Annotated in this window: 52 protein-coding genes, 1 tRNA gene and 1 pseudogene; 32 read left to right on the forward strand and 22 right to left on the reverse strand. The window is 69.9% G+C overall.

Annotated features, from left to right (window positions below; genetic code table 11):
• The first annotated feature begins 470 nt into the window (after positions 1-470).
• On the forward strand, positions 471-1,466 hold the full coding sequence (locus ABT170_RS16090; protein ID WP_266922798.1) for a sigma-70 family RNA polymerase sigma factor: 996 nt from the start codon (positions 471-473) through the stop codon (positions 1,464-1,466).
• A gap of 158 nt (positions 1,467-1,624) precedes the next feature.
• On the opposite strand, the gene ABT170_RS16095 is transcribed toward ABT170_RS16090, so the two are convergent.
• The gene (locus ABT170_RS16095) at positions 1,625-2,821 is read right to left on the reverse strand and encodes a WYL domain-containing transcriptional regulator (protein ID WP_351867836.1); all 1,197 of its coding nucleotides are present in this window, start codon (positions 2,819-2,821) and stop codon (positions 1,625-1,627) included.
• Positions 2,822-2,882: 61 nt separating this feature from the next.
• Between ABT170_RS16095 and ABT170_RS16100 the strand changes: the two genes are divergently transcribed.
• Complete coding sequence (locus ABT170_RS16100) at positions 2,883-4,520, forward strand: MFS transporter (protein ID WP_443034312.1); 1,638 nt, start codon at positions 2,883-2,885, stop codon at positions 4,518-4,520.
• Between the two features lie 204 nt (positions 4,521-4,724).
• On the opposite strand, the gene ABT170_RS16105 is transcribed toward ABT170_RS16100, so the two are convergent.
• Together ABT170_RS16105 and ABT170_RS16110 are read right to left on the reverse strand one after the other, a co-directional pair.
• Positions 4,725-5,471, reverse strand: coding sequence for a DUF6227 family protein (locus tag ABT170_RS16105; RefSeq protein ID WP_351867839.1), 747 nt, complete (start codon positions 5,469-5,471; stop codon positions 4,725-4,727).
• A gap of 243 nt (positions 5,472-5,714) precedes the next feature.
• A complete protein-coding gene (locus ABT170_RS16110) occupies positions 5,715-6,794 on the reverse strand; it encodes a P1 family peptidase (RefSeq protein ID WP_329943938.1) in 1,080 nt (359 codons plus the stop codon).
• A gap of 305 nt (positions 6,795-7,099) precedes the next feature.
• Between ABT170_RS16110 and pflB the strand changes: the two genes are divergently transcribed.
• The 8 genes from pflB (at position 7,100) to ABT170_RS16150 (ending at position 15,927) form a co-directional block, all read left to right on the forward strand.
• A complete protein-coding gene (gene pflB, locus ABT170_RS16115) occupies positions 7,100-9,358 on the forward strand; it encodes a formate C-acetyltransferase (protein WP_329943858.1) in 2,259 nt (752 codons plus the stop codon).
• Positions 9,359-9,512: 154 nt separating this feature from the next.
• Complete coding sequence (pflA, locus tag ABT170_RS16120; RefSeq protein ID WP_351867843.1) at positions 9,513-10,307, forward strand: pyruvate formate-lyase-activating protein; 795 nt, start codon at positions 9,513-9,515, stop codon at positions 10,305-10,307.
• 154 nt (positions 10,308-10,461) lie between these two features.
• Positions 10,462-11,625, forward strand: a complete 1,164-nt coding sequence (locus ABT170_RS16125; protein WP_329943856.1) for an MFS transporter — start codon at positions 10,462-10,464, stop codon at positions 11,623-11,625.
• Entirely contained in the window at positions 11,622-13,946 is a 2,325-nt protein-coding gene (locus ABT170_RS16130) for a molybdopterin oxidoreductase family protein (RefSeq protein ID WP_329943855.1), read from the forward strand. Before ABT170_RS16125 ends, ABT170_RS16130 begins: the two co-directional genes overlap by 4 nt.
• Positions 13,947-13,952: 6 nt before the next feature.
• On the forward strand, positions 13,953-14,555 hold the full coding sequence (locus ABT170_RS16135) for a 4Fe-4S dicluster domain-containing protein (RefSeq protein ID WP_329943854.1): 603 nt from the start codon (positions 13,953-13,955) through the stop codon (positions 14,553-14,555).
• On the forward strand, positions 14,552-15,286 hold the full coding sequence (locus ABT170_RS16140) for a QcrA and Rieske domain-containing protein (protein WP_351867848.1): 735 nt from the start codon (positions 14,552-14,554) through the stop codon (positions 15,284-15,286). Before ABT170_RS16135 ends, ABT170_RS16140 begins: the two co-directional genes overlap by 4 nt.
• A complete protein-coding gene (locus ABT170_RS16145; protein ID WP_351867851.1) occupies positions 15,283-15,660 on the forward strand; it encodes a hypothetical protein in 378 nt (125 codons plus the stop codon). The genes ABT170_RS16140 and ABT170_RS16145 overlap by 4 nt, the downstream gene beginning before the upstream one ends.
• Before the next feature lie 39 nt (positions 15,661-15,699).
• Positions 15,700-15,927, forward strand: coding sequence for a hypothetical protein (locus ABT170_RS16150; protein WP_329943851.1), 228 nt, complete (start codon positions 15,700-15,702; stop codon positions 15,925-15,927).
• Positions 15,928-15,931: 4 nt separating this feature from the next.
• Here ABT170_RS16150 and mscL read toward each other — a convergent pair whose 3' ends face one another.
• The 6 genes from mscL to ABT170_RS16180 all read right to left on the reverse strand — a co-directional run bounded on the left by mscL (position 15,932) and on the right by ABT170_RS16180 (position 22,182).
• Positions 15,932-16,438 (reverse strand): large conductance mechanosensitive channel protein MscL, encoded by a 507-nt coding sequence (gene mscL, locus ABT170_RS16155; RefSeq protein WP_329943850.1) that lies wholly within the window; start codon positions 16,436-16,438, stop codon positions 15,932-15,934.
• Positions 16,439-16,551: 113 nt separating this feature from the next.
• Positions 16,552-17,085 carry an RcpC/CpaB family pilus assembly protein gene (locus tag ABT170_RS16160; protein ID WP_351867854.1) on the reverse strand — a complete coding sequence of 178 codons (534 nt, stop codon included), beginning with the start codon at positions 17,083-17,085 and terminating at the stop codon, positions 16,552-16,554.
• 551 nt (positions 17,086-17,636) lie between these two features.
• On the reverse strand, positions 17,637-18,578 hold the full coding sequence (locus ABT170_RS16165; protein ID WP_351867857.1) for an S-methyl-5'-thioadenosine phosphorylase: 942 nt from the start codon (positions 18,576-18,578) through the stop codon (positions 17,637-17,639).
• A gap of 88 nt (positions 18,579-18,666) precedes the next feature.
• Positions 18,667-19,023, reverse strand: coding sequence for an FmdB family zinc ribbon protein (locus ABT170_RS16170; RefSeq protein ID WP_329943847.1), 357 nt, complete (start codon positions 19,021-19,023; stop codon positions 18,667-18,669).
• Between the two features lie 66 nt (positions 19,024-19,089).
• On the reverse strand, positions 19,090-20,370 hold the full coding sequence (locus tag ABT170_RS16175; protein WP_351867860.1) for an MFS transporter: 1,281 nt from the start codon (positions 20,368-20,370) through the stop codon (positions 19,090-19,092).
• Between the two features lie 354 nt (positions 20,371-20,724).
• On the reverse strand, positions 20,725-22,182 hold the full coding sequence (locus ABT170_RS16180; RefSeq protein WP_329943937.1) for a potassium/proton antiporter: 1,458 nt from the start codon (positions 22,180-22,182) through the stop codon (positions 20,725-20,727).
• A 276-nt stretch (positions 22,183-22,458) separates the two neighbouring features.
• On the opposite strand from ABT170_RS16180, the gene ABT170_RS16185 reads away from it, so the two are divergent.
• Positions 22,459-25,203, forward strand: a complete 2,745-nt coding sequence (locus ABT170_RS16185) for a penicillin acylase family protein (protein WP_351867863.1) — start codon at positions 22,459-22,461, stop codon at positions 25,201-25,203.
• A gap of 134 nt (positions 25,204-25,337) precedes the next feature.
• Here ABT170_RS16185 and ABT170_RS16190 read toward each other — a convergent pair whose 3' ends face one another.
• Positions 25,338-25,940 carry a 5-formyltetrahydrofolate cyclo-ligase gene (locus ABT170_RS16190; protein WP_329943844.1) on the reverse strand — a complete coding sequence of 201 codons (603 nt, stop codon included), beginning with the start codon at positions 25,938-25,940 and terminating at the stop codon, positions 25,338-25,340.
• A 94-nt stretch (positions 25,941-26,034) separates the two neighbouring features.
• On the opposite strand from ABT170_RS16190, the gene galU reads away from it, so the two are divergent.
• From galU to ABT170_RS16235, 9 genes are all read left to right on the forward strand, one after another.
• Positions 26,035-26,937 carry a UTP--glucose-1-phosphate uridylyltransferase GalU gene (gene galU / locus ABT170_RS16195; RefSeq protein WP_329943843.1) on the forward strand — a complete coding sequence of 301 codons (903 nt, stop codon included), beginning with the start codon at positions 26,035-26,037 and terminating at the stop codon, positions 26,935-26,937.
• A 4-nt stretch (positions 26,938-26,941) separates the two neighbouring features.
• Positions 26,942-28,252, forward strand: a complete 1,311-nt coding sequence (gene glp / locus ABT170_RS16200; RefSeq protein WP_351867867.1) for a molybdotransferase-like divisome protein Glp — start codon at positions 26,942-26,944, stop codon at positions 28,250-28,252.
• A 125-nt stretch (positions 28,253-28,377) separates the two neighbouring features.
• Positions 28,378-28,878 (forward strand): cyclic pyranopterin monophosphate synthase MoaC, encoded by a 501-nt coding sequence (gene moaC / locus ABT170_RS16205; RefSeq protein WP_351867869.1) that lies wholly within the window; start codon positions 28,378-28,380, stop codon positions 28,876-28,878.
• Positions 28,875-29,456 carry a MogA/MoaB family molybdenum cofactor biosynthesis protein gene (locus ABT170_RS16210; RefSeq protein WP_351867872.1) on the forward strand — a complete coding sequence of 194 codons (582 nt, stop codon included), beginning with the start codon at positions 28,875-28,877 and terminating at the stop codon, positions 29,454-29,456. The genes moaC and ABT170_RS16210 overlap by 4 nt, the downstream gene beginning before the upstream one ends.
• A gap of 17 nt (positions 29,457-29,473) precedes the next feature.
• Positions 29,474-30,088, forward strand: coding sequence for a GNAT family N-acetyltransferase (locus ABT170_RS16215; RefSeq protein WP_329943936.1), 615 nt, complete (start codon positions 29,474-29,476; stop codon positions 30,086-30,088).
• 162 nt (positions 30,089-30,250) lie between these two features.
• The gene (gene sepX / locus ABT170_RS16220; RefSeq protein ID WP_351867875.1) at positions 30,251-31,447 is read left to right on the forward strand and encodes a divisome protein SepX/GlpR; all 1,197 of its coding nucleotides are present in this window, start codon (positions 30,251-30,253) and stop codon (positions 31,445-31,447) included.
• 86 nt (positions 31,448-31,533) lie between these two features.
• Positions 31,534-31,607 (forward strand) — tRNA-Ala (locus tag ABT170_RS16225).
• 246 nt (positions 31,608-31,853) lie between these two features.
• A complete protein-coding gene (locus ABT170_RS16230) occupies positions 31,854-32,663 on the forward strand; it encodes a GOLPH3/VPS74 family protein (RefSeq protein WP_351867882.1) in 810 nt (269 codons plus the stop codon).
• Positions 32,664-32,756: 93 nt separating this feature from the next.
• Positions 32,757-33,023, forward strand: a complete 267-nt coding sequence (locus tag ABT170_RS16235) for a DUF4253 domain-containing protein (protein WP_351867885.1) — start codon at positions 32,757-32,759, stop codon at positions 33,021-33,023.
• A gap of 42 nt (positions 33,024-33,065) precedes the next feature.
• Here the strand turns inward: ABT170_RS16235 and ABT170_RS16240 are convergent.
• From ABT170_RS16240 to ABT170_RS16265, 6 genes and pseudogenes are all read right to left on the reverse strand, one after another.
• Positions 33,066-33,461, reverse strand: a pseudogene (locus ABT170_RS16240) (DUF5958 family protein).
• A complete protein-coding gene (locus tag ABT170_RS16245; RefSeq protein ID WP_351867888.1) occupies positions 33,458-33,631 on the reverse strand; it encodes a hypothetical protein in 174 nt (57 codons plus the stop codon). Before ABT170_RS16245 ends, ABT170_RS16240 begins: the two are co-directional and overlap by 4 nt.
• A gap of 1,632 nt (positions 33,632-35,263) precedes the next feature.
• Complete coding sequence (locus tag ABT170_RS16250; RefSeq protein WP_351867891.1) at positions 35,264-37,237, reverse strand: DUF3732 domain-containing protein; 1,974 nt, start codon at positions 37,235-37,237, stop codon at positions 35,264-35,266.
• A gap of 4 nt (positions 37,238-37,241) precedes the next feature.
• Positions 37,242-37,727: a three component ABC system middle component gene (locus ABT170_RS16255; protein WP_351867894.1), complete on the reverse strand. Its 486-nt coding sequence runs from the start codon at positions 37,725-37,727 to the stop codon at positions 37,242-37,244.
• 35 nt (positions 37,728-37,762) lie between these two features.
• Positions 37,763-38,827: an ABC-three component system protein gene (locus ABT170_RS16260; RefSeq protein ID WP_351867897.1), complete on the reverse strand. Its 1,065-nt coding sequence runs from the start codon at positions 38,825-38,827 to the stop codon at positions 37,763-37,765.
• A 472-nt stretch (positions 38,828-39,299) separates the two neighbouring features.
• Positions 39,300-39,890, reverse strand: a complete 591-nt coding sequence (locus ABT170_RS16265) for an RICIN domain-containing protein (RefSeq protein ID WP_351867900.1) — start codon at positions 39,888-39,890, stop codon at positions 39,300-39,302.
• Between the two features lie 380 nt (positions 39,891-40,270).
• On the opposite strand from ABT170_RS16265, the gene ABT170_RS16270 reads away from it, so the two are divergent.
• The 4 genes from ABT170_RS16270 (at position 40,271) to ABT170_RS16285 (ending at position 44,159) form a co-directional block, all read left to right on the forward strand.
• Positions 40,271-41,482, forward strand: a complete 1,212-nt coding sequence (locus ABT170_RS16270; RefSeq protein WP_329943834.1) for a serine hydrolase domain-containing protein — start codon at positions 40,271-40,273, stop codon at positions 41,480-41,482.
• 40 nt (positions 41,483-41,522) lie between these two features.
• Positions 41,523-42,341, forward strand: a complete 819-nt coding sequence (locus tag ABT170_RS16275; protein WP_351867903.1) for a PP2C family protein-serine/threonine phosphatase — start codon at positions 41,523-41,525, stop codon at positions 42,339-42,341.
• Positions 42,342-42,483: 142 nt separating this feature from the next.
• Positions 42,484-43,269 carry an SAM-dependent methyltransferase gene (locus ABT170_RS16280; protein WP_351867906.1) on the forward strand — a complete coding sequence of 262 codons (786 nt, stop codon included), beginning with the start codon at positions 42,484-42,486 and terminating at the stop codon, positions 43,267-43,269.
• Between the two features lie 89 nt (positions 43,270-43,358).
• Positions 43,359-44,159, forward strand: coding sequence for an alpha/beta fold hydrolase (locus ABT170_RS16285; protein WP_351867909.1), 801 nt, complete (start codon positions 43,359-43,361; stop codon positions 44,157-44,159).
• A 130-nt stretch (positions 44,160-44,289) separates the two neighbouring features.
• On the opposite strand, the gene ABT170_RS16290 is transcribed toward ABT170_RS16285, so the two are convergent.
• Entirely contained in the window at positions 44,290-44,778 is a 489-nt protein-coding gene (locus tag ABT170_RS16290; protein ID WP_329943830.1) for a GNAT family N-acetyltransferase, read from the reverse strand.
• Between the two features lie 50 nt (positions 44,779-44,828).
• Between ABT170_RS16290 and ABT170_RS16295 the strand changes: the two genes are divergently transcribed.
• Positions 44,829-45,644, forward strand: coding sequence for an exodeoxyribonuclease III (locus ABT170_RS16295; RefSeq protein ID WP_329943829.1), 816 nt, complete (start codon positions 44,829-44,831; stop codon positions 45,642-45,644).
• Between the two features lie 263 nt (positions 45,645-45,907).
• Here ABT170_RS16295 and ABT170_RS16300 read toward each other — a convergent pair whose 3' ends face one another.
• Complete coding sequence (locus tag ABT170_RS16300) at positions 45,908-46,591, reverse strand: MerR family transcriptional regulator (RefSeq protein ID WP_329943935.1); 684 nt, start codon at positions 46,589-46,591, stop codon at positions 45,908-45,910.
• A 168-nt stretch (positions 46,592-46,759) separates the two neighbouring features.
• Here ABT170_RS16300 and ABT170_RS16305 point away from each other — a divergent pair, with 168 nt between their 5' ends.
• The 4 genes from ABT170_RS16305 to ABT170_RS16320 all read left to right on the forward strand — a co-directional run bounded on the left by ABT170_RS16305 (position 46,760) and on the right by ABT170_RS16320 (position 50,418).
• A complete protein-coding gene (locus ABT170_RS16305) occupies positions 46,760-48,295 on the forward strand; it encodes a flavin-containing monooxygenase (RefSeq protein WP_329943828.1) in 1,536 nt (511 codons plus the stop codon).
• Entirely contained in the window at positions 48,292-49,245 is a 954-nt protein-coding gene (locus tag ABT170_RS16310) for an alpha/beta fold hydrolase (protein WP_329943827.1), read from the forward strand. Before ABT170_RS16305 ends, ABT170_RS16310 begins: the two co-directional genes overlap by 4 nt.
• Complete coding sequence (locus ABT170_RS16315; protein WP_329943826.1) at positions 49,242-50,126, forward strand: SDR family oxidoreductase; 885 nt, start codon at positions 49,242-49,244, stop codon at positions 50,124-50,126. The genes ABT170_RS16310 and ABT170_RS16315 overlap by 4 nt, the downstream gene beginning before the upstream one ends.
• A 97-nt stretch (positions 50,127-50,223) precedes the next feature.
• Complete coding sequence (locus ABT170_RS16320) at positions 50,224-50,418, forward strand: hypothetical protein (protein WP_329943825.1); 195 nt, start codon at positions 50,224-50,226, stop codon at positions 50,416-50,418.
• Between the two features lie 82 nt (positions 50,419-50,500).
• Here ABT170_RS16320 and ABT170_RS16325 read toward each other — a convergent pair whose 3' ends face one another.
• The 3 genes from ABT170_RS16325 to ABT170_RS16335 form a co-directional block, all read right to left on the reverse strand.
• Positions 50,501-50,917 (reverse strand): PLL family lectin, encoded by a 417-nt coding sequence (locus ABT170_RS16325; RefSeq protein ID WP_329943824.1) that lies wholly within the window; start codon positions 50,915-50,917, stop codon positions 50,501-50,503.
• A 184-nt stretch (positions 50,918-51,101) separates the two neighbouring features.
• On the reverse strand, positions 51,102-51,374 hold the full coding sequence (locus ABT170_RS16330) for a DUF397 domain-containing protein (protein WP_351867916.1): 273 nt from the start codon (positions 51,372-51,374) through the stop codon (positions 51,102-51,104).
• A complete protein-coding gene (locus ABT170_RS16335; RefSeq protein ID WP_329943822.1) occupies positions 51,355-52,206 on the reverse strand; it encodes a helix-turn-helix domain-containing protein in 852 nt (283 codons plus the stop codon). Before ABT170_RS16335 ends, ABT170_RS16330 begins: the two co-directional genes overlap by 20 nt.
• 117 nt (positions 52,207-52,323) lie before the next feature.
• On the opposite strand from ABT170_RS16335, the gene ABT170_RS16340 reads away from it, so the two are divergent.
• Both ABT170_RS16340 and ABT170_RS16345 read left to right on the forward strand, forming a co-directional pair.
• Positions 52,324-52,545, forward strand: coding sequence for a hypothetical protein (locus tag ABT170_RS16340; RefSeq protein WP_351867920.1), 222 nt, complete (start codon positions 52,324-52,326; stop codon positions 52,543-52,545).
• A complete protein-coding gene (locus ABT170_RS16345; protein ID WP_329943820.1) occupies positions 52,542-52,997 on the forward strand; it encodes an ATP-binding protein in 456 nt (151 codons plus the stop codon). Before ABT170_RS16340 ends, ABT170_RS16345 begins: the two co-directional genes overlap by 4 nt.
• A gap of 62 nt (positions 52,998-53,059) precedes the next feature.
• Here ABT170_RS16345 and ABT170_RS16350 read toward each other — a convergent pair whose 3' ends face one another.
• A complete protein-coding gene (locus ABT170_RS16350) occupies positions 53,060-56,461 on the reverse strand; it encodes a S41 family peptidase (protein WP_351867923.1) in 3,402 nt (1,133 codons plus the stop codon).
• 164 nt (positions 56,462-56,625) lie between these two features.
• Between ABT170_RS16350 and ABT170_RS16355 the strand changes: the two genes are divergently transcribed.
• Entirely contained in the window at positions 56,626-57,198 is a 573-nt protein-coding gene (locus tag ABT170_RS16355; protein ID WP_329943818.1) for a TetR/AcrR family transcriptional regulator, read from the forward strand.
• Positions 57,199-57,304: the final 106 nt, after the last annotated feature.

A 57,304-nucleotide genomic window follows, 5' to 3' on the forward strand; every position in this document is an offset into this window, starting at 1 on the left:
CGGGGGGGGGGGGGGGGGGGGGGGGGGGCCCGGGGCGGGGGGGGGGGGGGGGGCGGGGGGGGGGGGGGGGGGGGGGGGGCGGCCCGGGGAGGGCCGCCCCCGGCTTCCGTTCGCTGCCGACAATGCGGACATCCTGAGCAACCGGTGAACGCTACGGGCCGTCTTCAGAGGTGAGGGGGGCGCAGTCGGGTGCGCCGGGTGAAAGAGGCCGTTCGTGTGTGAGCGCGGTCTCACGGGCGACATGGTGGCAGATGTCCGTGAGTGCCTCCGGATCGGCTTCCGTACCGGTCCTGACCTGCGCTTCAGCGGGTAGGAGCGGTGTGCCTGCGGCGACCGGCGGCGGACAGGGTACTGCATGATCGCGAAAATGAATGAGTGGCATGGGAATTCTGTCCGGATTCCAGTCGTTGTTTCCATCGGATGCAGGGCACCCGAAAGGGTGTCGCGACCTACATAGCAAGGGAGCACGCATGGCAACCCGTGCCGTCGCCCGTCGTTCGTCCACCACCGGTGGGACCGACCGGGCAAGCAGTGTTCGCGCCACAGGCGAGATCGCCGATCGCGACCTGGTCGGCATGTACCTGGACGAGATCGCACGCACACCACTGCTCGACGCCGCGAAGGAAGTCGACCTCTCGCAGACCATCGAGGCGGGCGTCTACGCCCAGCAGATCCTCGACGGCGAAGTGGAGAGCGAAGCCGGTGGGGCGAAGCGTGAGGAGCTGGAGGCGCTGGTCGCCGAGGGCGAGCGCGCCAAGGACATATTCATCCGTTCCAACCTCCGGCTCGTCGTTGCCGTGGCCCGACGCTATCCGCGGGCGGGGCTGCCCCTGCTCGACCTGATCCAGGAGGGCAACGCGGGCCTGGTGCGCGCGGTCGAGAAGTTCGACTACGCCAAGGGCTTCAAGTTCTCCACGTACGCGACGTGGTGGATCCGCCAGGCCATCACGCGTTCCATAGCCGACCAGTCCCGCACCATCCGGCTTCCCGTCCACCTGGTGGAGGAGCTCGGCCGGATACGCCGGGTGCAGCGCGAGTTCAACCGCGAGCACGGGCGCGACCCGGAGCACGCGGAGATCGCCGCCGAGCTCGACTCCAACGCCGAGCGGGTCGGCAATGTCCTGGACTGGGCCCGTGACCCGGTCAGCCTGAACATGTCCGTGGACGACGACGGCGACACGCAGTTCGGCGATCTGCTGGAGGACACCTCCGCGGTCTCGCCCGAGCAGTCCGTGATGACCTTGCTGCGCAGCGAGGAGCTGGAGGACCTGATCGGCAAGCTGGACAACCGGACGGCTTCGATCATCAAGATGCGCTACGGCATAGAGGACGGCCGCGAGCGGACCCTCACCGAGGTGGGCAAGGAACACGGCCTCACCCGGGAGCGGATCCGCCAGATCGAGAAGCACGCATTGCTCGAATTGAAGCGAATGGCTCACGACACGGGCTTTGACGCTGCGGCGTGAGCCAATAACCCGTAACCTCCCAATCAAGCCGGTTCGCACCGGCCCACCCGACCGGTTCATGCCGGTCCCCTGAGCTGAGTCCCGGCGCCCACCCCCCCCGGCGCCGGGGCTCATTCATGTGTGCGGGGCGCGACGCCCTGTGTGCCGGGCGCCGCCGCTCAGGATGCGGCAGGCGGTGCCGGCGGTGCAGGCGGTGCCTCTGCGGGGGATGCGGGGGGTGCGGGGTCCGGGCCGGGGTGCGCGGCGCGTCCCAGGCGGGCGCCCAGTCCGGCGACGTACTCCACCAGCTGCGGCGGACCGTGCACCGAGAACTCGCAGTCCACCAGGGCCAGCCGCAGTGCCAGCCACTCCAGCGAGTCGGAGGCGACGGCGCGCAGCCGGCAGCTCCGCTCCCCGGTCACCTCCGGCGCACCGAAGGCCGCGGGCAGCCGCGCCGCCACGAACTCCGAGGGCGCCTCGAAACTCACGTCGAAGCGCAGCTCCGGCTTCATCCGGGCCATCGAACGGGTCAGGAACTTCGCGGCGTCCCCGCTCCCGACGCCCCCCGTGCCTCCACCGCGCTCGCCGCCCCGGCCGTTCCTGCCTCCGTTGCCGCTCCTGCCCGTCCCGCTGTTCCCGTCCGTCCTGCTGCCCGTCCTGCCCGTCCCGCCGTCCCCGCTGTTCCCACCGTCATCGCCGTCGTCCCCGTCCTCACCGGGCAGCGGCCGGGGAACGAACCGGGCCCCTGTCGCGAACGGCTCACTGACCCGGTCCACCCGGAACGTACGCCAGTCCTCGCGCTGGAGGTCGTACGCGACCAGATACCAGCGCCGCCCGGTACTCACCAGCCGATACGGCTCGACCTGCCGCTTCGTCTCGGTGCCGTCCCCCTTCCGGTAGGTGAACCGCAGGCGCTCCTGCCCGGTGGCCGCCGAGGCGAGCGTCGTCAGGGTCTGTGGATCGATGAGGGACCCGTCGCCCCGGGTCAGCGGGACCGTGGCGTGCTGAAGCGCCGAGACCCGGTGCCGCAGCCGCGAGGGCAGCACCTGTTCCAGCTTCGCCAGGGCGCGTACGGAGGCCTCGTCGACGCCCTCGATGGCATGCCCGGCGCCTGCCCGCAGCCCCACCGCGATGGCCACCGCCTCCTCGTCGTCCAGCAGCAGCGGCGGCATGGCGGCGCCGGCGACGAGGCGGTAGCCGCCGACCGAACCGCGCGAGGCCTCGACCGGATAGCCCAGCTCGCGCAGCCGGTCGATGTCACGGCGGATCGTCCGCGCGCTGACGTCGAGCCGCTCGGCAAGCTCGCTGCCCGGCCACTCGCGGGGCGTCTGGAGGAGCGACAGCAGATTCAGCAGTCGTGCCGAGGTGTCGGTCATGGGTTCAGGATGCCGGTCCAACAGGTCATGAACTGACCTAATGGGCCTCTAGCTTCTCCGCATGCCTTCTTCCGAATCACTGCCGTCCACGGCGGTCGCACCCATGGAGCCGAAGGGGCCGACAGCCCCGGTGGCCCCCGCCGACAGGCGCCGCTGGTTCGCGCTCGCCATCGTGATGACCGCTGCCTTCATGGACCTGGTCGACGTCACGATCGTCAACATCGCCATCCCGAGCATCAAGCGGGACACCGGCGCCTCCTTCACCTCGATCCAGTGGATCACCGCCGGATACGCCCTCGCCTTCGCCGCCGGGCTGATCACCGGCGGCCGGCTCGGCGACATCTACGGCCGCAAGCGGCTCTTCCTCATCGGCATCGGCGGCTTCACCCTCGCCTCGGCCCTCTGCGGCTTCGCCGCGAACCCGGAGATGCTGGTCGCCTCCCGCATCCTCCAGGGCGGCATGGCGTCGCTGATGGTGCCGCAGGTGCTGTCGATCGTCCATGCCACCTTCCCGGCGCACGAGCGCGGCAAGGTCTTCGGCCTGTTCGGGGCGATCGTGGGACTCGGCGCCGTCTCCGGACCGCTGCTGGGCGCGCTGCTCACCGAGTGGAACCTCTTCGGCCTCGAATGGCGGCCGATCTTCCTGATCAACCTGCCGGTCGGCATCGCGGGACTGATCCTGGGGCGGAGGTTCATCAGCGAGTCCAAGGCGCCGAAGGCGCTCCGCCTCGATCTGGTGGGCGTCGTCCTGGTCACGCTGGGCCTGCTGATGCTGCTGTACCCGCTCACCCGAGGCCGCGAGCTGGGCTGGCCGCTCTGGGGCCACGTATCGATGGTGGGCAGTCTGCTCGTGTTCCTGGCGCTGATCGCGTACGAGCGGCGCAAGGCCCGCTCCGACGCCTCGCCGCTCATCGAGCTGTCGCTGTTCCGCGTCAAGAGCTTCGCCGCGGGTATCGCCGTTCAGCTGACCTTCGGTATCGGCCTCGGCATCTTCTTCCTCGTCTGGACGCTCTACATGCAGATGGGCCTGGGCTGGAGCGAGCTGCGGGCGGGTACGACGGGCATTCCGTTCTCGATAGCCGTCTCGGTGGCCGCCGGGGTCTCGGTACAGAAGCTCGTACCCCGCTTCGGCCGCAAGGTCCTCCAGGCGGGCGCGCTGCTGATGATCACCGGGCTGCTGCTCTACATCTGGGAGGCGGAGCGGTACGGCATGGGCATCGAGGCATGGCAGATGGCCCTGCCGCTGGTGGTCATGGGCGTGGGGATGGGGCTGATCGTGGCCCCGCTGACGGACGCAGTGCTCTCCGAAGTGCCCAAGGAGCACGCGGGATCGGCGTCCGGGCTGATCAACACGGTCCAGCAGATGGGTACGGCGCTGGGGCTGGGGCTGGTGTCGGTCGTCTTCTTCGGGGCGATCGGCGACCGGCTCGGTCCGGAGGCGGTGGGCCCGGCGTTCGTGAACGCGTTCCAGCAGTCGCTGTGGTGGGTGGCCGGAGTGCTCGCGGTGATCTTCCTGGTGATGTTCGCGCTGCCCGCCAGGCCGCGGGCCCATGTGGAGGGCGCGGGGGACGGCGGTACGGAAGCGGACGGCGGTACGGAGGCGGACAGCGCGGGGGACACGGACGGCGCGGGTCGTGCTGGTTCCGCAGCCGGGGCCGGTGACCCCGGGGCCACCAAGGAACCGGCGCTGACGCACTGACGCACGGGCGCGGTGAGGTACTGACGCACTGGCGCGCTGATGTACGGGCGCGGTGAGGCGGCCGGGCGCTGGGTCCGGCCGACGCCTCCGCCGGCATCCCGGCGATGACCCCGCCGAATCCCTTACCGACGCTCCGTCGGCATCCCGGCCGGCTGCTGCCCGTGCCCCCTGTTCGCACAGGCGGCGCGGGCAGCCGTACGTGGGTCAGCAGATCCGGGTGCGGTTCTCCATGGCCGTGCGGGCGTCGCGCTCGGCCCCGTACACCTCGCACATGTGGCGGCCGTCGGGGGTCGCCGTGTGCTCGACCTCCCACAGGCTCGTCTCGCTGCCGTCCAGCAGCAGGAAGGCGTGCTCGTAGAGCGTGAAGCCCGCGTCCTGCCCGTCGACACGGCACTGGCGCCCGAAGATCTGGGTGATGTGGTGGGCGAAGGCGGCCCGCAGCGTCCGCGCGGTCTCCTCACCCGGCCGGTCGCCGTTCTCCGCGCGGCGCAGGACGCGGCGGGCGTGGTCCGCCGAATTGTCCGGTGCGTACATCCGGGGCAGCGGGGCCGGGGGAGCGGACATCAGGAGGGTGAGGACCTCCAGATCCGGCTGCGGGCTGTCGTCGCCGAAGACCGGGGCGTCCGAGAAGCTCCCGGCCAGCCTGGTGGCGGCGACATGGGCGTCGGTCTCGTCGTCGTACAGCTCGTGGCGGCGGGGGACCGTGATGTCCCGGCCGCCGCTGTGGACCAGCTCCCACAGGGTCAGGGCGGAGCCGTCGGAGAGGAGATAGGTGTGCCGATAGGTCTCACGGTGCAGGACGGAGCTGTGGTGCGAGGAATGCAGGGCACTGCTGTGCGCCAGAGCCGTACCGAGTCGGTCGACCGTGATGTCGGGCAGGTCGAACGAGTTGAGGGCGCGTCGCAGGAGTCGGTCGAGGTGCTGCTCGGTTGTCTCGTACGGATCGCTCAAGGTGCTGTCTCCAGGCCGTCGCCGCGTGTTACTTGATGCGTGCATAACGTAGTCCCTGGGTCTGACATCGTGACCGGGGTTCGTAAAAACGTAGGGCACACGCAGAAAGTTCCCGGACGATTTCGGGAGGTTCGGGTGAACTTCCTTGCCGGGGCGGTCAGTCGGGCCGCCGTGCGCCCCCTCGGTGGTGATGCCCCGACGGCTTCCCTTGGTGGGTGCCGCCGCCCGTGGACGCCGCTCATGTCAGCCGCCGTAGAGGTCCGTGTACGAGGGGAACGCGCCCCCCGGGCCCTCGGTGCTCCCGGCCGCGCGCACCGCCTTCACGATGGCGCGGGCGAGGGTGTCGGCGCCCGCCGCGAGGATCTCGTTCAGTGCGACCGGATTCTCCGGCGGGAGCGGCAACCGCCCCGTGGCCAGGGCGAAGACCGTGTCCCCGTCGGTCAGCAGATGGACGGGGCGCACGGCGCGCGCCAGCCCGTCGTGCGCGGTGCCCGCCAGCTTCTGGGCCTGGGCCCGCACAAGGGCGGCGTCGGTGGCCACGACGGCGATGGTGGTGTTGAAGGGCGGGGCGCCGCCCCCGGCCGCCTCATGCGCCTCCTGCGCCCGTGCGAGCCGCCGCAGCGCCTCACTGTGCGCCTCGGGTGACGGATGCGCGGGTGGCTCCCCCGCGCCGTACTCCCCGTAGAGCACCCCGGTGCTCGGATCCAGGACCGACCCCGCCGCGTTGACCGCGACGAGTGCGGCGACGGTCACCCCGGAGGCGAGCCGCACGCTCGCCGTGCCGATGCCGCCCTTCAGCTGCCCGGCCACCGCTCCGGTTCCCGCGCCGACCGCGCCCTCGGCCACCGGCGCCCCCGATTCCGAGGCGGCGGCGGCCATCACCGCGGCGCGGCCGGTCGAGGCGTCGGGGCGGGCCCTCCAGTCACCGCCGCGCCCCAGGTCGAAGAGGCAGGCGGCCGGCACGACCGGTACCACCTGATCCGGGCGGGGACCGACCCTGACGCCCCGGCCCTGCTCCTCCAGCCAGGCCATCACGCCGGACGCGGCGTCCAGGCCGTACGCGCTGCCGCCCGTGAGGACCACCGCGTCGACCCGCTGCACCAGATTGCGCGGATCCAGCGCGTCGGTCTCCCGGGTGCCCGGTCCGCCGCCGCGCACATCCACGGCGGCCACGGCGCCGCCCTCGGGCGCCAGTACGACGGTGGTTCCGCTCAGGGCGCCCTCTCCGGCCACCCGGGCATGACCGACGCGGATACCGGCCACATCGGTCAGCGCGTCCGTCCTCGGCGGCTCAGGGTGGCGGCGGGGGTCTTCACGGGTCATCACATGCTCCTCGGGGCCGCCCTGGGGCGGCTCGGCGGTGATGCTGCGGGCCATGCGGACGAACGTACAGGCAAGGCGAGCGACGGGGGCGGGGAAATTTCTTGTGAAAGTATTCACAAGCGAACTATGGTCCAAAGTCCCGAAGAAACGCGCAGCTCAGAAGGGGTGTGCTCGCGTCCGGGCGGAAACAGTGGGGACCTTTGGCCTTTCACCGGGGACCAATGCGGCCATCCGGACACGGAAATCGGGCGTGGAATGGAGGCAGAGAAAAAGAGGCGTACGGACGGAATCGGAAGGTACGGGCCATGACGGCAGCTGCTGCGGAGACGACGACGGACAGCGGAGCCTGGGACGGCTTCAAGGGCGGGCTGTGGCGGGACGCGATCGACGTCCGCGACTTCGTCCAGCAGAACTACACCCCGTACGAGGGTGACGGTTCCTTCCTCACCGGACCCACCGCCAGGACCACGGCGGTCTGGGAGAAGCTCCTCGCGCTGTTCCCGGAGGAGATCGCCAAGGGCGTCCTCGACGTGGATGTGAAGACCCCGTCCCGGATCGACGCCTTCAAGCCCGGCTACATCGACGCCGACCGTGACCTGATCGTCGGCCTCCAGACCGACGCCCCGCTCAAGCGCGCCATCATGCCCAACGGCGGCTGGCGGATGGTCGAGGGCGCCCTCGACGCGTACGGCTACGAGGCCGACCCCGAGGTCAGGGAGATCTACACCCATCTCCGCAAGACCCACAACGAGGGCGTGTTCGACGCCTACACCCCCGAGATCCGCGCCTGCCGCTCCTCCGGCATCATCACCGGGCTGCCCGACGCCTACGGCCGCGGACGCATCATCGGCGACTACCGTCGCGTCGCCCTCTACGGTGTCGACCGCCTGATCGCCGCCAAGGAGGCCGACAAGGCCGCACTCGGCGAGGAATGGGCGACCGAGCACGTCATCCGGGACCGCGAGGAGATCTCCGAGCAGATCAAGGCGCTGAACGAGCTGAAGGCCATGGCGATGTCGTACGGCCATGACATCTCCGGCCCCGCCCGCACCGGCCGCGAGGCCGTGCAGTGGCTGTACTTCGGCTACCTCGGCGCGGTGAAGGAGCAGAACGGCGCGGCCATGTCGATCGGCCGCATCGACAACTTCCTCGACATCTACCTCCAGCGCGACATCGAGCGCGGGCTGCTGACCGAGGAGCAGGCGCAGGAGTTCATCGACGACTTCGTCATCAAGCTCCGCATCGTGCGCTTCCTGCGCACCCCGGAGTACAACGACCTGTACTCCGGCGACCCGACCTGGGTCACCTGGTCGATGGCCGGGATCGGTGAGGACGGCCGCCCGCTGGTGTCCCGTACCACCTTCCGCGCCCTGCAGACCCTCTACAACCTGGGCCCGGCCCCCGAGCCGAACCTCACGGTCTTCTGGTCGCGGCGGCTGCCCGCCGGATTCAAGGAGTTCGCCTCGCGGGTCGCCATCGACACCTCGGCGATCCAGTTCGAGTCGGACGAGCTGATGCGCCCGAAGTACGGCGACGACACGGCGATCGCCTGCTGCGTCTCCGCCATGGCGGTCGGCAAGCAGATGCAGTTCTTCGGCGCCCGGGTCAATGTCGCCAAGGCGCTGCTGTACGCGATCAACGGGGGCCGCGACGAACGCTCCGGCAAGCTCGTGGTGGACGGCTTCGAGCCGATCACCGATGAGTACCTCGACTACGAGACCCTCGCCGAGCGGTACGACGCGATGCTGGACTGGCTGGCCAGGACGTATGTGCACGCGCTGAACGTCATCCACTTCATGCACGACAAGTACGCCTACGAGCGGCTGGAGATGGCCCTCCACGACCGGGAGATCCTGCGCACGATGGCCTGCGGCATCGCCGGCCTCTCGGTCGCCGCCGACTCCCTCTCCGCCGTCAAGTACGCCCGGGTGAGGGTGATCCGGGACGGGTCGGGGCTCGCGACCGACTACGAGATCGAGGGCACCTACCCGGCGTACGGCAACAACGACGACCGTGCCGACTCCCTCGCCCGGGGGATCGTCCACGGCTTCATGGAGAAGGTCCGCAAGCACCCCACCTACCGGGACGCGGTGCACACCCAGTCGGTGCTGACGATCACCTCCAACGTCGTCTACGGCAAGAAGACCGGAAACACCCCGGACGGCCGCCGCTCCGGCGAACCGTTCGCCCCCGGCGCCAACCCGATGAACGGACGCGACGAGCACGGCTACATCGCCTCCGCGCTGTCGGTGGCCAAGCTGCCCTACGACGACGCCGAGGACGGCATCTCGCTGACCAACACCATCACGCCCGACGCGCTCGGCCGGACCCCCGAGGAGCGGATCGCGAACCTCTCCGGTGTGCTGGACGGCTTCATGGCCAGCGACGGCTTCCACATGAACGTCAATGTGCTCAACAAGGCGACCCTGGAGGACGCCATGGAGCACCCGGAGAACTATCCCCAGCTGACCATCAGGGTCTCCGGATACGCGGTCAACTTCGTGCGGCTGACCCGCGAGCAGCAGCTCGACGTCATCAACCGCACCTTCCACGGCTCGCTCTGACCGGCCCCGGGGCCCCGGCCCCGGTCCACCGGCTCCGGCCGAGCCCCCAGAACCGCGCGGCGTCGGGTGCCCATCCCCCGTAGGGCCCCGGCGTCGCGCGCCGCCACTTTGCTCCGCAGCCCACCGCCAGCCGTCCGCACAGGAGGCCCCTGCCATGGCCCTGATCCTCGACAACTCCCTCACCCCCGTCACTCCTGCGGGTGCGGCCACCCACCGGCCGATCTCCGGCTCGGTCCACTCCTGGGACCTGTCGACGGGTGTCGACGGGCCCGGCACGCGTTTCGTCACCTTCCTGGCCGGCTGCCCGCTGGCCTGCCTGTACTGCCACAACCCCGACACCATGCGGATGCGCAGCGGGACGCGCATGGCGGCCGGCGACCTGGTCGCGGAGGCGGCCAAGTACACGACGTTCATCCGGGCCGCCGGTGGCGGGGCCACCATCAGCGGGGGCGAGCCGCTGCTCCAGCCGGTCTTCGCCGGTGAGCTCTTCCACCGCTTCAAGTACGAGCTCGGCCTGCACACGGCCCTGGACACCTCCGGCTTCCTCGGCGCCCGCGCCACCGACGCGATGCTGCGCGATGTCGACCTGGTCCTCCTCGACATCAAGTCCTGGGACCGCGAGACCTACCGGAAGGTCACCGGCCGGAAGCTTGAGCCGACCCTGGACTTCGCCCGCCGCCTCGCCGGCCTGGGCAAGGAGGTGCACGTCCGGTTCGTGCTGGTGCCCGGACTGACGGACGACCCCGGCAACATCGAGGGCGTCGCCTCGTTCGCCGCCTCCCTCGGCAATGTGTCCCGCGTCGACGTCCTGCCCTTCCACAAGCTGGGCGAGGCCAAGTGGCAGGCGCTGGGCAAGCCCTTCACGCTGCACGGGACCCCCTCTCCCACGCCCGAACAGGTCGCCGCCGCCCGGTCGCTCTTCGAGGCCCACGGACTGCGGGCCGTCTGACAGAGTCCTTCCGCCCTTCCGCCCTTCCGCCCTTCCGCCGCTCCGCTGCCTCCCTCGCTTCTCCGGGGCCGTTCTACGACTGTCCGGGCGACTCGTTCACCCCCTGGTCCCCTAAAACGGGACCAAACGCCTCATACGTCCCTACGGTGGCGGAGTGACCGAGCCACCAGAAGCCTCCGCCTCAGCCGAGCGGCCCACCCCCGGCGGTCCCACCGGACCGGGCACCGTTTCCGATCCCGACGAGGGCCGGGGGGCCGCCGGACCCGCTCCCGACGCCCCTGCCGCGCCGAACGCCCGGTCCGTCGGCAACCGCGCGAGGCTGGCCGGGGTGGCCGTCTCCGTCCTGCTGATCCTCGCGATCGTGTTCGGCAGCCGGATGCTCCACAACTTCGACTCGGCGCTCCTCCCGTACGCCGTCGCCACCGTCTTCCTCGCCTTCGGTGTCGCCTACCGCTACACGGTCTGGATCTCCGCGCCCGGCGCCCGCCGCCTGTTCACCCAGGGCTGGCGCAGCCTCTTCTCGGCCGACAACTTCCGCAAGGCCCCCACCGCCCTGCCGAAGATGATCGCCACCTATCTGGGCTTCCAGAAGTTCCTCGGCGCCAGGTCGCACGCCCGCTGGGCCGCCCACCAGCTGATCTTCTGGGGCTGCATCCTCGCCTCGCTGATCACCTTCCCGCTGACCTGGGGCTGGTTCACCTTCACCTCGGGCAGTGGCTCGGGCCCCGGCTACGAGATGCGGATCTGGGGCTTCAAGATCCTCGGCTTCGACTCGCTGAACATCCTCGGCTGGCTGATGTTCCACGGCCTGGACATCGCCGCCGTACTCGTCATCCCCGGCGCCTCGTACTTCCTCTGGCGCCGGATGAAGGACCGCGGTGCCATCACCGGCCAGCGCTTCGCCTACGACCTGGTGCCGCTGATCGCCCTGATCGTCATCTCCGTGACGGGCCTGCTGCTCACCTTCTCCTCGATCTTCCTGCACGGCGGCGGCTACGAGTTCCTGGCGATCCTCCACATGGTCTCGGTGGTCTTCACCCTCATCTACATCCCCTTCGGGAAGTTCTTCCACATCGTCCAGCGCCCGGCCGCGGTCGGCATGCAGCTGTTCAAGTACACCGGCCGCAAGGACGACAAGGTCTTCGCCTGCCGCCGCTGCGAGGAACCGATCGACACGGGGCCGTACGTCGAGAACCTGCGCGGCACCATGCGCGACCTCCGGCTCGACTTCGACGAATGGGCCGAGTACTGCCCGCGATGCAAGCGGGTGCTGCGCGGCAGCGCCTACCTCTCCCATGTGAAGAAGGGCTTCCAGTGACCGCGGATCCGCGAGCTGCCGACCGCCGTACGCGTCTCCCCCTCGACCCCTCCCTCGCACCGCCCGGCACCCGCGGATTCCGGGACGCCGGGGGGATCCCGGCCGACCAGTGGCACGCCGACCAGAACGGCGAGACGCTCGTACCGACCCACTGCTGCTTCTGCGGAGTCCAGTGCGGGATGTATCTGCGGGTCGACCGCGGCGGCAAGGTCTTCGGCGTCGAGCCCCGCAACCACGACATCAACCGGATGCGGCTGTGCCCCAAGGGCATCAACGCCTACCAGCAGGTCAACCACCCCGACCGGCTCACCGCCCCGCTCATGCGCCGCTCCCGCGACGAGGAGTTCCACGAGGTCTCCTGGGACGAGGCGCTCGACTTCACCGTCTCCGAGATCAAGCGCATCCAGCAGGCGCACGGGAACGATGCCTTCGGGCTTCTCGGCGGCGCCAGCCTCTTCTCCGAGAAGACTTATCTGGTCGGCAAGTTCGCCCGGGTCGCCCTCAAGTCCCGGCACGTCGACTACAACGGCAGGCTCTGCATGGTCAGCGCGGCGGGCGCCAACAAGCTCGCCTTCGGCATCGACCGGGCCGGCAACCCCTTCTCCGACATCCTGCTCACCGACTGCCTGCTCATCGCGGGCTCCAACATCGGCGAGTGCTTCCCCGTGATGACCCAGTACGTGTGGGGGGCCCGGGACCGCGGCGCCAGCCTCATCGTCATCGACCCCCGCGAGACCGCGATCGCCCGCACCGCGGACATCCATGTCGCGCTCAAGCCCGGCACCGACTCGGCGTTCTTCAACTCCGTGCTCAACGTGGTCATCGAGGAGGGCCTCACCGACGAGAGCTATCTCGCCGCCCATGCCACCGGCTGGGCGGAGGTCAAGGCCAAGGCCGCCGAATACCCGCCGTCCCGCGCCGCCGGGATCTGCGGGGTCCCCGCCGAGCAGATCGTCCAGGTCGCCCGCACCTTCGCCCGCGCGCCCAGGGCCATGGCCTGGCACGCCCGGGGGATCGAGCACCACTCGCAGGGCGTCGAGAACTGCCTCTCCGTGATCAACCTCTGCACCGCCACCGGCCACATCGGCAGGCCCGGAGCCGGCTACGGCACCATCACCGGCCAGGGCAACGGGCAGGGAGGCCGCGAACACGGCCAGAAGTCCGACCTCCTCCCCGGCGGACGCTCGATCATGAACGAGGAGCACCGGCGGCAGATCTGCGAGATCTGGGGCATCGAGGAGTCCGAACTCCCGCCCGCCGGTACCTCGATGATGGAAATGGTCTGGCAGATGCAGCGCCGCGAGATCCGAGGCCTGATCGGCATCTGCAACAACCCCTTCGTCTCCCTGCCCAACTACAAGGTCGTCAAGGAGGGGTACGACGCCACTGAATTCCATGCCCAATTCGACTTCTTCCTTTCCGAGACCGCTGCCAACGCGCATGTCGTCTTCCCCGTCACCACCTGGGCCGAGGACGACGGGGTGATGGCCAACGCCGAGGCCCGGGTGGTCAAGCACAACAAGGCACAGGACCCGCCCCCCGGCGTACGCACCGACACCTGGGTGATGTGCGAGCTCGCCCGGCGCCTCGGCGCGGGGGACAAGTTCGCCTTCGCCGACTCCCGCGCGGTCTTCGACGAACTGCGCGTCGCCTCCGCCGGCACGGTCAACGACTACTACGGCATCACCTACGAACGGCTGGAGGAGACCGGCGGTATCGCCTGGCCCTGCCCCTCCACCGACCACCCCGGCACCCCCCGGCTCTTCGAGGACGGGAAGACCTACCACCCCGACGGCAAGATCCATATGCAGGTCGTCGAGTGGCACCCGCCGATGGACCCGTACGACGACGAGCACCCCATGTCGCTCACCACCGGACGCACCGTCGCGCACTTCCTCTCCGGCAACCAGACCCGCCGCCTGGGCGCCCTCGTCGAACAGACCCCGCGCCCCTGGGCCGAGCTCCACCCCTCCCACGGCTTCCGCAACGGCGAACCCGTCCGCGTCGTCACCCGGCGCGGCAGCGAGGTCTTCCCCGCCCTGGTCACCGAGGCGATCCGCCCCGACACCGTCTTCATCCCGTACCACTGGCCGGTCCCCACCTCGGCCAACGCCCTCACCATCGACGCCCTCGACCCCCGTTCCAAGATCCCCGAATACAAGGTGTGCGCCTGCCGCATCGAGCACGCGGAGAAGATCGACGAGGTCCCCGCGCCGCCGGTCGCCCCCGGCCATGTCGCCTATCCGGAGACCCAGGTGTCCCGTACCGACCCGCTGCCTCCCACCGCCCCGCAGGGCCGTGGCACCTCGGAGAGGAGCTGAGCCCGGATGATGGGCAGAACGATCTTCATCGACCCGGGGCGCTGCATCGGCTGCCAGGCCTGTGTCTCCGCCTGCCGCGAATGCGACTCGCACCGCGGCAAATCGATGATCCACCTCGACTACACCGACGAGGGCCGGTCCGTCGCCTCCCTTCCCACGGTCTGTATGCACTGTGAGGACCCGGTCGCCCCGTGCGCCGAGGTCTGTCCCGCCGACGCGATCCTGGTCACCGCGGACGGTGTGGTGCAGCAGGCCGACACCACCCGCTGCATCGGCTGCGCCAACTGCGTCAACGCCTGCCCCTTCGGCGTCCCGAAGATCGACCTCCAGGCGAAGCTGCAGATGAAGTGCAACCTCTGCTACGACCGGACCGCCTACGGTCTCGCCCCCATGTGCGCCACCGTCTGCCCCACCGGAGCGCTCTTCTACGGCACGTTCGAGGAGCTCCAGGCCGAACGCCCCGGCGTCCAGGTGGCAGACACCTTCGTGTTCGGCGAGACCGAGGTCCGCACCGGCGTGGCCATGGTCGTCCCCGCCGACAAGGTCCAGTGGCCGGTACCCGGCGGCCTTCCCGTCGTCGAGATCAACGGGAAGGACGTCCGCCGATGAGCGTCACCGAACAGCAGCCGGGCAGCGACCGGGGCAACGGCGGAGACCCGCGCGAGGCGCTCCACGACCGGATCGCCGCCGACTCCCTGACCACCCGGCGCGACTATCTCCGGATCGTCGCCACGGTCTCCGGCGGACTCGCCGTCGGCGGCCTCGGCGTGGCGAGCGGCATCCTGCACCGTCATGGCGACGGCGAGGACGGCAAGGCCCCCGAGCCCAAGCGGATCACCCCGCAGCTCCTGCCCGGCGAATCCATCGCCTTCCGCTACCCGGGCGAGGAGGACAGGGCCGTCGCCGTCCGGCTCAACGACGGCACCCTCGTCGGCTACTCCGCGGTCTGCACCCATCTCGCCTGTGCCGTGCTCTGGCGCAAGGACCGGGGAACGGAGGGCGAGCTGTACTGCCCCTGCCACGAGGGCGTCTTCGACGCCCGGTCCGGAGAGGTCACCGCCGGACCGCCACCCCGCGGACTGCCCAAGGTGGTCCTCACCGAACAGACCGACGGCAGCGTCTGGGCGATCGGCACCACCCGCTCCGGCGAGAGCATCGAGCAAGGGCTCTGCCGCCAGCTCGGTGATGACCGCCCCGACCTCGCCTCCCGCATCGGATGCCCCGGCACCGAGGGCGGCGCGGAGGCACCACCCCGCGCCGCCGCAGCCGCGGGAGCGGCGACGGCAGCCGGCACCGACGACGGTGCGACCCGAGCCGAGACCCCCGGCAGGCGGACATGAGCGAACACCCGCAGCCTTCGGACCCGCGGTACCCGGAGTACCACCCGGGCAGCGCCCGCCCCCAGCTGAACCGTCCCGTCCATGAGCGCTATCCGCAGATCCGCGCCACCAGCGGCTACGGAGACCCACGGGTCCGGCACACCGGTCCCGGTCCCGGCGCGGGAACCGACCAGGAACCCGAGCGCTCCTCGAAACTGACGGCCCGCCTCACCCTCGCCATGACCGTGGTCATCGGGCAGCTCTGGGGCCTGACGGTGATCATCGACGAATGGATGGAGGGCAACACCGGAACAGCCTGGTGGGGGGCCGGTTTCCTCTGTCTGTCGTTCCTCGTCGTACTGGGACTCTGGCTGATCGACCCGAAGGACCGCTGACGGCCGTCACCCCGCGGGGAGCCGCCGTACCCTGGAAACATGAGCACCGCCCCCGCCCCCGGACCGCGAGATTCGAAGCCGCCGCAGCAGCACCAGGAGCAGCCGCCGCGGGAACCGAAGCCCAAGCCGGTTCTGATCTTCGACGATCCACTGGACCAGCAGTCCGCGGACGATACGGACCGGGGGTGGGGTGAGCGGCCTCCGTCCGGCGGCAGCGCCGCAGATCTGGCGCGCTTCCTCGACGAGAAGCCGCCCCACCACATCTGAGCCGCTACTGGCCGCGTTCCTGTCCGGCGGCCGGGCCACCGCCGTCGCCCGACTCGCTGCCACGCTGGGCGACGAGCGCGTCGCGGATCTCCTTGAGCACCTCCAGCTCGCTCACCTCCAGCGTCTCCTGCACGCCTTCCTTGGCAGCCTGCATCGCCGCCCGCCTGGCGAGGTACTTGGCCATCGGCAGCACCATCAGGAAGTAGACGACCGCGGCGGTGATCAGGAAGCTGAGTGCCGCGCTGAGCACCGAACCCCACAGGATCTCGATGCCCTCCGTCGTGCCCGTCTTCGGGTCCGTGACGCAGGGGGCCTTCAGGCAGTAGCGGTACTTCTCCAGGTCCTGGGTGCCGAACGCACCGACCAGGGGGCTGATGACGCCCCTGACGATCGCGTTCACGATGTTGGTGAAGGCGGCACCGATGACGACGGCGACCGCGAGGTCGATGACATTGCCGCGCATCAGGAAGGCCTTGAAACCTTCGAGCAGACTGACCTTCTTCTCGCTCACAGGTGAGCCTTCTTTCGCATGTGCCGTAGGGGGAGCGAACTGCTCCGCAACCTAAGGCGGGCGAAGGCGGCACTGTCCAATTCGGTACTTCTCCAGGGTGACTTGGCAGCATGTCAGTACGCATGTGACACCGCCACGGCCAGTCGGCCCGTCACACCCGCCCCGGCCAGCGCCACCGCCGTCTCCCGCTTCACGGAGAGCATCACCAGCGCCCCGCCGCCTTCGTCCGAACCGCCCCCGTCACCCGGGCCCAGGAGCTCCGCACCCTCCCCGGAGGTCCGTGGCACCTCCGCCACCCGTACGTCCCTCGCCACCACCCGCGCCTCCCCCCGCGCGTTGTCGGACGCGATCACATCGACCCTGTCGCCCGGCCGCAGCAGACGGACCGTCGCCGCGTCCGCGATCCGCACCGGCGCCGACACCAGCCGTACCGACAGCCGCCCGGCCTCCGGAGCTGCACCCGGGGAAGCGGCCCTCCCCTCCGCGCCGCCCAGACCGGAGGCCGCGAGCGCGGCTGCCGTCAGCGCGAGCCCCGCAGCCATCGCCCGCCGCTGCCCGCGCACCATCCGCCGCAGCCGGTGGCCCCCGCCGCCACGCACCCGCAGTGGTGCGAACGGGGGCACCCCGACCGGCGCGGGCGCCGACACCGGCGGCCAGGGCGGCCTGACACCGGCGTCCGAGCGGAAGCGGGTGGGAGGACCGGGGGGAGAGACAGAGAGAGGAACGGAGGGAGAAGTGGTGGGAGGAACGGGCGGAACCGGAATGTGAGGAGCGGCGGAAGGAACGGGAGACGTGGAAGAAGCGGAAGCCGTGGAAGGAACGGGAGCCGTGGAAGGAACGGGAGCCGTGGAAGGAGTGGTCGGAAACATGGGCGCCACCTGGAATCGAGTGAGGGGAGCCCGGCCGGACGTCCCGGCCGAACTCCCCTCACGATCCACCGTCAGCCGGAATCCCGCTGAGCCCTGTGGACAACCCCGGCGTTGTGGAAAACTCCGTCACCCACATCCGCCACCACGTCCATGTGCGCGGACAGCGCACCGCAGACAGAGCACCTGCGGCCGCGCACCGCAGACGCCGCGCACCGCAGACGCCGCGCACCGCAGGCGCCGCGCACCGCTGTCCGCACACCGCAGGCGCCGCCCACCGCTGTCCGCAGGACGTACACCGCAGGACGTACACCGCAGGCCGTGCACCCGCCCTACGGCAGCTCGATGCCCGTGTCGATCCCGTCCAGGGCGTGGACGCACGCGCAGTTGCGGTGCTCGGTGGCCGGCAGCGCGGTCACGGCGTCGAACAGCACCGAGCGCAGCCGGTCCACGTTGGCCGCGAACACCTTCAGCACCTCTTCGTGGGAGACGCCCTCGCCCGCCTCGGCACCCGCGTCCAGGTCCGTCACGAGGGTCAGCGTGGTGTAGCAGAGCCCCAGTTCGCGGGCGAGCACGGCCTCGGGGTGCCCGGTCATCCCGACCACGGACCAGCCCATCGACGCGTGCCAGCGCGATTCCGCCCGGGTGGAGAAGCGCGGACCCTCGACGACGACCAGCGTCCCGCCGTCCACCGGCTCCCAGTCGCGCCCGCGCGCCGCCGCCAGCACGGCCTTGCGGCCCTCGGCGCAGTAGGGGTCCGCGAACCCCAGATGCACGACGTTCGGCACGGCCCCGTCGGCGCGGGTCTCACCGTCGTAATACGTCTGGGCGCGGGCCTTGGTGCGCTCGACCAGCTGGTCCGGGATCAGTAGGGTCCCGGGGCCGAACTCCGGCCGCAGCCCGCCGACGGCGCACGGTCCGAGCACCTGACGCACTCCGACGGAGCGCAGTGCCCACAGGTTCGCGCGGTAGTTGATGCGGTGCGGCGGCAGGTGGTGGCCGCGTCCGTGACGGGGCAGGAAGGCCACCCGGCGGCCACCGATCTCACCGAGGAAGACCGAGTCGCTGGGCTGCCCGTACGGGGTGTCCACGCGAACCTCGGTGACGTCCTCCATGAAGGAGTAGAAGCCCGAGCCGCCGATGACACCGATCTCCGCGCCCGCGGCCGAAGCGCCCGAAGCCGTCGATGAGCCCGTACCCACGTCCGTACCCGTACCGGCACTCACGCCCGTACCACCCGTTCCCGTTCCCGAATGCGCCTCTTCGTTCGCCATGCGGCCACAGTATCGGGGGGAAAACGCCGGGACCCCGCCGAGTCGATCGGCGGGGTCCCGGTGAGGCGTGCGGTGGTTGTACGAGGGCTCAGGCGGCCGACGTACCACTCGACGAAGTCGACGCGGACGAAGACGACGACGAGGAGGAAGAAGAGGACGACGAAGAGGACGAAGCGGTCGACTTCGCGTCCGAACCCGTCGACGACGAGGTGGATGCGGAATCGGACGACTTCGAGCCCGACGACGCCGGTGTGCTGCTCGACGAGGAGCCACGGCTGTCGTTCCGGTAGAAACCGGAACCCTTGAAGACGATGCCGACCGCAGAGAACACCTTCTTGAGGCGTCCGTCGCAGCTCGGGCACACGGTCAGGGCATCATCGGTGAACTTCTGCACCGCCTCAAGGCCCTCGCCGCACTCGGTGCACTGGTACTGATAGGTCGGCACTTGCTCCTCCTGGCACTCTCACTCAATGAGTGCTAACGACGCTCCATACTGACGTATTCCGCTCGATCAGTCCACCGTGACCGGCTCGCGGTGACCGATCCCACGTGCCACAGTGCGTCCCGCGGCCTTCGGAGCCAGCCGTGAACGCAGGGCCAGCAGCGTCACCAGCGCCAGTACCGTCCCCGCGAGCGGCACCAGGAATCCGGTGCTCGCCCCGCGGGCGTCCGCGAGCTGTCCGGCCACGGTCACCGCAGCCGCCTGACCGAGCGCCACCGCCCCCGTCAGCCAGGTGAACGCCTCCGTCCGGGCCGACGCCGGGACCAAGGCGTCGACCAGGGTGTAGCCGCTGATCAGCGCGGGAGCGATGGAGAGGCCGACCAGCAGCCCGAGCCCGGCCAGCAGCGGCACCGAGTGGACGGCCCACAGTCCGGACGCGGTCAGGGTCAGTGCCAGATAGCCGATGATCAGCCGACGGCGCGGGCTGATCTTCCAGACGATGGCGCCGCAGGCGATGCCGGCCAGCATGTTGCCGGCCGCGAAGATCCCGTACAGCATGCCGTTCACTCCGGGGCGGCCGATCTCCTCGGCGAACGCGGTCAGGGAGACCTGCATGCCGCCGAATACGGCGCCGATGCCCAGGAAGGTGATCGCGAGCACCCGGACGCCCGGCACGGAGAGCGCGGAGGCATGCGGTTCGGCGGCGGTGGCGGCGCTCCGGGGCGCGGGCTGCGTGGAGCGCTGGGCGGCGAAGAGCAGTCCCCCGACGAGGGTCAGAGCGGCCTCCGTGAGCAGCCCGGCCGCCGGGTGCACGCCGGTGCACAGCGCGGTGGCGAGAACCGGTCCGAGGACGAAGGTGAACTCGTCCGTGACGGACTCGAAGGCAGCGGCGGTGGCCATCAGCGGTGAGGCCGGCCGGCCGGGCGCGGCCCCCAGCTTGGCCGCCCAGCGGGCCCGCACCATCGGCCCGATCTGCGGTATCGAGGCACCGGTGGGCACGGCGGCCAGGAACAGCGCCCACAGGGGCGCATCCGCCAGCGCGAGCGCCGTGAGCGCGCCCACCGAGACGGCGTGCACCAGAACGCCGGGCAGCAGCACCGCGCGCTGCCCGAAACGGTCGGCGAGCTTGCCGCTCTGCGGGGCGAACAGCGCCATGGACACGCCGGAGACGGCGGCGACGGCGCCCGCGCTGCCGTACGAGCCGGTGGTGTGCTGGACGAGGAGCACGATGCCGATGGTCAGCATCGCGAAGGGCTGCCGTGCGGCGAAGCCCGGGAGGAGGAAGGTCCACGCACCGGGGGTGCGCAGCAGTTGCCCGTATCCGGGGCGGTCGGAGACCGTGGACGCCACGGTCCTTGCCTTTCTGCCGCCTGGTGGCCGCGTCTCCTCGGGGCCCTTGTGGGGCCCGTGCGGAGGCTGCGCCGAGAGCTGTCCTCATTCGCGCGGAACTGCGGTAGATGCCGGACGCTCGCTGCAAGGGGCGAGGGCGCCACGACCGCCATACGGGTCGCGCCAGCTCTGCTTCAGGCAGAGTTGGTCGATCAGATTGCCTTCATGCTACAGGCAGGAGTCCCCGCTCCCCCGCGATTGCGTGCGGGGTCACCATGACCGTCGATGATCACTGAAAGTCGATGACCGCTGACAGCTGGTGATGAATTGCTGCCCATGACGCATGACCATCTGTGATCGGTGGTCACCCGTGAATCAGTGGCGCGCTTTCGTGACCGGTCCGCGGCCCGTCCCCAGCCAGCCGGCCAGCTTGCCGCCCTCGCCGACCGCCCGCAGCCGGGCCTCCGTCGCGTCGCGCACCGGATCGGTCGCCACGACCAGCAGTTCGTCGCCGCGCCGCAGCACCGTGGCCGGGGCCGGGACGAAGCTCTTCCCGTCCCGTACGACCAGCGTGACGGCGGCGCCGGAGGGCAGCCGCAGCTCGCCTACCTCCACGCCGTGCATCTTGGACCTGGCCGGGATCGCGACCGACAGCAGATGCCCGCGCAGCCGCTCCAGCGGCGCCGACTCGATGCCCAGGTCGGCGGCCTCCGACGGATCGTCGGCGATCTTCAGGGCCTTCGCGAGCCAGGGCAGGGTCGGCCCCTGGATCAGCGTGTAGACGATGACGAGGACGAAGACGATGTTGAAGACCCTGGTGCTGCCCTCGATCCCGGACACCATCGGAATGGTCGCCAGGATGATGGGCACGGCTCCGCGCAGGCCCGCCCAGGACATCAGGGCCTTCTCGCGGCGTGGCAGCCGGAACGGCGCGAGACTCAGGAAGACCGACAGCGGCCGGGCCACCACGGTCAGCACCAGCCCCACCACCACCGCGGGCCAGAAGTCGTCGACCAGGTCGTGCGGCGTGACCAGCAGCCCGAGCAGCACGAACATGCCGATCTGGGCCAGCCAGCCGAGCCCGTCGGCGAAGCCGCGAGTGGCCGGCCAGTGCGGCAGCTTGGAGTTGCCGAGCACCATCGCGGCCAGGTAGACGGCCAGGAATCCACTGCCGTGCGCCATGGCGCCGGCCGCGTACGCCGACACCGCGATGGCCATCACGGCGATCGGGTAGAGGCCGGACGCGGGCAGTGCCACGTGCCGCAGTCCGAAGGAGCCGAGCCAGCCCACCGCGAGGCCGATGGCCGCGCCGATCGCCAGCTCCAGCGCTATCTCGCCGACCAGGACGTACCAGTGCTCCACGGGGCCGACCGCGGAGAACGCCACGACCAGGATGACCACGGGGGCGTCGTTGAAGCCGGACTCGGCCTCCAGTACGCCCGTGATCCGGGAGGGCAGTGGCACCTTGCGCAGGACCGAGAAGACGGCCGCGGCGTCGGTGGACGAGACGACCGCTCCGATGATGAGTGCCTGACGCCAGTCCAGCCCGACGAGATAGTGCGCCGCGCTCGCGGTGACGCCCACGCTGATGCCCACGCCGACGGTCGACAGCATCGCGGCAGCCGGCAGCGCGGGTTTGACTTCCTTCCACTTCGTACCGAGTCCGCCCTCGGCCAGGATGACGACCAGGGCGGCATAGCCGATCACCTGGGTCAGCTCGGCGTTGTCGAACTTGACGTCGAAGATGCCGTCCTGCCCCATGGCGATCCCGATGCCGAGGTACAGGAGCAGGCTGGGAAGCCCGCTGCGCGAGGAGATGCGTACCGCCGCCACGGCGACGAGCAGGACCAATGAGCAGACGAGCAGGAGTTCATTGAGCGCGTGGACAGTCAGGGTCCGTTCCTTCCCTGCGTACGCCTGCCGGATCGGCCTCCGGTGGCCAGTACTTCGTTACCTTACCTAATCTTTAACGCTTTCTTGACGCGTTCGAGTGTTCGTACGAACACAACGCATGTGGGGGCATCCCGATACCGCGTCCGAGTGGCTTCGGCGCTGCGCCTATGGTTGCTCCTGCACTCCCAGGACCACCCTGCCCCTCGAAGGACAGCGATGCCCGCCAACACAACCGCCTCTTCCGGCTCTTCCGACGCGAAGAAGCCCGGCAGGAAGAAGGGGCGACGCGCCCGCCTGCTCGTGATCGTCCTGGTGCTGGCGCTTGTCGCGGGTGTCGGGTACGGCGCCTACTGGTCCGTGTCCACCGTGCGGGCCTCGTACCCGCAGACGACCGGATCGATCAGACTCGACGGCCTCGCCGCCGACGTCGACGTGAAACGCGACGAATACGGAATCCCGCAGATCTACGCGGACTCCGACGCCGACCTGTTCCGCGCCCAGGGCTTCGTCCAGGCGCAGGACCGCTTCTGGGAGATGGACGTCCGCCGTCATATGACGTCCGGCCGGCTCTCCGAGATGTTCGGTTCGGGACAGGTGGAGACCGATGCCTTCCTGCGCACGCTCGGCTGGCGCCAGGTCGCGCAGAAGGAGTACGACACCGTCCTGAACGAGGACACCAAGAAGAACCTCCAGGCGTACGCGGAGGGTGTCAACGCGTACCTGAAGGGCAAGGACGGCAGGGACATCTCCGTCGAGTACGCGGCGCTGGGCCTGACCAACGACTACAAGCCCACGGAGTGGACCCCGGTCGACTCGGTGGCCTGGCTCAAGGCGATGGCCTGGGACCTGCGCGGCAACATGCAGGACGAGATCGACCGTTCGCTGCTGACCAGCAGGCTCGACGGGGACCAGATCAAGGACCTCTACCCGGCCTACCCGTACAAGAAGCACGAGCCGATCGTCGGCGAGGGAGCGGTCTCCTCGGTCACCGGCAAGTTCGACCCGGAGGCCCAGCCCTCGGACGGCGTCGGCGAGGGCACCCCGGCGGACGCCGCCGAGGGCCTGAACACCCAGCTCTCCGCGCTCTCCGACACCCTGGACGAGATCCCCGCGCTGCTCGGCCCGAACGGCAACGGCATCGGATCGAACTCCTGGGTCGTCTCCGGGAAGTACACGACCACCGACAAGCCGCTGCTGGCCAATGACCCGCACCTGGCGCCGATGCTGCCCTCGCTCTGGTACCAGATGGGGCTGCACTGCCGGGAGGTCTCGAAGTCCTGCCAGTACGACACCGCGGGCTACACGTTCTCCGGGATGCCCGGTGTGATCATCGGCCACAACCAGGACATCGCCTGGGGCTTCACCAACCTCGGCGCGGACGTCACCGACCTCTTCCTGGAGAAGGTGTCCGGCGAGGGCTACCAGTACGACGGCAAGGTGAAGCCGTTCACCACCCGCGAGGAGACCATCAAGGTCGCGGGAGGCAAGAGCCGGCACATCACGGTGCGGGAGACCAACAACGGGCCGCTCGTCTCCGACCGCAGCGGCGAACTGGAGAAGGTGGGCCAGAAGGCCCCCGTCACCAACGCCGCCCCCGACCGCGCCGGTGGTTACGCGGTCGCGCTGAAGTGGACCGCGCTGGAGCCCGGCAGGTCCATGGACGCCGTGTTCGAGCTCAACCGCGCCAAGGACTTCACGTCCTTCCGGGCGGCGGCCGAGCACTTCGAGGTGCCCTCGCAGAACCTGATCTACGCGGACACCAAGGGCAACATCGGCTACCAGGCACCCGGCCGGATCCCGGTCCGTGTCCAGGGCGACGGCACGCTGCCGACCCCCGGCTGGACCTCGGAGTACGGCTGGAAGAAGGACCCGATCCCGTTCGACGAGCTGCCCTACGAGTACAACCCGAAGCGCGGCTACATCGTCACCGCCAACCAGGCCGTCATCGACGAGAAGAAGTACCCCCACCTGCTCACCAAGGACTGGGGCTACGGCACCCGCAGCCAGCGGATCAACGACCTCATCGCGTCGAAGATCAAGGGCGGCGAGAAGATCTCGACCGACGACATGCAGAAGATGCAGATGGACAACAACAGCGAGATCGCCGCGCTGCTGGTGCCCAAGCTGCTGAAGATCAACATCTCCGACAAGAGCGTGCGCGAGGCACAGAAGCTGCTGGAGGGCTGGGACTACACCCAGGAGCCCGACTCGGCCGCCGCCGCGTACTTCAACGGGGTCTGGCGCAACATCCTCAAGCTGGCCTTCGGCAACAAGCTGCCCAAGGAACTGCGCGCCGAGGGCGACTGCCTCAACGTCCGTCCGGCCGACAGCACCGGCCCGGTGGACGAGCGGCACAAGCTCGTACGGGAATGCGGCCAGCGCGACCCGGACTCGGCGCAGCCGGACGGTGGCGACCGCTGGTACCAGGTGGTCCGGAACATCGTGGACGACACGGACAACGAGTGGTGGAAGGTGCCCGCCCGGGGCCGTGACGAGGCGCTCGAAAGCCGCGACGACCTGTTCGCCGCCGCCATGGAGGACGCCCGCTGGGAGCTGACGGCCAAGCTCGGCAAGGACATCAGCACCTGGAGCTGGGGACGGCTGCACCAGCTGACCCTGAGGAACCAGACCCTCGGTACCGAAGGCCCCGGTCTTCTCCAGCGGGCCCTCAACCGGGGCCCCTGGAACCTCGGCGGCGGCGAGGCCGCGGTCAACGCCACCGGCTGGAACGCGGCGGGCGGCTACGAGGTCATCTGGGTGCCGTCGATGCGGATGGTCGTCAACGTGGGGGACTGGGACAAGTCCCGCTGGATCAACCTCACCGGCGCCTCCGGCCACGCGTTCAGCGCGCACTACACCGACCAGACCGACAAGTGGGTCGACGGCGAACTGCTCGACTGGTCCTTCGGGACGAACGCGGTCGGCCAGACCACGGTCGACACGCTGACGCTCAAGCCATGACGGTGCGGGCCGGTTCAGCGAGAGGCTGACCGGCCCGCACGGACGCCGGACCTGCCGCCGGGCCCACCGTCCCGCCGGGCTCACCGCCCCGCACGGACGCCGGACCGGCCACGGCGCTCACCGTCCCGCCGGACTCACCGGTCCGGCGGGGTGAAGCGCCGTACTCCGGCCGGCGTCACCACGGCATCCACGGGGTGGTCGTGCGGTTCCTGCGGGACCCGCGCGACCACCTCGTCGTCGTACAGCAGCACGACCAGGACCGGATGCGCCCCGGCCGCCGACAGCCTGGCCAGCACCCGGTCGTAACTCCCGCCGCCCCGGCCCAGCCGCATGCCCCGCGCGTCCACCGCGAGGCCGGGCAGCAGGACCGTATCGGCGTCGAGGACCGCGGCGGGGCCGAGGCGCACCCCGGCGGGCTCCAGCAGCCCGCGTCCGGCCGGTACGAGGCGGTCCGCGCCCTCGTACGGCGCCCAGTCCAGATCGTTGTCCGGCAGGAGCACCGGCAGCAGCACCCGTACGCCCCGCGCGCGCAGCGCGTCCAGCAGCACCCGCGTTCCCGGCTCGCGCCCCACGGACACATAGGCGGCGACCGTGCGGGCCTCGGCCAGTTCGGGGAGGCGCAACGCGGCGGCGGAGAGGAGCCGGGCGGTGCGACCGGCGTCCTCCGCGCTCAGGAGCCGTCGTGCGGCGAGGTGTTCGCGCCGAAGGGGTGCTTTTCCTGACTTGTCGTTATTCAACGGTGGTTCACGCAGTTCTCGTATGGGCTTATTTAAGGCCAAAGTTAACCGGAGGATCATCTTCTGCCCATGCGCACCCGTTATGGTTCTGCGCATGAATCAGCCGTCCCCCAGGATCAGCAAGGCCGTCATTCCGGCAGCCGGTCTCGGTACGCGTTTCCTGCCGGCCACCAAGGCCACTCCCAAGGAGATGCTGCCGGTCGTCGACAAGCCCGCGATCCAGTATGTCGTCGAGGAGGCCGTGGCTGCGGGCCTGTCCGACGTACTGATGATCACCGGCCGCAACAAGCGCCCTCTGGAGGACCACTTCGACCGCAACTACGAGCTGGAGTCCGCGCTGACCCGCAAGGGGGACGCCGCGCGGCTCTCCAAGGTGCAGGAGTCCAGCGACCTGGCCACCATGCACTATGTGCGGCAGGGCGACCCGCGTGGTCTGGGGCACGCGGTCCTGTGCGCGGCGCCGCACGTCGGTGACCAGCCCTTCGCGGTGCTGCTCGGTGACGACCTGATCGACCCGCGCGATCCGCTGCTGGCGCGGATGGTGGAGATCCAGGAGCGTGAGGGCGGCAGCGTCATCGCGCTCATGGAGGTCGAGCCGTCGCAGATCCACCAGTACGGCTGCGCGGCCGCGGACGCCACCGTCGAGGGCGACATCGTCCGCATCACCGATCTCGTGGAGAAGCCGGACCCGGCCGAGGCGCCCAGCAATCTGGCGATCATCGGCCGCTATGTCCTGGACCCCGCGATCTTCGGCATACTGCGGCACACCCAGCCGGGCCGCGGCGGCGAGATCCAGCTCACCGACGCCCTTCAACTGCTCGCCGCCGACCCGAAGATCGGCGGCCCGGTGCACGGGGTCGTCTTCAAGGGCCGCCGTTATGACACCGGCGACCGCGGCGACTATCTGCGTGCCATTGTCAGACTCGCGTGCGAACGTGAAGATCTGGGCCCGGACTTCCGGGCCTGGCTCCGCAGATACGTCACCGAGGAGATGTAGCACCTTGAGCAGCACGATCTGGTCGGTGGACGAGCACCTGGACGACATCCTCGGCGCAGTGAGGCCCCTCGAACCCATCGAGTTGCAGCTGCCCGACGCCCAGGGCTGCGTCCTCGTCAAGGACGTCGTCGTGGAGATCGCCCTGCCGCCCTTCGACAACAGCTCGATGGACGGCTACGCGGTCCGGGTGGCCGATACCGAGGGCGCGAGCGAGGAGTTCCCCGCCGTCCTCACGGTCATCGGCGATGTCGCGGCGGGCAGCGCCGGACTCGCCGACGGACGGGTCGTGGGGCCGGGGGAGGCCGCCCGGATCATGACCGGTGCCCCGCTGCCCGAGGGCGCCGACGCGGTCGTCCCGGTCGAGTGGACCGACGGCGGCTCGGGCGGGGGACCGGCCGACGCCATGCGTGCGCACAGCGACGCGCCCGAGGGGGCCGGCGGCGAGGTGCGCGTGCACCGTCCGGTCGAGGCCCGCGCCCATGTCCGGGACCGGGGCAGCGACGTCCGGCCGGGCGATCTGGCCCTGCGCGCCGGATCGATCGTCGGCCCGGCGCAGATCGGGCTGCTCGCCGCGATCGGCTGCTCGACCGTCGTCGTACGGCCCCGCCCGCGGGTCGTCGTCCTGTCCACCGGCAGCGAACTGGTCCAGCCGGGCGAGCCGCTGACGGGCGGCCAGATCTACGATTCCAACAGTTTCGCGCTGACCGCTGCCGCCCGGGACGCCGGAGCCATCGCCTACCGGGTCGGAGCCGTGGCCGACGACGCGGAGACCCTGCGGGCCACGATCGAGGACCAGCTGATCCGCGCCGACATCGTGGTCACCACGGGCGGCGTCAGCGTCGGCGCCTACGACGTGGTCAAGGAGGCCCTGTCCTCCGTGGGCGACGAGGACGAGCCGGGCAGCGGTATCGACTTCCGGAAGCTCGCCATGCAGCCGGGCAAGCCCCAGGGCTTCGGCTCCATCGGCCCGGACCACACCCCGCTGCTGGCCCTGCCGGGCAACCCGGTCTCCAGCTATGTCTCCTTCGAGCTGTTCGTCCGGCCCGCGATCCGTGCGCTGATGGGCCTGACGGATGTCCACCGGCCCACCTCCACGGCCACGCTGAAGACCGACAAGGCGCTCTCCTCGCCGGCCGGCCGGCGCCAGTTCCTGCGCGGGACGTACGACGCGCAGGAGGGCACGGTCACGCCCGTCGGCGGTTCCGGATCGCATCTGATCGCCGCCCTCGCCCAGGCCGACGCGCTGATCGTGCTGCCCGAGGACGTCACCTCCGCCGAGCCCGGTACGGAGACCGAGGTGATCCTGCTCCGCTGACCGCGGTCCGGTGGCGGTACGGTGTCTGCCGCTGTGCCTTCCCGGGGGACACCCCCCGGGCCCCGGGCCCGCACCCCGGTGCGGGCCGCGCGGGCAACCGGCGCCCTACCGCTAGGCGGAGTTAGTTGAGTACGCAGAACAGGCTGACGCACCTCGACGAGGCGGGCGCGGCCCGCATGGTCGACGTTTCGGACAAGGACGTCACCGCGCGCGTCGCCCGCGCCAGCGGCCGGGTCCTCGTCTCGCCGCGTGTCATCGAGCTGCTCCGCGGCGAGGGAGTCCCCAAGGGCGACGCCCTCGCGACGGCCAGGATCGCCGGAATCATGGGGGCCAAGCGCACCCCGGACCTGATCCCGCTCTGCCATCCGCTCGCGGTCTCCGGGGTGCAGGTCGATCTGGGCGTCGCCGACGACGCGGTGGAGATCACGGCCACCGTGCGGACCACGGACCGTACGGGCGTGGAGATGGAAGCGCTGACCGCCGTCTCGGTCGCCGCGCTCACCGTGGTCGACATGGTCAAGGCGGTGGACAAGGGCGCGGTGATCACCGACGTACAGGTCGAGGCGAAGTCGGGCGGCAAGTCCGGCGACTACCGGCGCACCGCGCCGGAGGAGGCGGGCGCATGACGGCGCCCGGCACCCCGTCGCGCGGTTCCGCGCCGACGCCCGGTGCGCACGCGGCGGGCGGCACCTCCGGTTCCGCGCCGGCGACCCCGTACACCGCCCTTGTCGTGACCGCGTCCAACCGGGCCGCGGCCGGTGTCTACGAGGACCGGGGCGGACCGATCGTCGCCGAGGCGCTCACCGCCCTGGGCTTCGCCGTGGACGGGCCGCGGGTGGTGCCCGACGGCGACCCGGTCGAGGAAGCCCTGCGGGCCGGGGCGGCGGCCGGGTACGACGTGATCATCACCACCGGCGGTACGGGCATCTCGCCCACCGACCGGACCCCCGAGGCCACCCGCCGCGTCCTCGACCACGAGATCCCCGGCATCCCCGAGGCGATCCGTGCCGAGGGCCGCGAGAAGGTCCCCACCGCGGCCCTCTCCCGCGGCCTCGCGGGCGTCGCGGGCGGCACCCTGATCGTCAACCTGCCGGGCTCCACCGGCGGGGTGCGCGACGGCCTCACGGTGCTGGGCCGGCTGCTGGTGCACGCCGTCGACCAGCTGCGCGGCGGAGATCACCCCCGACCGGGGAGCCCGAGCTGAACGTGTCGAACTGGCCGGTGGTCCTGGCCGACGGCGAGGTCGTCCTCCGCCCGATCAGACTGCGTGATCAGCGCGAATGGCGCGAGGTCAACCGGCGCAACCGTGAGTGGCTGCGCCCCTGGGAGGCGACCGTCCCGCCGCCCGCCCCGGGCGGTCCGGTGGCGCAGCGCCCGACCTACCGGCAGATGGTCCGGCATCTGCGCTCGGAGGCGAACGCGGGCCGGATGCTGCCGTTCGCCATCGAGTACGAGGGCCGGCTCGTCGGTCAGCTCACGGTGGCGGGGATCACCTGGGGCTCGATGTGCTCCGGGCACGTCGGCTACTGGGTCGACCAGAGCGTGGCGGGCCGCGGTGTGATGCCGACGGCCGTCGCCCTCGCCGTCGACCACTGCTTCCGCACGGTCGGCCTGCACCGGGTCGAGGTGTGCATCCGCCCCGAGAACAGGCCCAGCCGAAGGGTCGTGGAGAAACTCGGATTCCGTTCGGAAGGGGTGCGTCCGCGCTACCTCCACATCGACGGGGCGTGGCGGGACCATCTGATCTTCGCGCTGACCGCAGAGGAAGTGCCTGACGGGATGCTCCGGCGCTGGCGTCAGGCGCGTCCGGGGTCCCCGCGCAGCGCAGGAGAATGAAATAAGTGTTCGAAATTGACCGAGGTGCGATTGCCGATGTCTCCGCCAACATCATCGGTTGATCTGAACAATCACAAAAAAAGTCCCTGATACCAGCCTGATCGTGCGACACACCGGCCCAATTGGCGGATCCCTCCGTGCAAACCCCTCTACGGTGTGAGCGTGAGCAGCAGCGGCCTCATCTACGCAGTCATCGTCGGGGCCTGGGCCGCCTACTTGGTGCCGATGTGGCTCCGCAGGCAGGACGAGCTCAATGAAGCCCGTCCTACGGAACGCTTCAGCACCGCCATCCGGCTGCTGTCCGGACGGGCGGCCATGGAGCGCCGGTACGCCAAGGAGCTGCGGGACCGCACCGCCGAGGAGGCGGGGCCCGACGTCGACCCGGACGCGGAAACGGACCGAATGGAAACCGTTGACGTCCGGGCCTTTTCCGCGCCTCCGGCGCATACCGAAGCCCGGATGCACGACCCGGCGCACGCCCCCGACCGCTCGCCCGGCCGTCCGGTGGCGGACCGCCAGGCGTCCGAGCGGCAGGCGCACGACCGCCCCGCATCCGGTCACCAGGCGGTGGACCGGTCCGAGCCGGCGCGCCCGCCCCAGCAGCGCACGCGCACGAGCGGCGCGGACGCCGAGCGGGTGCGGCGGGCCCAGCGCTCGCAGGTCCTGGCCCGGCGCAGACGTACCACCGTCGTCCTGTTCCTGGCCTTCACGCTCGGCGCGGTCGTCGCGGCGGTCGGCGGGCTCAGCTTCCTGTGGGCGCCCGCCGTGCCCGCCGTGCTGCTCAGCACGTACATCGTGCATCTGCGCGCCCAGGAGCGACGCCGGTTCGCCTTCACCATGGACCGCCGCCGGGCGGAGGTGGCGGCGCAGCGCCTGCGCGAGAGCCGCCCGCGCCGGCACCAGCCCGCGGTACCGGCTCCCGCCGAGCCCGACGAGGAGCCCGAAGCGCACCACCCCCAGCCGGAGCCCGCACCCGTGGTCTCCCCGCAGGAGGCGGGCCGCCGCGCCCTCGTCGAGCAGACGGACCACGCGGAGTGGGTGGACCAGCAGCGCGAACGCGGCCCGGTCCAGGGCGACAGCTGGGAGCCCGTCCCGGTTCCGCTGCCCACCTATGTCACCGCCCCCGTGGCCCCGCGCGCCACGGGCGGAGTGGAGGTCGGCGACCCGGAGACCTGGAGCGCGGCCCGTTCCAGCACGGCCGAGCCCACCCAGACCGGCACCTCGCACCCCACGGTGCCCGCCGTGGATCCGGCGCCACGCCAGCGCACGAACCAGCCCCGCCGCACCCGCGACCGGGGCAGGACCCCCCTCTTCGACCAGTACGACGACGAGGACCGACCCCGAGCGGCCAACGAATGAGGCGCTCGGGACTCCGGCTCGGCTGACCAGCGGGGAACGGATTTCCAAGCACCCCTGTGGGGGTGCTAAAGTTTCACTCGTCGCAAGGGCCTGTGGCGCAGTCTGGTAGCGCACCTCGTTCGCATCGAGGGGGTCTGGGGTTCAAATCCCCACAGGTCCACAACCGACAGTTCTTGAGTAGCTCTCAAGGACGTTGACGAGATCCCGTCCGATCGAAAGATCGGGCGGGATCTCGGCGTTTGTGGGGTGTGTTCGAGGTGATGTCCGAACGTGGACGGGGCTTAGGGGCGGTTGCCTGGCGGAGGATCGGTTTGGGGTGCGCGGTGGTTCGGGTGCGTGAGGGGTGTCGGCTGAGCATCCTGCGGAACTCTCTCTTCCGCGGACTGCTGTGCCTACCCTGGCAGGCATGACTATGGGGGACGAACTACTCCTGCTCGCGATGGTCCCGGGCAGGCAGCGCATACGCATACGAAGCGACAACCGGCTTCGGTACGCCCTGCGGGCCTCGGAGTTGGCGGATCTGTGCCTGGCCGGACGGATCGCCGTCGGGCGCCGGCGGATCGAGGTGTTGGACCCCCGTCCTGTCAAAGACCGTCGCCTGAGCAATGTCCTGCAAGGTCTCGGCGCGGCCTCTCCCCAGCCCGGCCTCAAGGACTGGCTGCGCCGGACACCGCGCTCCCTGGCCGTCGAGTACCTCTCCCGACTGGAGGACCAGAAGGCGGTCCGTGTCCGTCGGTGGCGCGATTCCAGCGGCCGTACCCGCAACGACATTCTTTCCGTGGACATGCCGCGCCGCCAGGCGCTACTGACCCGTCTCGACGGCGTGGTCCGCTCCGGCTCCGCAAGGTCCACCGCTGACCGCAACCTCACCCTCGCCGTGCTTGCCCAGGCCGCGGGCCTCGCCCCTGCCGCCTACCCTGGACTGCGCGGCATCACCGACCGCCGCCGTATGGCCGCCCTCGCCGCAACGCACCGCCTCACCCCCGCAGCCGCCGGAGTGGTCCCTGTCGCCGACGTGGAGCTCGCTGCGGCACTGACCACCGGCGCCGACATCCTCACCCGCCGACTTCTCGGCGAGCTCAGTGACCTCTACGCCGACTTCACCACCGGCGGCCACGGTCTTGGCCACGGCTTGGACTCCGGCGGTTGGTCTGAGGGCGGCCCAGGCGGCGCAGGCGGCACCGGCCACCACGGAGACGGGCACGCCGACTGGTGACTGCGACAGCCGGGAGTCGCACGGCTCTTGACCTTGCCCGGACCCGGTGGAACTCGGTACGCGAGCCGTGCGGGCATTCCCGAACAACTGCATGTGATCGCCCTGCGCTCGCTACCCTGCCACGGGCGGCAACAGCTGACGGCCGCGGGCTGGGCGGGCCCTTGCAACTACGACAAAGAAACAGTGGAGTTCTCAGCGGTCGTCCGAGATTGGGAGCACCGGTTCGGTGTCTGTGCCGTAGCGGTCGGCTTTTCTACGCTGCACCTCAGCGTCGCCTCGCCTCCCATGGACGAGCACGAGGCTCTTCTGGTCGCGGACGAGTACTTCGCCTCTGGTGGGACTGATCCGCTACCCGGATGACATTCGACTGGGAAGTGGCCTTCAGGGTGCGGTGCTGGTTTCTCAGGCCATGGTCAGTCCGTGCCACCAGTGACTGCAGCCGCTGGAGCAGAAGCGATCGCGGCGCCGTCCGTCGGCGATCGTGAGCACCGCGGTCAGCAGCCGGAACGCCTTGCGGCGTTCGCCGAGAGGAGCGAGACTGGCGATCTTTCCTCATTGCCCGTGTATCCGACCTCGTGAGATCAGCACCGCGGGTGTATGCGTCGGGTGCAGCCCGGCACGGCGGATGCTCTCCGGCGCGTCCTCGGTGACTGCGCGCGCCTGGACGCAGTAGTGGCGCAGGAACAGCAGCACCTCGGACTGCTCTTCCCGGCCGAGGCCGTCGAACCATTCGATGCCCTCTGACATCGGGCGCAGCCCCTGCGTGAGCTTGTTGAGCAGGACATCGCGTTCGTTCACGATTGTCTCCCGTGGGATGGTCGCCGCTCCGCAGCGGTGATCAGGATTCCGAGCAGCACCGCCAGAACGGCCGCGCCTTCTGAGCCGTCGGCCCAGCAGGTGGTCTGCAGAGGGCGAACCTGGTTGAGGAAGACGCCTTCGCGGGCCAGGACGAAGCCCAACGCCAGCATGGCCGCCCGCCATGAAGAAATTCCGGAAGCCGTCGAGGGCCGGCACTTCCGAGACGAGGCGTGCGCAGCGCCAGGACGGCCAGGAGATCTCCGGCCGGATGAGCAGCCGGTCGGCAAGGCCGTCCTTCGGTTGGCCGGGCCCGGAAGCCATCTGATGCCACTCACGCCTCTGGCGAACCGCGAACTCACCCGTCGACCCCGGAAGGTCAGGTGCGATCCAACTGCGGAACCGGCCGCCGATCATGTGCTTGACGATCTGCTGGGCTGGCCCTCCTCGATGCCGCTGTATGGCGAGAAACCATCGGAGGACTTGGACGCAATGCCCGTACCAGCTGCTCTCGGCCTGGGTGCGGTCAGCCACCACGGTGACCAGGCGCGTGCACGCCCGCCCCCAGTGTCAGTGGTCGGCCGAAGACACCGGCGTGCTATCCGGTGGAGCCAGGGCCGCGAACCGCTCCGCCAGGTCCTCCAGCCAGCCGCGCCCATTCCTGAAGAGCCTCGACGACCAGCGGGGCCGTCGCATCCGGGGTTGTCATGGAGTCGGATGAATAGCACACACCTAGACGACACCTCCGCTTACGTCACCCTCGCCGACCGACCAGTTCCATCCGCAGGCCATTGGCCGTACCGGCCCGCCAGGAATTCGGTGACCGGCTCCAATGAACGCAACCCCTCCGCCGCATCGGCGTCCAACTCGAACGAATGTCGAGCCGCATCCACATCCGCCCACGTCAGGGTACGTGCCCACAGTTCACTCACCGTTCCACTCTGCCCTGCGTAACCACCCCGACTCCACCCCATATCGAGTGGCCGCCCCATCAGCGGGAAACGATCTTCGGCTGGATGGGAAGCGATTTTCAACCGTGCCTGTCCCGCTTGGTCAGACGTACTCATGTACACCCCACAACACGAAGTTTCTTGAGTTAGCTCAGGAATGCTGACGGGGTCCCGTCCGATCGCAAGATCGGACGGGACCATCGCCGTTTCGGGGATCGTTCGATGTCTGTTCGGGGTGGTGGATGGCGGCGTATCGGGTCTGGCGGGTTGTTGGGCAGGTGCCTGGCCGTTGCCAGGGCAATGCGAACCGGCCCCGGCCGCCTGGGGCTGGTGATCGTGATGTGTGGCTGTTTCGCATCTCGATCTTCCGTGTTTATGGCGCCCAGGAAGGGTCTGGCGCAAGCTGCTCCGCCAGGCCGAAGGCCAGGCTCGTACTGGACGCCCCGGAGATGGCTCTGTGGTAGCGCGACCGGCACGGATTCCCCCACACGACAGGCGAGTTGATACATCGCTCGGACGCTGGGTCGCAATATACGAGTTTCCGGCTCACCGAGCATTTGGACGTCGTGGGCATCGCGGCTTCAATCGGCTCGGTCGGTGACGCCTACGACAACGCCTTCATAGAGTAGGCCTGACCTGTTCAAAATCGAACTGATCAGGCCTGGCCGGCCCTGGAGGACACTTTCCTAAGTCGAATCCGCGACGGCCGAGTGGGTCGACTGGTACTGCCATCGCCGACTCCGCGGTGAAATAGGGCACACCCCATCTGTCGAACACGAGACCAACCACTACCTCACCATCACGAAACCTCAGGTCAAAAAAATAATCTGAGATCTCTGCCGATGCCGCGGCGGTTCATCGCGAGTCCGAGCGGCCCTGAGACGCCCGGTCGATCCATTCCTGGGGAATGAGCTTCTCGCCGTGGCGCCAGTTGTGGGCCACAGAGTCTTGGAACCATTCCTCGGCGAGGTTGGCGTGGTCGCAGATGATCACCTGCATATCAGGAGCAAGCTCGCGCACCACGTCGTAAATGAGGCGGAAAAGACGGCTTACAGCCTCACGGTCGGTGTCGCTGCGTGGTTCGCCGGAGCGTTGGTCGACTTCGGATCGGTACCAAGCCTGGGTGGGCTGGTCGAGCATCAGGATTCGAGGAACGGGCCTGTTCTGGCGGACAAAGTAGCGGTGCAGCGCAAGGTGGGCGACTAGGTGGTAACCGACCCAGTTCTCGCCGCTGCCGATACGGAACAGCGGGGCAGGACCTTGCTCAGTATCAGCAACGACTGTGAGGCGGCTCAGGTCCAGACGGACACTGCTTCCGCCGTGTTCGAGCTGGAGCCGGTTCGCCCACGCGGTCATGTCCTGGCTGACTGCTACCAGGCGGGAGGTCACCTGCTCGCGTTCCTCCGAGGGGTCGAGCTCCGCCTCCAAGTCGTGGACTCGCCCCTGGGCGAACTCAAGCAGTTGACCTAGCCGACGAAGTTCCGTATCTGAGGAGGCGGGCAGGGACGCAAGGGTGGCGTGGATACGCCCACGTGTGAAGTTGCGCGCCGCATCTTGAGGCAACTGGTCGGCGATGGCGGTCGCTGCGGTGATCTGGCGTAGGGCTGCCTCGACGGTGCGCAGCTGGCCACGAAGGGCATCGGACCGTTCGTCCAAGGCTGTTAGTGCTGCGCGGCGGGCCGGCCGGGCCGCCTCGATGCCGTTCAGCTGTTCGCTCAGTTGGCGTAGATGCTGCTCCAAGTCGGCGACCGCAGGATCAGGATCCGCCAAGGTGCTGCCGCACAGTGCGCAAGCCGTGAGCGGGCTGCTGGCATCAGGAGCGAGGCCCAACAGGTGCAGGCTGGCCAGTCTGGCGGTCTGGGTGCGCACAGCGCCCTCGAAGCCGACCTCCGTCGATTCCTGTTGCAGCAGGATCTCCCGCTCGGATGCTACAGCGCGGAGTTGGTTGCGCAGATTGTCGCGTGTCTGCAGCAACTGGTTCGTGCGCGTGGCGCTCTGCCTGCCAGTTGTAGGTGCGGATACGGACTCTGCGGGAGCGATTGCCGCTTGCAGTTCGGCGACGGCAGTGGGGCGCTCAGGCTCTTCAGGCGTCGCCACCATGCTGAGCGCGTACGCTTCCCGCCATAGCGCTGACAGGGCGGCCCCTGCGAGCTGGGCGGTCTCCTGCGCTCGGCGGTAGGCCGTCTCGGCGGTCTTGAGGTCCCTTTTTGCCGCGGAAAGTTGGGCGCGCCGCAGTGCCTGGTCGCGAGGGACAGCGCCAAGGAAGTAGGGGATCGTGTCCTTCAGGGTTTGGGCCATGCCTTGCTCGCCCTGCCTGTGGAACAGAAAGTTTGGGTCGGCGATTTCGCTCTGTCGCTGCAGACACAGCAGGGCGGCATGACCGAGATGAGCTTCGACGTGGTGACGGGAAGAGCTGGGCGGAGGTTCGTGGAGATTCTCCTCGATACCCATTCTGCGCCCAAGTTGCTCGCGGACCGCGTTGGAATCCACGTCGGCTTCCAGCTCCTCGAACTCCAGAGCCGACAGGCCGGCGCCGAACCTCAACATCGCGCGCTGGGTCGAACTCCGGCCTGGGAGCGGGGCAGGTCGAGCGACAAATGCCCGGCCGCCACCCAGGTCGAGCAGCGCCGCGTACCAGGCAACGGTCTGGGTAATTGGCCCGATGGGCATCTGGAGGCTATCGCGTCCCAGGCAGTACTCCAGGATGTCCAGCAAAGCGCTCTTGCCGGTCTTGGACTCGCCGGTGACAACGTTCAGAGCCCCGGGTTCGAACCCCAGGATCCGCCGTTCACCGGTGTTGCTGTAGAGAATGATCGCAAGCAGCTGCACTTGATCAGGGTGCCACGCCCAGCAGCGCAAGCACAGTCGCTGGGCTGTCGGTCTTCGCCAGCCACCGGCCTACGAGGTTGGCTTTACGTAGAATTTCGTTGAGCTGAGGTGGGGGGCGCACCCCGCGTGGCCGTTTGCGAGCGACGGTGGACAGGCGGCCCAGCTCAATGTCGAGCACGTCGTGGCTCAGACCGAAGCGAATGCCTGCCCGGACTGGTTCTACGAGGCTGACAGCACGCTGCGGAAGCCCTGCACGCAACACCGGGTTCCGTGACACCCAGGTGGCCAGGTGAGTCGCTGTGGACGCTGGAAGGGCTTCGCGTGAGCCGCGGTGCAATACGAGCGGAGCAGTGACGAATGACAGCACCACAGGCACGCCTTGCCCAGTCTCCTTGGCGTGTCCCTCGGCGGTAGCAGCCAGCAGTGCAGCGACTAGTGCCGGATTGAGCATCGCTGCGACGACAGAGGGCCGCTCACTCCATCCGGTCATTCACGCTTCTCCCCAGATCAGTCGCATGTCTCGACTCAGACATGCACCTGCAACAGCTGCTTGATGCGTTTCTCGAATTCAGGATGCCATCCAACCTTGCCGGTGTCAGCCAGTGCATGGCGATGGCCGCGAGCGAAGAACGGGTCGTTGTAGCGGGAGCGGACCGTGATGCCCGTCTGCCCCAACAGGGTTCGCAGCAGACTCCGGCCTGCTGCCTGCCTGGCCTTCTCGTCCGGATCTTCAGCGAGTCCTTCTGCCATCCACTCGAACTCGCGCTCCCATTCATCGATCAACTCGGCTTCGAAGCGCTCAAGTTCTGCGATGCCGATGAGGTCTTCATCCAGCCACTGCGTAGCCTGAGTGTAGGCCCGGTAATAGTCGACGATGGCCTTCTGCAGGTTGCGGGGCGGATAGGCGACCCACTCCATCTGCTGTACAAACGGACGGGTGCGGTGTTGTTCGCCGACCTCGGCCTCGTTCACATCCGTCAGGTGCACCAGCGTGGGCAGATTCTGGCTGGTGAACTGGTCCCGGATCTCGGCGATCGCGGCCTGGGCCGATCCGACGTCCAGGCTAGCCAAGCGACCTTGCAGCAGGGCCAGCGCTTGGCCGTCCCACCACTTCCACACCATCGCCAGGAACAGTTCCTCATGGCCAGTGGGTAGCGTCCACTGCAGAGCAGTCCGAGCTACTGCATGCACTTCTTCGGCGTGGGGGGAGCCGTCAGCCACTCGGATGCGGTGCACGAACGTACGTAGCGCCGAAGGGCCGAGCGCGAGAAACCGGTGTCGTGTCTCCCGTGTTTCGCCCGAACCCTCTTCGGCAGCGACTGCCTCCAGAATCCTCAGAGCGGATGTCTCGTCCCGGCCCTCGACCCGAAGGAAGGACATAGCGCTTCCCGGTGCCGCCTTCTGCGTGGTCACCAGGACCAAAGATGGCCCGTTGGCATCACCGGGCGAAGACTCATCCATCCATACCTGGATGGTCTTCCAAACGTCCATAGTCCGGTCGGTCAACCGTCGAGTGCGTCCTCGGTGGTGTTTGACCTGCAGCAACTCAGTGGGAGTTCCCCGCTTGTCCCAGGCGATGTCGTCGTACATCTCCAGTGTGAGAGACGAGTCCGGACGGTCGGGGCCAGATCGAAGCAGTTCTACAAGCGCCCACCATGTCTGATGCTGGTAGCCGACCGCGCTGTAGGCGGCGTCGTGTGATCCCTGGGACATGTCACTGAGTGTCCAACAGCGCAGAGCATTAAGTCTAGGCGACAAACTGGACACTCATGGAGTATTCGATCTACTCGAAAACGACGAGTGGGCAACGCGTCACACGTATTGCCGCTTCTCTAGGACGCTTTGGGCGTAGATGGCGTAGGTGAACTGCGGCTCTACCCCACAAGGGTGCTCCCGCGTCCTTCGAGCCGACTCCTGCGCCTGACAGCGGTGGGGGAAGCGATCTCCAACCGTCTCTGTCCCGCGTGGTCAGGCGTACTCGTGTACGCCCCGCAACAGTGAAGAGCAGAGCTGTGCGGCACACGCCCGACTGCCCGTCCGGCTGCCCGTCCGGCGGCCGGATCTATCGCGGCACCAGGCGCCACAGTTGGTTGTATCCGGGGGCCGAGCAGTGGGCCTGGACGACGTCCGTGCCGTGGCGGATGCTGTAGTGCGCGACGTCGAGGCAGTGCCCGGAGTGCTTGGCCACGAGCTTGTAGTTCGCGTGGACCCTCGGCATGTCCTGGCCGTCCGCCCTGCGCTCGTACTGCGGCCCGCCGAAGAATCCCCAGGCCTGGTTGTCCCCGCCGTGGCAGTCGGCCTGGACGACCGGTGCGGCATGGCCGCTGCTGGCATGCGCGACATCGAGGCACAGGCCCGAGTGCATGGCCCTGATGAGGAAACGGTCGCCACCCAGGGGTTTGACGTTCCACGCCTGGTTGGTGCTGCCGGGCGTGCAGGTGGCCTGGACCACCTTCGCGCCGTGGTGCAGGGCCTTGCCCGCGACGTCCAGGCACATGTCCGAGTGCGCGACGCGGAGTTCGTAGTACCCGTCACCGGCGGGCTCCGATGGTGCCGCGCCCGCTGAACTTCCCAGGCCCCAGCACGCGGCGCTCAGTGCCATGGCACAGGACATGGCACGCCATGCGGTTCTTGAATGAGTCTTCATGGTCATGGAACCGTCCTTGACCAGTCGCCGTTCACGTTCGCCCCACGCGGGCCGCACCGGGCCGAAGCCAAGAAGCGGGCGACGGCGTGCAGGGCGCTGTTCGGGTGCCGCTCCGAGCGCGTATCCCCGAGAGTTCGTTGATTCGTCAAACGCCATGCGCTCAGGGCAACTTGTGCGTCCGATTTTATTTCACCGCCCGCGCGGGCGCGACTCAACGGGGTGCAGGTCCGGTTCGACGGCGACATACCTCTCAGGTGTCCCGTGCCTCGGTCCGGGTACTGCCGGTGCCCTACACGTAAGTCCTCATCCGGGCGGACGACCGGTGGTGGAGGAGTTGGAAGGGTGGAAGCGGCAAGCACGAGTTCGTCCGACCGAGGGGAATTCCCGTGTCACGTCGTTTGACCTGTGCCGTTGTCGCCGCACTCTGTCTGGCGGTGGCCGCGCCCACGGCTGTCGCCGCGGAGCCCGGTGTGGAGGTGGCCGCCGCCGCTCCGTCCGCCGGGCCCGGTGGGGATGACCGGCAAGCAGCCCTGCGCGGACTGACCGACGCCGGGGCGGTGTCCGCGATAGCCAAGGTCCGGGACGGGGGCGGAACCTGGCGGGGGAGCACGGGGGTGTCCGATCTCGTGAGTGGGGCGCCCGTGCGGGAGGACGGGCGGTTCCGGATCGGCAGTGTCACCAAGATGCTCGTCGCCACCACCACGCTCCAGCTGGTCGGTGAGGGACGGCTCGGCCTGGAGGACTCCGTGGAGAGTCATCTGCCGGGACTGGTGCCCAACGGGCAGAACATCACCGTGCGCCAACTGCTCAACCAGCGCACGGGACTGTTCGACGTCATCAACGAGACCACCGAGATATTTCCCCATCCCACCGACGCCCAGGGCTTCCGGGACTGGATCGCGGCGGGCGGGCTGAACCGTACCTTCACGGCACGCGAGCTGGTGTCCAAGTCCATGGCCCACCCGCCCCACTTCGAGCCCGGCGCGAAGTACCGGTACTCCAACACCAACTTCACGCTCCTCGGCATGATCATCGAAGCGGCGACCGGGAACTCCTACGCGCACGAGATCCGCCACCGCATCCTGCGCCCGCTCGGGATGACGAAGACCAGCCTGCCCGGCGCCTCCGCGGTCATCCCGGGCCGTCACGCGCACGGCTACTGGACCACCGTCGACGGCGCCGGTACGCCGAACCCCGTCAAGACCGACATCGACGTCACCCGCCACAACGCCTCATGGGCGGGCTCCAGCGGCGGGATCATCTCCACCACCGCGGACCTGCTCCGGTTCGACAAGGCCCTGTTGCACGGGAAGCTGCTGGCCCCCGCGCAGCAGCGTGAGATGACCACGATGCTCGGCACCGGCTCCGACAAGCTCGCGTACGGGATGGGCCTGGCCCGTACCCCGCTGTCCTGCACCACCGTGCTCGGCCACTCCGGTTCGGTCCTCGGATACAGCACCCATCTCTGGGGCACGGCCGGCCGGCAGGTCGCGCTGTCCTACACCCCGCGCGGCGACAACGCCGAGAAGGAAGCGCAGGCCAAGGCGGTCGGCACATTCCTCGAAACCGCCTTCTGCGGAACCGGCCGAGGCCGGTAGGCACGTGGACGTCCCGCCGGTTCTGGCATGATCCCTCGCCATGACCCCGATCCCCGACTGTGTCGTCTGTGGTGGAACGGTGGCCCCTGACGGCCGCTGCTGGGAGTGCGGTGCGGCACAGCCGGCCTTCCGCGCGCATGTGGAGCTCACCGCGGACGGCGGCGCGGCGGGGGTCAGCGACCGGGGCAGGCGGCGGGACATCAACGCGGACGCCATGGTGCTCACCGGAACGGGAAGTTGGACGGTCGGCGTCGTCTGTGACGGCGTGTCCATGTCGCCCCGGTCCGAGCGGGCCGCCCGGGTCGCGGCCGAGACCGGGGCGAACGCCGTGGTGGCGGGGCTGATGGCGGGTGCTCTGGCGGAGGACGCGCTCGCCGACGCGGCCGTTCGTGCCGGGCGGGCGGTCGCGGCCCTCGCGGCGTCGGTGGACGCCGCCCCGGCGTGTACGTATGTCGCGGGCATCGCGGGACCGGAGGGCGTCTGGAGCGCGTGGATCGGCGACAGCCGTGCCTACTGGCTGCCGGACCGGGGCCCCGGGAAGCGGATGAGCGAGGACGACACCGGGGAGCACGGCGCCCTCGCCGCCTGGCTGGGGGCGGATGCCGGTCCGCCGGTGGCCCGGATCCGCAGCTACCGGCCGGGCGGGGCGGGCTGTCTGCTGCTGTGCACGGACGGGCTCACCCGCGGTCTGCCCGATCCCGACGGGCTGCGGGCCGTACTGACCCGTGGCCGGTCCGGGGCGGCGGCGGGCGGCGGACTTCTCGGCGGCGCCCGCGCGTTGGTCGATCACGCCCTCGACGCCGGCGGACACGACAACATCACCGCGCTGCTCATCCCCGCCGGGGCGGCCGGCGGCTGAGCCGGGATCCGGAGGTCCCGTATCCGGCACCCTCGCCTACGCTGGTGCCGCTCGCCCGAGTTCCCGGTGCCCGTGGCCGCGGGCCGCCTCGTTCCAGGGCGAGCCCCGTACCGCCCGCGATCACCGCACGGAGGAGCGTCCTGTGACTGCCGATCTGCCCCAGCCCCGCATCGACACCGGCAAGCCGCACCCGGCGCGCGTCTACGACTGGCTCCTCGGCGGCAAGGACAACTACCCGGTGGACCAGTCGGTCGGCGAGAAGCTGCCCGCCGAGGCGCGGGCCAACGCGGCGCGGAACCGGGCCTTCATGCACCGGGCCTCCGCCTGGCTGGCGCACCAGGGGATCGGCCAGTTCCTCGACATAGGCACCGGTATTCCCACCGCGCCGAATCTGCACCAGGTGGTCCAGGACATCGTGCCCTCGGCCCGGATCGTCTACGCCGACAACGATCCCATCGTCCTGCGGCATGCCGAAGCGCTGCTCATCAGCAGTCCCCAAGGCGCCACCGACTACATCCACGCCGATGTCAGGAAGCCGGAGGCGATCCTCGAACACGCCCGTGAGCTGCTGGACTTCGACCGGCCCGTCGCCCTGTCGCTGATCGCGCTCATGCACTTCCTGCCCGACGACCAGGACCCGTACGGCATCACCCGTACGCTCGTGGAGGCCCTTCCCCGGGGCAGCTTCCTGGTCCTCTCGCACGGCACCGCCGACCAGCACCCGGAGCTCCGCCAGGAGACCGAGAGCGCCTACCGGAAGGGCGCCATCGCCCTGCGGATGCGTACCCGCGCCGAGGTCGAGCCGTTCTTCGAGGGGCTGGACCTCGTCGCGCCGGGCCTGGTCACCGCGACCGAGTGGTACCGGCGGGAGCCCGCGCCGGAGAACGAGCGCAGCGGTTTCTACGTGGGTGTGGCGCGGGTGCGCTGAGCGGCGTGCGCGATGATCGGGAGTGACGGGCCGGACAGTGGGGCCGGACAGCCGGCGGTGACGGGCCGGACAGTGGGGATGGGGACGCAATGGACTTCGTGACCGGGCACGGCAACACCCTCGCGTACGACGACCGGGGGCCGTCCGACGGCCTGCCGGTCGTCCTGGTGCACGGGCACCCGTTCAACCGGACGATGTGGAACCCGCAGGCCGAGGCGCTGGTGCGGGCCGGGTACCGGGTGATCGCGGCGGATCTGCGCGGGTACGGCGACAGCGCGGTCGTCCCGGGCCGCACCCTGCTCGCGGACTTCGCCGGGGACACCGCCGAGCTGCTGGACCACCTGGGCGTCGGCCGCGCGGTGGTCGGCGGGCTCTCCATGGGCGGCCAGATCGCCATGGAGTTCCACCGGCTGTACGGGGCCCGGGTGGCCGCCCTGGTGCTCGCCGACACCTCCCCGGTCGCCGAGACCGAGGACGGCAAGGCCTTCCGCAACCGGCTGGCCGACCGGCTGCTGGCCGAGGGGCTGGACGGCTACGCGGCCGAGGTCATCGACAGGATGGTCGCCCCGTACAACGTGACGGGGCTCCCCGACGTCGCGGCGCAGGTCCTGGACATGATGCGGGCGACCGCCCCGGAAGGGGCCGCGGCGGCGCTGCGGGGCCGGGCCGAGCGGCCCGACTACCGCGACTCGCTCGCGGGGGCCCGGGTGCCCGTGCTGATCGTCGTCGGGGAGGACGACACCTATACGCCGGTCGCGGAGGCGGAGGCCATGCACCGGCTGATCCCGGACTCCGGGCTGGTGGTCGTCGGGCGGGCCGCCCATATGCCCAACCTGGAGCGGCCCGAGGAGTTCAACGCCGCGCTGCTGGAGTTCCTCGCGCGGCTGTGAGCGGCGTTCGCGGAGCGCGGGCCGGCGTTCGCGGAGTGCGGGCCGGTGATCGCGGTGTGCGGGCCGGCGTTCGTGGAGTGCGGGCCGGTGATCGCGGTGTGCGGGCCGGCCGGCGCGGCGTCCGTGGTGCTCAGGCCTGCTGGAGGGGCTTGGCGAAGCACCTGCTGCTCTCGTACGTGCGGTAGTGGCCGAACTTCTCGCAGGGCGCGTAGCCGCTGGAGGTGTACAGGGCTATCGCCTCGGGCTGCTGGTCGCCGGTCTCCAGCACCATGCGGGTGCGGCCCGCCGCCCGTGCGTCGGCCTCCAGGGCGGCGAGAAGGCGCCGCGCCAGTCCGTTGCCGCGGGCTTCGAGCACCACGTACATGCGCTTGAGTTCGGCGTCGCCGTCGGAGTAGCCCTCCTCGTTCCGCTCCTGGGCGCGCCAGCCGCCGGTGGCCACGGGGTTGCCCGACGCGTCGTAGGCGAGGAGATACAGACCGTTCGGCGGTTCGAACATCGTGGCGTCGAGGGGTGTGACATCGCCCTCGCCGTCCCCGTAGCGCTCGGCGTACTCAAGCTGCACCTGATCGTTGAGTTTGACGGCGTCGGGGTGATCGAACGGCTGGGTCTGGATATTCATACGCGATATGGTACATCTATGCGGATTCGCGATGTCGGTATGGTGCCTAAATGTTCAATGTGACCTCTGTGAATGTCAACGGGCTCCGTGCCGCCGCGAAGAAGGGCTTCGTCGAGTGGCTCGCGTCGACCGACGCCGATGTGATCTGCCTCCAGGAGGTCCGGGCCGAACCGGGGCAGCTGCCCGCCGAGGTACGGGAGCCCGAGGGCTGGCACACCGTGCACGCCCCCGCCGCCGCCAAGGGGCGGGCCGGGGTCTCGCTCTACTCCCGGCACGCGCCGGAGCGCACGCAGATCGGTTTCGGCGGCTTCGGGGTGGCCGGGAGCGAGGAGTTCGACGCGAGCGGGCGGTACGCCGAGATCGACCTGCCCGGCATCACGGTCGCGAGCCTCTATCTGCCCTCGGGCGAGGTCGGCACCGAGCGGCAGGAGGAGAAGGAGCGCTTCATGGCGGCCTTCCTGCCCTATCTGAAGGGGCTCGGGGAGCGGGCCGCCGCGGAGGGGCGCGAGGTCGTGGTGTGCGGTGACTGGAACATCGCCCACCGGGAGGCGGACCTCAAGAACTGGAAGTCCAACAAGAAGAACTCCGGCTTCCTTCCCGAGGAACGGGAGTGGCTGACCCGGGTCCTGGACGAGGCCGCCTACGTGGACGTGGTGCGCGCGCTGCACCCCGGCGTGGAGGGCCCGTACAGCTGGTGGTCCTACCGGGGCCGGGCCTTCGACAACGACTCCGGCTGGCGCATCGACTACCAGATGGCCACCCCGGGGCTGGCCGGGCGCGCGGTGAAGGCCTGGGTCGAGCGGGCCGCCACGCACGAGGAGCGGTGGAGCGACCATGCGCCGGTGGCGGTCGTGTACGACAGGTGACGGGCGGCCCTGCCGGTACGTGCCCCTGGGGTGCGGAGCGGCACGGGCATGAGCCGGTGTGACGCGGTGCGGGGGTGGCGCGCGGGCGCGACGGTGCTGGAGTGGTGCGAGAGCGCGAACGTGCGGGGGGTGACGCGCGGGCGCGACGGTGCGGGGGTGGCGTGCGGGCGGGATGGTGCAGTGTGCGCCGGCACCCCGGGCGTGCGCTGTCACCCCGGGCGTGCGCTGTCACCCCGGGCGTGCGCCAGCACCCGGGGCGTGCGCTACTCGCCGGGTGTGGTGCGCCGGGCCGGTCCGCCCGCCTCCGGCGCTTTCGGGGGCTGGGTGCCGTCCTCACGGCGCAGCCGCCGGTCCAGCGCCATGGAAAGCTCCGCGTCCACCACCGCGCGCGCCAGTGGCCGGAGTTGGGCCGGTTCGGTCTCCGCCGTATGGGCATGCAGTACCCGGACGAAGATTTCGGCGAGAGCGTCCGCGTGTTCCCGGACGCGGCGGCCCGAGGAGAGCACCGTGGAGAGCGGCACCCCTTCCCGTACCAGCTCCGCCGACACTTCCAGCAGACGGCGGCTGATGTGCACGATCTCGTCGCCGTCGGTGGCCAGATAGCCCAGGTCGAGCGCGGTGGCCAGGTTCTCCGGGGTGACCTCGCCCTCGAAGTAGTCCGCGAGCTGTTCCGGGGTGAGGCGGACCGGGGTCTCCTCGGTCGGTTCGCCCAGACCCAGCACCTCGGCGACATCGCGGCCGCTCTCGAAGGTGGCGGCCAGATCCGCGATGCCGTTGAGGGTGTGGCCGCGCTCCAACAGACCGGCGATGGTGCGAAGACGGGCCAGATGGTGGTCGTCGTACCAGGTGATACGGCCTTCGCGACGGGGCGGCGGGATCAGGCCGCGCTCCCGGTAGAAGCGCAGGGTCCGCACGGTGATGCCGGCCATTCCGGCCAGCTCCTCCATGCGGTATTCACGGTGCTCGCGTCCTTCAGCCACAGGGGCACCCTATGTTGTACCGCCGGTAACTTTCCTCGGTCCGCCCCCTACCCATCAGTACGAGGCTGCTCTACTCTCCCAACAGTGCCAGTGATTGCTGGCAGAGTCGTGTGATGTATCGCGGGAGGCGGCACCATGGCCCAGCACGAGCACGTACGCGTGGCGGTGATCGGATCCGGATTCGGGGGCCTCGGGGCCGCCGTCCGGCTGCGCCGCGAAGGGATCACCGATTTCGTCGTCCTGGAACGGGCCGGCTCGGTCGGTGGCACCTGGCGCGACAACAGCTACCCGGGCTGCGCCTGCGACGTACCGTCCCACCTCTACTCGTTCTCCTTCGCGCCCAACCCCGACTGGCCGCGCACCTTTTCCGGGCAGCGGCACATCCGCGCCTATCTGGAGCATGTCGCGGACACCTTCGGGCTGCGCCCGCATCTGCGCCTCAACCATGAGGTGACGATGATGCGTTGGGACAACGACGAACTGAACTGGGTGATCGAGTCCGCGAACGGGACCACGATCGTCGCCGATGTCGTCGTCTCCGCGACCGGCCCGCTGTCCGACCCGAAGATGCCGGACATCCCGGGGCTCGCCGAATTCCCCGGCAAGGTCTTCCACTCGGCCCGCTGGGACCACGACTACGACCTCACCGGCAAGCGCGTCGCCATGATCGGCACCGGCGCCTCCGCCATCCAGATCGTCCCGGCGATCCAGCCGAAGGCCGGCCGGGTGACCCTCTTCCAGCGCACCCCGCCCTGGGTCATGCCGCGCATGGACCGGACCATCAGCGGCGCCGAACGCTGGCTGCACCGCGCGGTCCCCCTCACCGGCACCGCGCGCCGCGGACTGCTGTGGGGCATCAGGGAGTTGCAGGTCAGTGCCTTCACCAAGCACCCGGACCAGCTGGGCCTGGTGGAGAAGATAGCCAAGTCCAACATCGCCCGGTCCATCAAGGACCCCGTGCTGCGGGCCAAGCTGACCCCCTCGTACCGCATCGGCTGCAAGCGCATACTGCTCTCCAGCGCCTACTACCCGGCGCTCGCCCAGCCCAATGTGGACGTGGTCGCCTCCGGGCTCGCCGAGGTACGCGGCTCCACGGTCGTCGCGGCCGACGGTACGGAGACCGAGGTCGACGCGATCATCTTCGGCACCGGCTTCCATGTGACCGACCTGCCGATCGCCGACCGGGTCGTCGGCTCGGCCGGCATCACGCTCGCCGAGCACTGGAAGACGGGCATGAAGTCGCTGCGCGGCGCCACCGCGGACGGCTTCCCCAACTGGATGACGATCATCGGGCCCAACACCGGTCTCGGCAACTCCTCCATGATTCTGATGATCGAATCCCAGCTGAACTACATGGCCGACTACCTGCGCCAGCTGAACGTCCTGGGCGGCCGGGCGGCGTTCGGCGCCCGGCCCTCCGCCGTCAACGCGTGGAACCACCGGGTCCAGCAGCGGATGAAGCGGACCGTGTGGAACACCGGCGGCTGCACCAGCTGGTACCTGGACGCCGAGGGGCGCAACACCACGGTCTGGCCCGGTACGACGGGTGAGTTCCGCAAGGAGACCCGGGTCATGGACCTCGCGGAGTACGAGGTCATCCGCATCCCGAAGCGGGCCGTGCCCGCCCAGGCACGCGCCGGGGCGCCCGTCGCCGAGGAGATCGCGGGATGAGCCGGCTGCTGCGCCGCGACGCCGCCCGGCAGGCCCCCGCCGCCCCGGTGCCGGACCGCGTACTGACCGCCGTCTCCGCCGACGGCTCCCGCATCCATGTCGAGCTGCACGGACCCGAGGACGCCCCCGCGGTGGTGCTGGCACACGGCTGGACCTGCAACACCGGCTTCTGGGCCGCCCAGATCCGGGACCTGGCCGCCGACCACCGGGTCATCGCCTACGACCAGCGCGGTCATGGGCTGACCCCCGCGGCGGGGCCCGGCGGATACAGCACGCACGCGCTGGCCGACGACCTCGAAGCGGTGCTGGCCGCCACCCTCGCACCGGGGCGCAAGGCGGTGCTCGCCGGTCACTCCATGGGCGGGATGACGCTGATGGCCGCCTCCCGCCGGCCCGGACTGCGCGAGCACGCGGCAGCCGTACTGCTGTGCAGTACCGGCAGTTCACGGCTGGTCGACGAGGCACTCGTCGTGCCGCTGCGGGCGGGAGCGCTGCGGACCCGGCTGACCCGGGCGGTCCTCGGGGCGCGGGCACCCCTCGGACCGGTCACGCCCGTTTCGAAGCGGATCCTCAAGTACGGCACGATGGGAGCGGGTTCGGCCCCGGAGCGGGTCGAGGCCTGCTCCCTCATCGTGCACGCCTGTCCGAGACGGGCGAGGGTGGCCTGGGGGCATGTACTCGCGGATCTGGACCTGGACGCGGGCGTGCGGGGACTGCGGGTACCGACCGCGGTCATCACGGGCACGGCCGACCGGCTGACCCCGCCGGTCCACGCGCGCGCCATCGCCGCCGCGCTGCCCCGGTGCCTCGGGCTGACCGAGCTCACCGGCATGGGGCACATGACCCCGGTGGAGGCACCGGAAGCGGTCACGGCGGGAATCCGGGAACTAGTGGTGCGGTACGTCGAGGTGGACGGGGCCGGCACGGCCGAGAAGGAGGAAGTCGCATGAGCGGCAGGCGGAGTCTCGAAGGACAGGTCGTCGTCGTCACGGGCGCGGCGAGAGGCGTGGGCGAACTGCTCGCCCGCAAACTCTCGGCACGCGGCGCGACCCTGGCACTGGTCGGCCTGGAACCGGACGAGCTGAAGAAGGTCTCCGAGCGGCTGCACGGGGAGAGCGACCACTGGTACGCCGACGTCACCGACCACACGGCGATGGTCCAGGTCGCCCAGGAGGTCAAGGAACGCTTCGGCAAGGTCGACGTCGCCGTCGCCAACGCCGGCGTCGCCTCGGGCGGACCGTTCGCCGACTCCGACCCGGAGGCGTGGCGCCGGGTCATCGAGGTCAACCTGATCGGCAGCGCGGTGACCGCGCGGGCGTTCCTGCCGGTGCTGATGGAGAGCCGCGGGTACTACCTCCAGATAGCGTCACTGGCCGCGATGACCCCGGCCCCGATGATGACCGCCTACTGCGCCTCCAAGTCGGGCGTGGAGGCGTTCGCACACAGCCTGCGCGCCGAGGTCGGCCACCGGGGCGTCCGGGTCGGGGTCGGCTATCTGTCCTGGACGGACACCGACATGGTGCGGGGCGCCGACGCGGACGACGTGATGCGGGAGCTGCGCCAGCGGCTGCCCTGGCCGTCGAACCGCACCTACCCCCTCGGCCCGGCCGTGGACCGGATCGTGGCCGGCGTGGAGCGGCGCTCCCCGCATGTCTACGCCCAGTGGTGGCTGCGGGGGATGCAGTCGGTGCGGGGCTATCTGCCCTCGGTCATAGGGGTGGCCGGGCAGCGCGAGATGAAGCGGTTCGGATCGCGGCTGGAGAACGTCCCCAAGGGGCTGGTGGGGGCCGGGGGAGCGGCGGACCAGGACGCGCGCACGCTGCGTAAGTGATCGAAATGCGGTGACTGTCGTGCCGTGCGAGGCTGGGCGGGGCCCTTCAGGGGCTCCCCCCACCACGTACCCCACACCCCCCACAGGAGTGAACGGCATGGGTATCGCAGACCAGTTCAAGGTCAAGGCGCAGGAACTTGCCGACCAGGCCCGGAAGAAGGCGAACCAGGGCCGCGACGAGGGCGCAGAGCGGGCGCAGGACGCGTCCGAGCAGGCCTCGGAGGCGTCGCGGCGCAACCGTGACATGGCTCGCGACGCCGCGACCGCCCTCGGCGAGCGCCGCGACCGCTGACGCGCCTGCGCGCCCTCGCGCGTCGTCCGTGATTCACCCACCGCATCCGGGTATCCGGGTGCGGTGGGTGCGCGCGCCCGGCTCAGGTTGGGTCGGGCAGGTGCGACCAGCCGGTCCAGTTGCCCTCATGGTCACGCCAGTTGGCCCACAGCCAGTTGTCCGTGCCGGTGGCGACGATGGCGAAGAGGTACGGGTGTACCTGCTGGGTGCGGACGACGGCCCCGCTGCGCCACTCTCCGCCCATGGATGTCCAGATGGACCAGTTCCCTGCGGAGTTCGTCGACCGCGTCCACACGGCGAGGTCGGTGCCGATCGCGAACTCCTGCTTCGTGCCGTTGGGGAGCGTCACGGTGCTCACGCCGTACTCGCAGATGATGACGCCGCCGCTGCCCACGTTGCAGTGACTGAGCGCCTGCGCCGGGGTGGTCGCCACGGCCAGCCCCGCGACGACGGTGGCCGTGACGAAAGCGGCCTTGATCCTCGTCCTCGTCCTCTTCATCCTGAATCCCTCGTGTTCGCTCGAACGCGGCGCCGGTGAGCCGGGCCCGGCTCAGCCGTGACGTGACCCCGGCCTGTCGGCGGCACCCACTCTCCAGGCTGCCGCTGACGTGCCACTCACGTTCCGCTGACGCCCGCGAACTACCGGCGCCCATAGGGAGGTTCCTCGGGATGGGGCGGCGACGTCAGGACGCCTTGACGGACTCCACGAACGGCGACCAGGCGGACGCGTGGACGATGAGCGCCGGTCCTTCGGGGCGCTTGGAGTCGCGGACGGGGACAACGCCGGGGTGCCCGTCCGCGACTTCGAGGCAGTCGCCGCCGGAGGTGTTGCTGTAGCTGCTCTTACGCCAGGTGGCGAAGTTCTCGGCGACTTCGAGGCAGTTGCCGCCATCGCCGTTGCTGTAGCTGCTCTTGCGCCAGGAAGCTGAACTGAGATCAGGACGGTTGCTGGCCATGTCGGTACTCCTCAGCCGCCTTCTCGATCAGTGCGAGGGACACCTCCGGCGGCAAGGCGGTGGCCCTCAGCCGATCGTATGCCTTGCGGTAACGCATCACGATGGACGGATCGTCGATCGTCTGACCGTGGTAGGGACCCTCGGTGTAGAGCAATGGCGGCTCGTTGTCGAAGTCCATCAGGAAGAGCGGCAGACCGGTGAGGGCTCGGGTCGGGCCGTTCCACGGAAGGATCTGCGAAACGATCCGGTTGCGCCGTACCAGTGCGGCGATGTGGTCCAACTGCTCGGCCATCTCCATATTCGGGATGATCGAGTGGCGTACCAGCGACTCGTGCAGGACCACCCAGTACTCGGGCTTTTTGCGGTTATCGAAGAGTCGGGCCCTGTGCAATCGAGCGTCGATCTTGGCTTCGACCTCCTCCGGTGTGTCCAGGGAGTGTGCGGACTGGATGACGGCCTCGGCGTACGTCTTGGTCTGGAGCAGCCCAGGGATCAGCGTGCCGGACCACTCGCCGATGCTCCGTGCTCGTGTCTCCGCTTCCACTACCTCTGCGAAGTACGAGGAGTGAGCCCCCCGTTTGGCCTGCCGCACGTCCTCGCACCGCCGCTCGAAGAACCCGTCCGTCCCCAGCACCCGGTCCACATGCTTGGCCAGGTCCGCGGGCATCCGGCGGTTGCCGTGCTCGATCTCGCTCAGATACGTGATGCCGTAGAAGCTGCCGGCCACCAGCTTCTCCAGGGTCAGGCCCGCCTCCTCCCGTTTGAAGCGGAGTTCCTTGCCGTAGAACTGCGGGACCCCGGCCGAGCCGTCGATGTCCTTGCGCGTAGCCACGTTGACCACCTTTCGCGCTGTGCGTTGTGGAGCGGGAAACCCTTTCAAGGTAGAGGTATGTGCGGCAGCGTGTGAGTCGTTCGTCACAGTGTGCAACGGAAGGTGGATGCTCCCCCCATGGACGACACTCAAGACAGCCCCGGCTACGACATCGGCGCGGACATCGAAGCGCTGCGTGCCGCGCTCACGGCCCACGGCATCACCCTGCCGTCGCTCGGCGTCGATCCGCTGACCCTCGCCGGGCGCGGCAGCCGGCCGCCGTTGGTCGCGCTCGGCAACTGCAATGTGGCGACCGCGCGCCGCATGGCCGAGGTGCTGCGGTCGGCGGCCGGTGGATGACCCCGCTGCCCTACACGGTGGCTCTGTTCGCCGTGCCGAAGGCCGTACCGGAGATCCGGCGCTCCCTGCGGGAGTGGTGCGGGGGCGAGGATTCGCCCGATCTGCTGCTCTGCGTCAGTGAGTTGATGGCCAATGTGATCGTGCACCTCGGCGAGGGCACACCGGTCACGCTCAGGGTCTTCAGTACCCGCTCCGGGGGGATGCGGGTCGAGCTGAGCGATCCCGAACCGTGTGCCTGGCCGACGCTGAGAGCCGCGGCGGACGGCGAGGAGTCGGGGCGGGGGCTGACGCTCGTGGACGCGGTGGCGTGGCGCTGGGGCGTCGAGCGGCTGCCGTACGGGAAGACGGTCTGGTGCGAACTGGGGGCGCCCGTCCGGTGGGGCCTGCCGAAGCGCGAACCGGCCGGTTCCGACAGCCGGTCCGCCGCGGGTATCGCTCCCGGCGGGGGGTGACGCCGGGCGCGCCCCGTTCCAGGTGCTCGCCCCGGCCGCTTCAGGGCGGCCGGGGCGAGCGGCTACCTCGGAGGCAGCGGCGGGCGCCGCAGGTCCGGCACCGTGTCGTACGTCGGCGGGGCCGCCGCCGGATGCTTCGCCAGCAGGTCCAGCGCCACCCGCACCGCGTCGTCCAGCACCGCGTGCCGGCCCTCCGCCCAGTCCAGGGGGGTGCGCAGCGCCTCCAGATCGGGTTCGACGCCATGGTTCTCCACGGACCAGCCGTAGGTGTCGAACCACGCGGCGTTCATCGGCACCGTGATCACCGTGCCGTCGCCCAGCCGGTGGCGCCCGGTCATGCCGACCACGCCGCCCCAGGTGCGCTGGCCGACCACCGGGCCCAGCCGCAGCAGCCGGAACGCGGCCGTGATCATGTCGCCGTCGGAGGACGTCGCCTCGTCGGCCAGCGCGACCACCGGGCCCCTCGGCGCGTTCGAGGCGTAGCTGACCGCCTGGGCGTTGCGCGTCAGGTCCCAGCCGAGGATCCTGCGGGTCAGCTTCTCGACGACCAGTTCGCTGATGTGGCCGCCCGCGTTGCCCCGGACGTCCACGATCAGCGCCGGGCGCGAGACCTCCAGCCGCAGGTCCCGGTTGAACTGCGCCCAGCCCGATCCGCCCATGTCGGGGATGTGCAGATAGCCGCACCGGCCGCCGCTCAACTCCCGTACGACTTCCCGGCGTTTGGCCACCCAGTCCTGGTAGCGCAGCGGCCGTTCGTCGACCAGCGGGACGACCGCGATGCGGCGGGGGCGGCCCTCCTCGCCCGCCGGGCGGAACGTCAGCTCCACCGTCGTGCCGCCCGCCGCCGTCAGCAGCGGGTAGGGGCCGGTCACCGGGTCGACCGGGCGGCCGTCGACATGGGTGAGGACCGCGCCCTCCCTGATCCCCGTACCCGCGAGCGGTGAACGCGCCTTGGAGTCCGAGGAGTCGCCGGGCAGGATGCGCCGGACCTGCCACTCCCCGTCGCGGCAGACCAGGTTGGCGCCGAGCAGTCCGATCGCCCGCTGGTAGTGCGGCGGGCCCTCGTTGCGGCGGGCGGGGGTGACGTACGCGTGGGAGGTGCCCAGTTCGCCGAGCACCTCGCGCAGCAGATCCGCGAACTCGTCGGGGGAGGCGACCCGTTCGACCAGCGGGCGGTACTGGCCGAGCACCCCGTCCCAGTCGATGCCGCACATGTCCGGTTCCCAGAAGTACGCGCGGATGATCCGGCCCGCCTCGCCGTACGCCTGCCGCCACTCCGCCGCCGGGTCGACGTCGTGCAGGATGCGGCGCAGGTCGATGTAGACGGTGGAGTCGTTGTCGCCGGGTTCGTTGGACGGTACGGCGCGCAGTTCGCCGTCGTCCATGACGACGAGCCGGCTCGCGTCACCGCTGACCGCGAACCAGTCGAGGTGGTCGACCAGTTCGGTCTTGCGGGCCTTGGCGATGTTGAAGTGCTCCAGGGTGGGCCGGCCCGACATGTCGGAGGGGTTGGCGAACGTCTCGCCCAGCGCGCCCGAGATCGGCCAGCGCAGCCAGACGAGCCCGCCGCCGGTGACCGGGCGCAGCGCCGAGTACTTCGAGGCGGAGACCGGGAACGGCGTGACCCGGCTCTCCAGGCCCTCGAACTCGACGGTGACCGTCGCCCCCTCGCCCGTACCGCCCTCGGGGATGTCCACCGGGTCCAGGCCGCCCGCCGCCGGGCGGCCGTCCGGGGAGAGCGCGAAGGGGGACGGGGTGGCCGAGGAGAGCGGGACCAGATACGGGCGGCAGCCCAGCGGGAAGGAGAGGTCGCCGGTGTGGACGTCGTAGACGGGGTCGAACCCCCGCCAGGACAGGAACGCCAGATAGCGGCCGTCGCCGGTGAAGACCGGGTTCTCGTCCTCGAAGCGGCCGTTGGTGACGTCGACGATCACCGGGGCGCCGGGGCCGGAGATCCGGGCCAGCTTGATCTGGCGCAGCGAGCGGCCGACCCCGGGGTGCGACCAGGTGAGCCAGGCCCCGTCGGGGGAGAAGGCCAGGTCGCGGACGGGGCCGTTGACGGAACGGATGAGTTCGGTGACCCCGTCCGCGTCCGCCGCCGCGTCCTCGGCGTGTGTGGCGCGGTACAGGTCGGCCCGTGTGGCACCGCGCGGCACGTCCTCGGTCTCGGCGTCCGTCTCCGTCTCCGCGTCCGTCGCGGGTACCGGTTCCGGTTCCTCCGCCGTGTCCAGGAGCAGCAGCCGCCCGTCGTTCGACGCGATGGCCAGCCGTTCGCCCGCCGGGTCGGAGATCAGTTCCTGCACCCGGCCGAGCTTCCCGGAGGCGAGCCTGCGCGGCTCGCGGTCGCCGCTGGCCCGGGGAAGGTAGGCGATCTCGACCGCGTCGTCGCCGTCCGCGTCCGTCACGTACGCCACCTGGCCGCCGCTGCCCAGCATCTCCGGCAGCCGGACCCGGACCCCCGGGGTGTCGCTGATGGTGCGGGCGGGGCCGTCGCGGTGGGTGAGCCAGTACAGGCTTCCCCGTACCGAGACGGCGCTCGCCCGGCCGGTCTCGTCGACCGACAGCGAGTCGACGTTGCTGGCGGCGGGCACCTGGTAGGTGCGCCGTCCGGTCCGGGGTCCGCCGAGCCGTACCTCCAGCTTCCGGGGAGTGGCGTCCGGCGCCTCCAGGTCCTCGACGAGCCACACATCACCGGCGCACTGGTAGACGACCCGGTGGCCGTCGCTGGAGGCGTGCCGGGCGTAGAACGCGTCGTGGTCGGTGTGGCGTCGCAGATCGCTGCCGTCCATCAGACAGGAGTACAGATTGCCGACGCCCTCGTGGTCGGAGAGGAACGCGATCCGGCGGCCGACGAACATGGGCGAGTCCAGATGGCCGCCGATGTCCGGCAGCAGCCGTTCGCCGTGCAGCCACAGCCGCCCGGTCGCACCGCCCCGGTAGCGCTTCCAGGCGGCCGGTTCGTGCGGTGGCTTTCCGGTGAGCAGCAGGGTGCGCCGCTCGCCGTCGATGTCGGCGACCGCGATGTCGGAGACCGGCCCCCACGGCAGGCGGCCACCGGGGCCGCCGTCGGTGGGGACGCTGTAGGACCAGGAGAAGTACGAGAACGGCTGGTTGTGCGAGGACACGGCGAGGATCTGGGACGTGTCGCCGGGGTCGGGGCTCCAGCCGCAGACCCGGGCGTCGGTCGAGCCCCAGTAGGTGAGCCGCCGGGCCGGGCCGCCCTCGACCGGGGCGAGATGGATCTCGGGGTCCAGTGTTCGCCAGGTGGTGTAGGCGATGCGGCTGCCATCCGGCGAGAAGCGTGGATGGCTGACCCTGGTCCGGTCGACGGTGACCCGCCATGCCCGGTCGGGCCGGTGTCCTGCCGCGGCGAGGGGGGAGACCCAGAGGTCGTCCTCGGCCGCGAAGCAGATCAAGTCCTGGTGGAGGTGCGGGAAACGGAGATACGCGACGTCGTCACTCACCCCCCAATGCTTTCCGCGCGAAGGGCCCGGGGCAACTTGTGGTGCAGCACACAAGCGAAACGTTTTCGTTTCGCTGAGTCGGGGGAGTACGGTCAGGTGTACGAAACGGTTTCGTTCGATGTTGAGCGAGGCCGGAGGAGCGAGACCCCGAGGGAGGCCGGCACATGGCACGCACCAGGCTCACACCTGAGCGTGAGAGTGAGATGTACGCCGCCGTCCTCGACCTGCTCCGCGAGGTCGGTTACGACGCCCTGACGATGGACGCCGTCGCCGCCCGTACCCGGTCCAGCAAGGCCACCCTCTACCGTCAGTGGGGCAGCAAGGCCGAGCTGGTCGTCAAGGCGCTGCGGAACAACAAGCCGGTGGATCTCACCGAGATCGACACCGGATCGCTGCGTGGAGACTTCCACGCCGTGCTGCACCGCAGCGACGACTGTCAGATGGAGAAGGACTCCGCGCTGATGCGGGGTCTGAGCCAGGCCGTCCACGACAATCCCGATCTGCACAAGGCCATGCGCGAACTGCTGATCGAGCCGGAGATGACCGGCCTCGATCTGCTGCTGCGACGGGCCGTGGACCGGGGCGAGCTGCGTCCGGACAATCCGGCGCTGAAGTACATCCCGCACATGCTGATCGGCGCGTTCGCCGCTCGGCAGCTGGTCGAGGACCGCGCCGTCGACCAGGCGTTTCTCATCGATTATGTCGACTCCGTGGTCCTCCCCGCCCTCGGCGTCTGACGTCCCCGCACCTCACCAGGCACGGCCCTCTCCCCAACGCTCCACCTGACACGCCGCTCTCGTCGTCGGGCTGGTTCCGCACGCCCATTTCCACTCACACGACCTG

This window comes from Streptomyces sp. NPDC001787, assembly GCF_040297465.1.
GTDB lineage: Bacteria > Actinomycetota > Actinomycetes > Streptomycetales > Streptomycetaceae > Streptomyces.

Bases quoted from the DNA above. Each gene is read 5' to 3' on its own strand.
- ABT170_RS16090 (WP_266922798.1), top strand. From the start codon at position 471: ATGGCAACCCGTGCCGTCGCCCGTCGTTCGTCCACCACCGGTGGGACC.
- ABT170_RS16095 (WP_351867836.1), bottom strand. From the start codon at position 2,821: ATGACCGACACCTCGGCACGACTGCTGAATCTGCTGTCGCTCCTCCAG.
- ABT170_RS16100 (WP_443034312.1), top strand. From the start codon at position 2,883: ATGCCTTCTTCCGAATCACTGCCGTCCACGGCGGTCGCACCCATGGAG.
- ABT170_RS16110 (WP_329943938.1), bottom strand. From the start codon at position 6,794: ATGACCCGTGAAGACCCCCGCCGCCACCCTGAGCCGCCGAGGACGGAC.
- pflB (WP_329943858.1), top strand. From the start codon at position 7,100: ATGACGGCAGCTGCTGCGGAGACGACGACGGACAGCGGAGCCTGGGAC.
- pflA (WP_351867843.1), top strand. From the start codon at position 9,513: ATGGCCCTGATCCTCGACAACTCCCTCACCCCCGTCACTCCTGCGGGT.
- ABT170_RS16135 (WP_329943854.1), top strand. From the start codon at position 13,953: ATGATGGGCAGAACGATCTTCATCGACCCGGGGCGCTGCATCGGCTGC.
- ABT170_RS16140 (WP_351867848.1), top strand. From the start codon at position 14,552: ATGAGCGTCACCGAACAGCAGCCGGGCAGCGACCGGGGCAACGGCGGA.
- ABT170_RS16145 (WP_351867851.1), top strand. From the start codon at position 15,283: ATGAGCGAACACCCGCAGCCTTCGGACCCGCGGTACCCGGAGTACCAC.
- ABT170_RS16150 (WP_329943851.1), top strand. From the start codon at position 15,700: ATGAGCACCGCCCCCGCCCCCGGACCGCGAGATTCGAAGCCGCCGCAG.
- ABT170_RS16165 (WP_351867857.1), bottom strand. From the start codon at position 18,578: ATGGCGAACGAAGAGGCGCATTCGGGAACGGGAACGGGTGGTACGGGC.
- ABT170_RS16185 (WP_351867863.1), top strand. From the start codon at position 22,459: ATGCCCGCCAACACAACCGCCTCTTCCGGCTCTTCCGACGCGAAGAAG.
- galU (WP_329943843.1), top strand. From the start codon at position 26,035: ATGAATCAGCCGTCCCCCAGGATCAGCAAGGCCGTCATTCCGGCAGCC.
- ABT170_RS16210 (WP_351867872.1), top strand. From the start codon at position 28,875: ATGACGGCGCCCGGCACCCCGTCGCGCGGTTCCGCGCCGACGCCCGGT.
- ABT170_RS16230 (WP_351867882.1), top strand. From the start codon at position 31,854: ATGACTATGGGGGACGAACTACTCCTGCTCGCGATGGTCCCGGGCAGG.
- ABT170_RS16245 (WP_351867888.1), bottom strand. From the start codon at position 33,631: ATGCTGGCGTTGGGCTTCGTCCTGGCCCGCGAAGGCGTCTTCCTCAAC.
- ABT170_RS16255 (WP_351867894.1), bottom strand. From the start codon at position 37,727: ATGACCGGATGGAGTGAGCGGCCCTCTGTCGTCGCAGCGATGCTCAAT.
- ABT170_RS16260 (WP_351867897.1), bottom strand. From the start codon at position 38,827: ATGTACGACGACATCGCCTGGGACAAGCGGGGAACTCCCACTGAGTTG.
- ABT170_RS16265 (WP_351867900.1), bottom strand. From the start codon at position 39,890: ATGACCATGAAGACTCATTCAAGAACCGCATGGCGTGCCATGTCCTGT.
- ABT170_RS16275 (WP_351867903.1), top strand. From the start codon at position 41,523: ATGACCCCGATCCCCGACTGTGTCGTCTGTGGTGGAACGGTGGCCCCT.
- ABT170_RS16285 (WP_351867909.1), top strand. From the start codon at position 43,359: ATGGACTTCGTGACCGGGCACGGCAACACCCTCGCGTACGACGACCGG.
- ABT170_RS16290 (WP_329943830.1), bottom strand. From the start codon at position 44,778: ATGAATATCCAGACCCAGCCGTTCGATCACCCCGACGCCGTCAAACTC.
- ABT170_RS16295 (WP_329943829.1), top strand. From the start codon at position 44,829: ATGTTCAATGTGACCTCTGTGAATGTCAACGGGCTCCGTGCCGCCGCG.
- ABT170_RS16300 (WP_329943935.1), bottom strand. From the start codon at position 46,591: ATGGAGGAGCTGGCCGGAATGGCCGGCATCACCGTGCGGACCCTGCGC.
- ABT170_RS16305 (WP_329943828.1), top strand. From the start codon at position 46,760: ATGGCCCAGCACGAGCACGTACGCGTGGCGGTGATCGGATCCGGATTC.
- ABT170_RS16310 (WP_329943827.1), top strand. From the start codon at position 48,292: ATGAGCCGGCTGCTGCGCCGCGACGCCGCCCGGCAGGCCCCCGCCGCC.
- ABT170_RS16315 (WP_329943826.1), top strand. From the start codon at position 49,242: ATGAGCGGCAGGCGGAGTCTCGAAGGACAGGTCGTCGTCGTCACGGGC.
- ABT170_RS16320 (WP_329943825.1), top strand. From the start codon at position 50,224: ATGGGTATCGCAGACCAGTTCAAGGTCAAGGCGCAGGAACTTGCCGAC.
- ABT170_RS16325 (WP_329943824.1), bottom strand. From the start codon at position 50,917: ATGAAGAGGACGAGGACGAGGATCAAGGCCGCTTTCGTCACGGCCACC.
- ABT170_RS16330 (WP_351867916.1), bottom strand. From the start codon at position 51,374: ATGGCCAGCAACCGTCCTGATCTCAGTTCAGCTTCCTGGCGCAAGAGC.
- ABT170_RS16340 (WP_351867920.1), top strand. From the start codon at position 52,324: ATGGACGACACTCAAGACAGCCCCGGCTACGACATCGGCGCGGACATC.
- ABT170_RS16345 (WP_329943820.1), top strand. From the start codon at position 52,542: ATGACCCCGCTGCCCTACACGGTGGCTCTGTTCGCCGTGCCGAAGGCC.
- ABT170_RS16355 (WP_329943818.1), top strand. From the start codon at position 56,626: ATGGCACGCACCAGGCTCACACCTGAGCGTGAGAGTGAGATGTACGCC.